Below are 55,678 nucleotides of genomic sequence, written 5' to 3'. Positions count from 1 at the left end.
AATCTGTCGGACGCCGACTCGGTCCACTAAGATTCCGACAGGAATTTGCATGAGGGCATAGGCATAATAATTCATGGCAGTAAGATTACCGAGTACGAGCGAATTCATGGGAATTTCCTGGACTAAGACATCGGATACCGCACCTACGGAGAGTCGGTGAAAAAAGACCGTGATAAAAGCGATAACGAGGATCAGCCAACTACTCCATCCATAGCGGAATTTCCTTAGATGTTCAGGCATTCAGTTCTCTTCTTTCTAGCTTCATTCAATGTACTCTGGATACGAATTCAAACGTAAACGTATTACTTTTCGACTTGCACTTAAAAAATCCTGCCGAAACAAGGCTTTAACAGGATGTAATATACTGCGTTTGGGTATAAAATAAGATCAGAGAGCAATAGGCTTCCGATCAATTGGCTTTGAAAGAAAGGGAGGAATTTTATGTTTAAGAAAATTCTTGTACCCACAGACGCTTCGGATTATTCCAAAAGGTCTTTAAAGACAGCGCTCGAATTGGCTCGAACCTTTCAGGCGGAAGTAGAAGTTTTCCATGTCACTTATACACCTCAGGCTTATTGGGGCTACACGGTTTCCTATGGAATCTCGGTGACTCAAGAAGAGTTGAACCGGAATGGGCAAATCGCTTTGGATACCACGCTCGCAGGGATGGATACCGAGGGGGTGCAGGTGAAAACGGTGTTGGACGCAGGGCATCCGGTCAGTAAAATTATCGAGGAAATCCAGAAGGAGAACATTGACCTCGTAGTGATGGGAAGTCATGGTTATGGTGTTGTTGCGGGTTCTGTTTTTGGAAGCGTCAGTCAACGCGTTTTGCAGAAAGCAACTTGCCCAGTTTTAATTACGAAGTGATTGGACAAGGTTTGTCAGATTTTTAGGCTATAAGGCGATTTTATAGTGAATTTGGGACTATAGTCCTTCTTCTTTGAGCAGGGATTTCTTATGCCGAGCGCGAATACCAAAAAGTGTAAAATGATTAAAGACACTGAAGGTGGGAGACGGGTCCGGAATGAAAGAAAAGGAAATTGAACTGAGTTTAGAAGAAATTCGCTATTTGATCAAGGGAACGATTCATTGGCAGGACATCGATGAAAAGGCCAAGTGTGCTCAGCGGAGTTCTACAAGCATTCGAAAGTTGGGCGAACCTTTTCCTCGCAAAGCGGAAGAAACTCAGAAGATAGAAATAAAGCGCTCGTCAGAAGTGGAAAGAAATGAGCGTTTCGAATTAAACAAAGTTTTACTGGGTGATAGAAAAGAAATTAGGACTCACAATTTAGAGGGAAGACACGTTGTAGTTCTCTTGACAGCCACGGGCCTATTAACACTAACGACATGGGTATACTTCGTTTTCGCAGGATAAGCGAAAACGAAGTTTTTTTTATACTAACAGAAAGTATAAGTTTAGGGCAGCTAGCATAAGTGCAACCAACGGCTTTCGTTCTCCTACGATGCAAGTGGTTAAGTCCGGCAGGATAAGGCAACTAGGCCTACCACCTTCGCTAGGGCTTGGTGCTAGCCAAGTTTTCTTTATCGCTGAAGCTCGGCGAAAGCCGGGTTTTCTTTACCTCAAAAATTGCCATACTATTTTTTGTCCTACGATGTATGCATTTTAATCCGGCAGGATTTCTATAAAAAACTTGCAAATTCTATTTTTTATGAGTAAGATATTGTTAAAGGTCAGAGAAGGTCACAAGGTCAAAAAACGTCATAGTTTAGGAGCGGATCACGATGGGTAATTTAGCAGATCGCATCGAGGCATATCTGAAAAAGATCTTGGAGCAAGCAGATGAAGGATTTATCATTCTCCAACGAGGCGTTCTAGCTGGAGAGTTCTCTTGTGCTCCTTCTCAAATCAACTATGTCTTAGGAACACGGTTTACCGTCGAACGCGGGTATTTAGTTGAAAGCCGCCGAGGAGGTGGGGGGTATCTACGGATTGTTCGCTTAGGATGGAATCATGATAGTCAGTTCCAAAATATTATTCGTCAGTTGATTGGAAACCAACTCACGTATGAACGGGCTCTCGGACTTCTGAAAAGACTTTTCGAAGAAGAAGTTGTTTCAAAACGGGAAGCTACATTAATCCAGACCATGCTTCATCCGGATAGTTTAAATAGCGAGGTTATCAATCCAGATGCGCTAAGAGCGCATATCATGAAACGAATTTTGACAACCCTTAGTCGTGAAGACTTAGGTTAAGAAGTGCAAGAAAGGGGAGAGAAAGAATGCTCTGCCAAAAATGTCAAGAACGAGAAGCAAATGTGCAGATTACAAAAATGGTCAATGGAAAAACGCAAAAATTATATCTTTGCGAATACTGTGCGCATCACACGCAGGAAATGAGTTTCGTCATTAACCCGAATATCGTTCCGGATTTTCTCCAAGCCCTTTTTGGTTTCGCGACTCCGACGCAAAATCAGGGTCAGAGCCAAGCACAGACTTCGACCCAGGAAAAGGTATGTCCGCAGTGCGGAATGAAATTTTCACAAATTACACAGGCAGGTAAACTGGGCTGTAGTGTTTGTTATCAGACGTTTAGCGATCAGTTAGAACCTTTGCTGCGGCGTATTCATGGTGGGGGACAGCATGCTGGGAAAATACCCGCCCGTCGAGGAAAAGAGCTTCGGGAGAAGGTCGAGATTACGAAGCTGAAAGAGAAACTTCAGCAGCTCGTTCAAAAAGAAGATTTTGAAGGTGCAGTCCTCATTCGCGACGAGATCAAAAGATTGGAACAGGCGAAGGGAGGGGAGGAATAATGCAGAGAAAAGAGCTTTTATTAGGTCAAAGTGAATGGATGAAAGAAAGCAGCGATTCTGCTGTCGTCTTAAGCAGTCGCGTACGGTTAGCCCGTAATTTGGAGAATACGCCCTTCCCCCACGTTTTATCCCCAGAGCAGTCACATGAGGTGGAAGAGAAAATAGCGAAGGTTATTAAAGGAGTCACGGTCGAGGGGGAACCACTCACTTATTTTTCCCTTCCCAATCTATCGGCGATTGAACAACAAGTTTTGATTGAGAAGCATTTGATTAGTCCGGGGCTGGTTCAGTCCAAGGGTTCTCGCGGAGTGGCTTTATCTGCGGATCACCGTATCTCGGTTATGGTGAACGAAGAGGATCATATCAGAATTCAGGCTCTGCTTCCAGGAGATCAAATCAGGGAATGCTATCGCTTGGCGAGTTTAATGGATGATTCTTTAGAAGAGCATCTCGATTTAGCCTACCAAGAGGCACAAGGTTTTTTGACGGCTTGTCCGACTAATGTCGGAACTGGGATGCGCGCCTCGGTGATGGTGCATCTACCGGCGCTCGTGATGACGAAGCAAGTGCAACAAATTTTGGGCTCTCTCACCAATCTCGGTCTGGCAGTTCGAGGCCTTTACGGCGAAGGCTCACAGGCTTATGGGCACCTCTTTCAGGTATCTAACCAAATTACGTTAGGACAGAGTGAAGAAGATATTTTGACTCATTTGGAAGCAGTAACCGGACAGATTGTTGAACACGAGCTACATGCTCGAGAGGCTATGCAACATGGGGCGAAATTAGTTTTAGAAGACCAGGTCTGGCGGGCTCGGGGGACTTTGGAAAATGCCCGTTTACTTACCTCAGAGGATGCGATGCACCTTTTGTCTTTGGACCGAATGGGAGTGGATATGGGGCTTTTGCCGCGAATGGGAAAAAGTTTCCCAACGCTTTTGGTTGATTCCCTACCGGGTAATCTCCAGTACATTCAGGATCAAGAATTGGACCAGGGACAGAGAGATGAAGAACGCGCTCGTATCATACGGAATGCTTTAAGTCATAAAAATTTAAGTGATCACAAGGAGAGTGACTAACTATGCAACAACGATTTACCGAAAGAGCAGTAAAAGTTTTAGGCTTGGCCAAAGAGGAAGCTAAACGGATGGGACACAATGTTGTCGGCACCGAACATCTTCTACTGGGGTTGGTTGCCGAAGGAGAAGGGATTGCGGCCAAAGCGTTGAATGGAATTGGCATCGAACCAGACAAAGTGCGGGAGCAGATTGAGTCTCTCGTCGGCGTTGGTCAACCCTATGGTGGAGAAGTGGGATTTACACCGCGCGTTAAGCGCGTGCTTGAACTTGCCAATGAAGAAGCTCGCCGCCAAGGTGTGAATTATGTCGGCACAGAGCATTTACTGCTCGGACTTTTGATGGAAGGGGAAGGAGTAGCGGCTCGGGTGCTCCTCAATATGGGAGTCAGTCCAGAAAAAATCTGGAAACAAGTTATTCACTTGCTCGGGGGTGAGCCCGAGGATGCGCCAATGCCTGCTGCAGGTAATTCTACACCTATAGGGAAAAATGCGGGCCCAGGAAATACGCCAACACTCAATGAATTCGGACGCGATCTTACCCAATTTGCGCGGGAGGGAAAGCTCGATCCGGTAGTTGGCCGGGAGAATGAACTCCAACGTGTTATTCAGATTTTAAGTCGACGTACCAAGAATAATCCAGTGCTGATTGGTGAGCCAGGAGTCGGGAAAACGGCTATTGCCGAGAGTTTAGCTCAGCAGATCGTACAAAATAAGGTCCCTGAAACCTTGGCGAATAAACGGGTGGTCACTCTCGATATTTCGTCTGTTGTAGCCGGCAGTAAATATCGCGGAGAATTTGAAGAACGTTTGAAGAAAGTCATGGAAGAAATTCGTGTCGATGGGAATGTGATCGTCTTTATTGATGAATTGCATACTTTGATTGGAGCAGGAGCAGCTGAAGGTGCGATCGATGCGGCAAATATTCTCAAACCCGCTTTAGCTCGTGGCGAATTGCAGTGCATCGGGGCCACAACGCTCGATGAATACCGAAAGTATATCGAAAAAGATGCAGCCTTAGAGCGCCGCTTCCAGCCGATTACGGTGGGTGAACCCACGGTTGAAGAGGCGATTCAGATTCTGTTGGGGCTTAGGGATCGTTACGAAGCGCATCACCGGACGAAAATCACGGATGAAGCCATTGAAGCGGCTGTTCATTTATCCGATCGGTATATTTCGGATCGTTTTCTGCCGGATAAAGCGATTGATTTGATGGATGAAGCAGCTTCCCGTGTACGCTTAGCAACCTATAATGCGCCACCAGATATGAAATCTCTGGAAGAACAAGTTGAACAATTGAAAAAGGAAAAAGAAGCAGCTGTGTTAGGCCAAGAGTTTGAAAAGGCCGCTGAAGTTCGGGATCGGGAGCATGAACTCCGCGAAGAATTGGCGAAGCAACGTACGGAATGGGAAAGTAAGCGAGATGTGAATAAATCAAGTGTCACAGCCGATGATATTGCCCAGATCGTTGCGAGTTGGACGGGGATTCCCGTGAAAAAGATCGCTCAAGGGGAGGGCGAGCGCCTTTTACACTTGGAAGAAACCTTGCATCAGCGGGTAATTGGCCAGGAGGATGCAGTAGCAGCGGTTGCTCGAGCAGTACGTCGAGCACGTGCAGGACTGAAAGATCCGAAACGTCCGATCGGTTCCTTCATTTTCCTCGGACCGACAGGGGTCGGAAAAACGGAACTTGCGCGTACGCTGGCGGCAGCACTCTTTGGCGAGGAGGACGCGATGATTCGCATAGATATGTCCGAATATATGGAGAAACATTCGGTGTCTCGTTTGGTCGGGGCTCCTCCTGGATATATCGGACATGACGAAGGGGGACAACTCACCGAAGCGGTTCGCCGGAGGCCCTATAGCGTCATTCTTTTGGATGAAATTGAAAAAGCGCATCCAGATGTCTTTAATATTCTCTTACAAGTCTTAGAGGACGGACGTCTTACCGATACGAAGGGGCGGACCGTGGATTTCCGTAACACTGTCTTGATTATGACCTCGAACGTTGGAGCCTCTTTCCTCCATAAAGAAGCGATGGGCTTCACCGCTCGCCGGAATGAAGAAACAGAGTATAAGAATATGCGTTCGAATGTCATGGATGAACTGAAAAAGACATTCCGTCCTGAGTTTTTGAACCGTGTTGATGAAATTGTAGTCTTCCATTCACTTCCGCAAGAGGCTTTGGTGAAAGTTACGGAGATCTTGATGAAACAAGTGACCACGCTGATGGAAGAACAAGGGTTTAAACTCCAAGTAGAGAACAGTGCCTTGGAACTCATTGCGAAGGAAGGAAATGATCCAACCTATGGGGCTCGGCCTCTTCGCCGGGCGATTCAACGCTTAATTGAGGATAGCTTATCCGAAAATATTTTACTAGGCGAATTTAAAGTGGGGGATCATATCCTTGTTGAAGCAGAAGATGGGAAGATGAAGTTTTCCAAAGTTGCTTAACTTAATCCGTTGGAACTCTAAAAGTAAATCCGGTCTTGCACGTGGAGAAGCGTACAGCCGGATTTCCTTTTTCCTACGATGCATGTATTTATGTGTGGCAGGATAAGGCAACTAAGGCTTCTGCCTTCGCTATGCTTGGCACAAGCCAAGTTTTCTTTATCCTACGATGCATGTATTTATGTGTGGCAGGATAAGTGCGACTAGGCGACTGCCTGCTGAGTCTTCTTTAAGATTTCTTTAAATCGGCTTTATTGGAAGGAATGAACGTTTTTTAAGCGAAAAGTAAAAGGAGGGGAGGTTTCTATGAAAACAAAAGTAATCTATCGTTGTTCTCAATGTGGCTATGAAAGCCCGCGTTGGATGGGAAAATGTCAGGAATGTGACGCTTGGAATACCTTTGAGGAAGTCATCAACCAACCCAAGGCGGTTAATTCGATCTCCTTTAATCAAGTGAAGCCTTCGGCTAAAAAACTTTCTGAAATCCTATCTGGAAACAGTGACCGAATTGTCACGGGAATTCAGGAATTCAATCGGGTACTTGGTGGCGGGATCGTCAAAGACTCGCTTACGATTCTAACGGCTCGACCGGGAGCGGGTAAATCGACCTTGCTTTTGCAGGTCGCGGAGGATGTGGCCTCACAGGGCTATAAAGTACTTTATGCTTCGGCCGAAGAAAGTGAAAGTCAGATTAAAAACCGGGCAGATCGGATTTTAAACGGAAATAAACGCAATATTTGGATCTATTCTGATACGCACTTAAACAATGTCCTCGTTTCAGTGGAGGAGCTTGATCCTGATTTAGTGATCATTGATAGTATTCAGACCTTTTCTTTGCAGGAATATAATTCTCGCCCAGGTTCACCCGTCCAAACGATGGAATGTGCGAATGAACTGCTTAGTATTGCGAAGAATAGTGAGAGACCCCGAGCGGTGATCATGGTCGGACAGATGACTAAAGAGGATGAAATGGCCGGTCTTCGTGCCTTAGAACATCTTGTGGACACTGTTTTAATCCTGAATGGAGAAAGCGGCGAAGAACTCAGAGCTGCTTGGTGCTCAAAAAACCGGTTTGGAAGTACAGGCGAGATTGGCTTTTTTTCCATGACTGAGCAAGGGATGCTATCGATTAATAATCCTTCAGAGTTTTTTATGACCTCGCGTGAGGCGGGGGAAAAAGTCAGCGGAAGTGCGCTCACGGTGGTAAAGGAAGGCACCCGTCCGATTATTGTCGAGGTTGAGAGCTTGGTTTCTAAATCCTATACGCCCTATCCCTCAAGGATTTCCGAGTGTTTGCGCAGGGATCAGCTAAATACCTTGATTTCAATTCTTGAACAGAGAGGGAAAATTGACTTATTCGATAAAAATGTAGTGATTAAAACAACTGGCGGGCTTCAGCTCAAAGAGCAATCCGTTAATCTTGCGGTGATCCTGAGCATTGTTTCTTCGGTCAAGGATGTACCCATCCCTAGTGATTCTGTTTTTGTGGCTGATGTAGGGCTGACAGGGGAACTCAAAAAGGTCCCTGCACTCGAAGCGCGCATCCGTGAGCTTGACCGGATGGGCTTTAAAAAAGTAGTTATTCCCAAGAATACGCTTAAAAAACCATTACACTTGAAGCAAATCGAAATTATCGAAAAGGGAACTTTGCGCGAAGTTATTGATACGATGCTGAAAAATTAAGATGAAAGATAGAATAAGATAACTGGAGGTATTTGATGGTTAAACAAAAGAAACGGGTAAAACTTATCTATAAATGCCTTTTCCTGACGACTGGAGCAGTACTAGCAGCAATTGGTCTAGAGATATTTTTAGTTCCTAATAATATTGTTGATGGGGGAATTAACGGGATATCGATTATTTTCAGCTATTTAACCAAGTTTCCTCTGGGAGCCTTTATCTTCACCTTTAATCTTCCTTTTCTCGTTTTTGGGTATTCTCAGATTGGCAAATCTTTTGTAATTTCAACCTTGTATGCAATTACTGTACTTTCCGTGGGGGTAAGTATTCTTCACCCGATACATGGTTTAACACAAGATCCCTTACTGGCGACTGTATTCGGCGGGATCATTCTTGGCATTGGCGTGGGTCTGGTAATTCGCTATGGCGGATCGTTAGACGGGACTGAAATAGTAGCCATTATTTTTTCGAAGAAAACAGCGTTTTCCGTAGGGGAAATCGTGATGTTTTTTAACCTTTTTATTTTAAGTAGTGCCGGGATAGTTTTTGGATGGGACCGAGCGATGTATTCACTTATTGCATATTTTATTGCCTTTAAGGTGATTGATTTAACAATTGAAGGACTGGATGAATCGAAATCGGTGATCATCGTTTCGGATAAACAGGATGAAATCGCCGAAGTACTGATGGCACGTCTCGGCCGAGGGGTTACTTATTTAGAGGGCCGAGGGGGTTACACTAAACAGTCCAAAGGAGTTTTATATGTTGTGGTTACGCGTTTGGAGCTGTCTAAGTTAAAATCTATAATTGATGAAATCGATGAGGAAGCCTTTGTAACGATTCAAGACGTCCATGAGGTACTAGGTGGACGCTTCAAGAAGCAAGCAATTCACTAAATGCAAGTTTTAAGCTTCTTCAAGAAATAAATAAGTAGACAAAAAAAGTATAAAAAACTGGCAAGCTTATTATGAAGCTTGCCAGCACATTTGCTTTCAAAGGGTTAATCATTAGTCTCTAAGTTAAGTTGAAAATGGTCAAGGTCGATAGTTTCTTTTCCTCTTTGACGATAATCTCATCAATAGAAAGTCCCAGTGTATTTGCCAAGGCAGCGATATAAAAGAACTGTTTTCCTAATTCAGTTTGTATGATATCCCTGCAATTGTCACAGAGTTGTCCATCAAGTTGGCTATTGAGCAATTCCTTTAAGTCGCTGAGACTTACATCTTCCGGAAAAGCTTTCTTGTGCGCATCGATTCCAAGGCAACCACAGTTGGTTACAGATTTCACTACGGCCCGATTGACACGGGCTGATGCCTCCTGACCCTTGGATAAGATATCCAAGATACTTTGATGCCGATTGAGTAATGATTTGACGTTAGTCTGGAAATGATCAGTGAGTTCTTCCATGGGCTCGATCCTCACTCCTTTCGTTCACCTCCATTATAGCGATGGGTTTAGGGAGTTGTCAATTTGACCTGCGCTAGTTAAGGTTTAGTTAACATTAGTTAAGATTTTAGTAAGCTAAGGTTAAGATTAATTGACATCTTGGTCATGTCTATGATATTATTTAATAATTTAAAAATTTTTGACCCTTATGCTAAACCTTGTTATAATAGTCACAGGGGGTGGGTAGCGTGTTTGGAATTGGAGATAAGGTGGTTTACCCGATGCATGGAGCCGGCGTCATTGAAGCGATTGAAGATCGGGAAGTTCTCGGTGAATCTCGGCAATATTACGTTATGCATATTCCGGTAGGAAACTTGAAGGTTTATATCCCTCTGAATAATGTTCAGCAACTCGGGATCCGTCAAATTATCTCTCAATCCGAAGTCCCCGAGGTTTTTAAAATTCTGGAAAATGAAAGTCAACTCCCAATGCTTGCATGGAATCGACGCTATCGGGCGAATCTCGAGCGGATCAAAAGCGGGAATATTTTCTCACTCGCAGAAGTCGTACGTAGCCTTTCGCAACGCGAGCAGGAAAAGGGGCTTTCAGCAGGAGAAAAGAAAATGTATGAAAATGCCTATCAGATCATGATTAGTGAACTCGTTTTAGTTGAAGAATCTCATGAAGAGGAGATGCGTCTACGTCTTAAGGGACTGCTTGCCTAGGACTTCGAGCTCAACTTATCGACTGGGCTAGCGAATGATACCTAGATGGGTTGAAAATATTTGGTAAATCAAAGTATAATGAGAAAGAATTTTAGTCAAAATAAGGATAAAACGTCTTAAAGGAGGTGATGCGATGATTCGCAATATAGTACGCGGGATCATCACACTGGTTTTTGGCGGACTCGGGTTTTACCTTGATTATGTCATGTTACATCTTAACCTTTTGCAATTTCTGGGGTGGCAATTATCCCCAGTCTGGACTTATATTGCAATGGTGATCATTTTTGCGGCAATTGGTTTTTTAATCGCTCCGGCATGTATTCGAGGTTTCATTGTTTTAGTGCGTTGGCTGGATTCTCGGTTAACAAAAATACCAACCCATGATTTGATGGGCGGAGCGATCGGTATTATTGTCGGACTTATTATTGCTAGTTTATTGAGTGATACGATTTCACGAATCCCTTTTATTGGCCCGGTCTTATCGATTCTATTAAGTCTTTCGATGGGTTACCTCGGTTTATTAATTGGGGTTAAACGGAAAGAGGAAGTTCTGGGCTTCTTTAATATTTTCCCTCGTCTTAGAGGGGAAAAAGGAGAAAAAAACAAAGAGACTAAAGCAGATCGCACCCAGGAACAAACAATGCCAAATTATAAGGTTCTGGATACGAGTGTTATTATCGACGGACGTATTGCTGATATTGTGAAGACTGGTTTTGTTGAAGGGGTACTCCTGATCCCCGGCTTTGTCTTAGAAGAACTTCGGCATATTGCCGATTCCTCAGATTTATTGAAAAGAAACCGGGGGCGCCGCGGGTTGGATATTCTTAATCATATTTCCAAGGAAACGGCAATCAAAGTTGAGATTTATGAACAGGATTTTGAGGATATCGCGGAAGTGGATAGCAAACTTGTACGGTTGGGACAGATTCTAGGGGCGCCAATCCTGACAAACGATTATAATTTAAATAAAGTCGCTGAGTTGCAAGGAGTTAAAGTCTTGAATATCAATGAACTGGCAAATGCTGTAAAACCGGTTGTCCTTCCAGGTGAAGAAATGGTCGTCCAGGTGATGAAAGAAGGAAAAGAACCCGGGCAAGGGGTGGCTTATCTTGATGATGGGACGATGATTGTCGTTGATACCGGTCGACGTTATTTAGGACAACATATTACCGTCTTGGTTACAAGCGTTTTGCAAACCGCCGCTGGCCGCATGATCTTCGCAAAGCCTAAGGGAGTCACGGGAAAAAAGCCGATGGGCCTTTCATCGACGGATGAGATGAACCTTCTTGGCTAGTATGGGTGTGGTCATTCCTGCTGCTGGGCAAGGGAAACGGATGGGGGCCGCAGGTAACAAACTGTTTTTAGCGCTTGCAGGTCGACCCATCTTGGCACATACGTTAGCTCTTTTTGAAGATTCCCCGCAGGTTGAGGAAATTGTGGTTGTGGGGTCAGAAGGAGATTTGCCGAGTATCCGGGCGCTTATCCAGGAGTACCGGTTCAAAAAGGTTTCTCAAGTCACGCTTGGTGGAAAAGAACGCCAAGAATCAGTTTATGCGGGGGTAAGGGCTCTGAATCCGGCGATCCAACGGGTGGCCGTGCATGATGGCGCGCGCCCCCTTTTAACATTAGAAGAACTGAACCGCTTTTTTACAGAATCGGAAGATTATAGGGCGGCAATTATGGGCATTCATCTGAAAGATACGATCAAACGCGTGGATGAAAACGGACAGGTCCTAGCTACTCCACCACGCGAAAGTTTGAGGGCGGTTCAGACTCCTCAAATTTTCGACCGTAAGCTTCTGGAAACTGCCCACCGTCTTTGTATCGCTGAAGGTTTTCTGGGGACAGATGATGCCAGCTTAGTAGAATGGCTTGGAGAGCCGGTTTACGTACTTGATGGAACGCTAGAAAATATTAAAATAACAACACCGGAAGATTTATGGTTAGCAGAGAGTATTCTTGCGAAAAGAACGGAAAAAGGACGAAACATGAAAACAAAATAGGGAGTGAGAACGATTAGAGTAGGTATTGGATATGACGTGCATGCTCTTATTGAAGGCCGCCCTTTAATTCTCGGAGGAATTGAAATTCCATACGAGCGAGGGCTGCTGGGACATTCAGATGCCGATGTTTTAATACATGCGATCATGGATGCACTCTTCGGGGCTCTGGCTATGGGAGATATCGGGAAATACTTTCCCGATACAGATGAGCGTTTTCGAGGAATTTCGAGTCTGGTGTTACTGGAAGAGGTTGTGGGACTGATTCATGAAAAAGGGTATCAGTTGGGAAACTTAGACTGTATCCTTGTTGTTCAGCGCCCGAAACTGGCAGATTATATTCCGGCGATGCAGGAGAAATTAGCAGCAGCGCTGAAAGCTAAAATTGATCAGATCTCGGTCAAAGCAACGACTACAGAATGGCTCGGCTTCGAAGGTCGAGAAGAAGGAATAAGTGCTCAGGCTATTGTTATACTAACGGAAAGTATAAATTTTTCTGCAGATAGCATAAGTGCAACCAGCGGTTTTCGCTTTCCTACGATGTAAGTAGTTAAGTCCGGCAGGATAAGGCGACTAAGGCCATCGCTTTGGCGCTGGCCAAGTCTTCTTTATCGCTAAGGCTCGCCGAAAGCCGGGTTTTCTTTATACTAACAGAAAGTATAAATTTCCGGCAGATAGCATAAGTGCAACCAGCGGTTTTCGCTTTCGCAAGCTCGGCGAAAGCCGGGTTTTCTTTAGCTTAGTTAAAATAGAGGAGGAACATCAACATTATGCTTAAAGTTCGTTTTGCACCGAGTCCCACAGGACCCTTACATATCGGAGGAGCACGCTCAGCGCTCTTCAATTATTTACTTGCCCGTCGCGAAAACGGTGTATTCATCGTCCGTAGTGAGGACACTGACTTGGAACGTTCCAGCCGGGAATCAGAGCATAATATTCTCGAGGCCTTGCGTTGGCTGAAGATCGAGTGGAATGAGGGGATCGAAGTCGGCGGGGAGAATGGACCCTATCGTCAGACCGAAAGACTTGATCTTTACCGCGAATATACGAAGAAACTGTTAGCGAGTAGACATGCCTATTATTGTTACTGCTCAGAGGAAGAGCTTGAGGAAGAACGCCAAGCATTGATTGCCAAGGGAGAAACACCACGTTATCTTGGTAAATGCCGTCATTTAACGGAAGAGCAAAGGGCAGCGTATGAAGCCGAAGGCCGTAAACCGGTGGTCCGTTTTCGCGTACCCGAGGGGCAGAAAATCGTGATCCATGACCAGGTTCGGGGGGAAGTCGTTTTTGAAAGCGATGGCATTGGAGACTATGTCATTGTTAAATCCGATGGCATTCCGACCTATAACTATGCGGTCGTGATTGATGATTCAACGATGCAGGTCACGCATGTCATTCGTGGGGAAGAACACCTTTCCAATACTCCACGTCAATTGTTGATCTATCAAGCGTTAGGACTTACTGCACCAGAGTTTGCTCATATTTCCTTGATTCTGAATACGGAAGGGCACAAAATGAGCAAACGGGATGGCGATACAGCTGTCATCGATTATAAAGCGAAGGGGTATTTACCGGAAGCTGTTGTCAATTTTATTGCCCTGATGGGATGGGCTCCGCCAGGAGAAGAAGAATTCTTCACGCTGGAAGAATTAGAAATAATATTTTCCTTAGATCGCGTTTCCAAGAGTCCAGCAGTTTTTGATTTGAATAAACTAAATTATATTAATGCACATTATATTAAGCAATCTCCTCCTGAACGCTTGGCTGAGCTTGCACTTCCTTACCTTCAGGAGATGGGGGTTATGCCTCAGGGTGAACTTCCAGAGAAGGAAAGAATGTGGCTTTTGAATTTCGTGCAAGCGATTGTTAATCACCTCTCGTATATGGCTCAAGTGAAAGAATATGTACACTATTTTTATGGCCCGCAAGCTCCAGTGCCTGAGGGAGAAGCTCTCGAAATTCTTCGTGGGGAACAGGTTACAGGGGTACTTGAGCTCTTTAAGACCAAGCTCCAAGCTATAGAAAACTTAACGGTTGAGAGCACGAGAACGCTTCTGAAGCAAATCACCAAGGAGTTAAAACTCGGAGGAAAACTTGTTTATATGCCGATCCGGATTGCCCTAACTGGACAAATGCATGGGCCAGAACTCTACGATATCATTCCAATTTTAGGTCGGGAAAATGTGCTGAAACGGTTAGAAGCTACAGGCCGGTATCTTTAAAGATGATTTCTGAAGTTGTAGTTGTAATTTTTAGGTAAATTTTGCCTTGATGACGTTGACATTATTCAAAGGATTCCCTATACTTTTAGACAAGCTTGAACCCTTGAACCATGACAATTGAAAATTGCTAGAAACGTGATGAAGGGAAAAGTAGGAAGGAACCCGCTTGCAAAGAGAGGATGGGATTGGTGGAAACCATCTCGGAGGGGCCTTGCGAAGTGCATCCTGGAACGGAACAGAAGAAATGTAAGTATTCAAATTCGTAGCGGCTGCGTTAAAGCCTTGAGAGGAACAGGTTTGTCCTGTTCAAACAGAGTGGAACCACGGAAATCCTTCGTCTCTGATGAGGGGTTTCCTTTTTTATTTAGTTGTAGCTTTTCGCGCATCCATTCACTTGCATCTCCGGGGCTGGCCCTCTTGCTTCCGAGGTAGCTCTGCCAACCCTCCTGTTTACTGCAAGTGCGTCGCTCCTGCAAATCCTGCGCGAAAAGCTACATTCGTTTTTTTTAGGTTAGTATCTGTAGTTTGAAATAATAGTTGATTGGGTGATAGATATGTTTCGTCAAATCAGACAAGATATTCAGGTGATCTTTGAACGAGACCCGGCAGCAAGGAGTATTATTGAAGTGGTTTTATGCTATCCGGGCTTCCATGCGATTGTTTCTCACCGGTTAGCCCATTGGCTCTATACCAAAAAACGGGTTCTCTTGGCCCGCATGATTTCTCAAATTTCTCGCTTCTTTACTGGGATTGAAATCCACCCGGGAGCCAAGATTGGGCAGGGATTTTTTATTGACCATGGCATGGGTGTGGTCATTGGCGAAACCGCAGAAGTCGGGGATAATGTTACCCTTTATCAAGGGGTGACCTTAGGTGGAACAGGTAAGGAGAAAGGGAAACGGCATCCCACGATTGGAAATGATGTCTTTATTGGGTCTGGGGCAAAAATCCTCGGTTCAATCAAAATTGGGGATCATGTCAAGATCGGGGCAGGTTCCGTAGTCACGAAGCCCGTTCCGGCTGATTCAACCGTAGTGGGAGTACCGGGTACCATTGTTAGACACATGGGAGTTCGGGTCGATAACATTGAAATCGAGTCACCAGAAGAGGATCCTTCGAGTAGGCAAGAAGATCTTCCTGATCCTGTTCATGAAATGCTTAAGTGTCTCATGGATCGCGTAAGTCAATTAGAGCAAACTTTAGGTGAGAAGGAGAAGCGATACGATGTCTTTGAAATTATTCAACACGATGAGTCGTCAAAAAGAGGAGTTTAAACCTCGCGAGACCGGTAAAGTTGCCATGTATACATGTGGACCGACTGTTTATAATTATGTTCACGTCGGAAATGGTCGGATGCTCGTTGTGTTTGATATGGTTCGGCGCTACCTGATATATAAAGGATATGATGTTACCTTCGTCCAAAATTTTACGGATATTGATGATAAGATAATTAAACGTGGCTTAGAGGAAGGGGTGGACCCCTTAGCCCTCTCCCGAAAATATATCGAAGAGTATTTTCAGGATGCCCAAGCTCTGAAGATCCTACCTGCCACCATCCATCCAAAGGCGACTGAGAATATCCCTGAAATGATTGAGATTATTCGAGGACTCATTTCGAACGGGCTCGCCTATGAAGTGGAAGGGGATGTATATTTTGCTGTGGACAAATCCCTTCACTATGGGCAGCTTTCAGGTCGTTCCTTAGAAGATATGCAAGCGGGAGCCCGCGTGGATGTGGATGAACGAAAAAAGCATCCGATGGATTTTGCCCTCTGGAAAAAAGCCAAGCCGGGTGAGCCTTCTTGGGAAAGCCCTTGGGGAAATGGGCGCCCAGGATGGCATATTGAGTGTTCGGCCATGTCCCTGAAATATTTAGGAGCAGGCTTTGATATTCACGGAGGCGGAGGAGATCTTGTTTTCCCGCATCATGAAAATGAAATCGCTCAGTCAGAAGGTTATTTGCAGGGGAAACCCTTTGCTCATTATTGGATGCATAATGCTTTTTTAACCATTAATCAACAAAAGATGTCGAAGTCCTTAGGAAACTTCTTTACAGTCCGCGAAATATTGGAATACTTTCCGGGTGAAGTCATTCGTTTTTACTTACTAGGTACGCATTATCGGAACCCTTTGGATTTTGATGATGAGAATCTCCGGATGGCCCAAAAGGGTTTAGAACGCTTGCAAACGAGTATCCGTTTAGCTGGAGAGGCATTAGCAAGAACAAATCCAGACGGACTTAAGCCGAAAGAAAATGAGGAGCTTTTGCAGGCTGCAGAGACGGCTCGTCAGGAGTTTATAGCAGCCATGGATGATGATTTCAATTCGGCACTGGCCTATGCAAGTCTTTTTGAATTGGCTAAAAACATGAACGCTTATCTTCAGGACTATCCTTATGCTTCGCCTGAGCTCGCCAAGGCCCGAGAAACTTTGCTGGAATTAGCCGGGGTACTGGGCTTCGATTTGGAGCATCCGGAGTCGCAAGAGAGAGCAAAGGATGAAAAGCTTGCCCAAGTTATGGAGGTGCTTCTGGCCGTCCGGGTGAAAGCTCGCCAAAAGAAAGACTGGGAAATGGCAGACTTTATCCGGGATCAGTTGAAAGAGATCGGGATTGCGCTTGAGGATACACCTCAAGGAGCGCGGTGGACTATAAAGGGTTAATAAAAGGAGGAAAGGGCTTTTTTGCCCGTCCAGATGTCAAGAGGATGGCAGGAAATGAATGCGCTAACCTTAGCTTATCTAGGAGATGCGGTGTATGAACTATGGGTTAGAACACATTTGCTTGAACTAGGATATGAAAAAGTTAAAGATTTACATCATATAGCAACGGACTATGTACGGGCAACTACCCAGGCACAGCTGTTGCATGGGCTAATGCCTGAGCTGACGGAGACGGAAGGCCAGGTTGTGATGCGCGGAAGAAACACGAAAGGAAGCCATCCCAAAAGCACAGATGTCATCACCTATCGGCATGCGACGGCTTTTGAAGCTTTAGTCGGGTACTGGCAGTTGACTGGACAAGCAGAGCGGATGGTTTGGGCTTTTAACCAGTCTGATGCTGTCGTTGCGGATCACAGGGATGCTGATGACAATCTAGAAAAAAGATAGAGCAAATCATAGAGTTATTGGGATAAATGAGGTGTATTACGGTGAGCAAAGCTGATCATACTTTTATTACAATGTGCAGCGATATCCTTGAAAATGGGATTTCTTCTGAAGGCGAGGTTGTAAGAGCCAAATGGGAGGACGGTATACCAGCCTATACGATTAAAAAGTTTGCAGTGATCAATAGATATGATCTTTCAGAGGAATTCCCAATTCTTACGTTAAGGCCAACAAATTTAAAAGCAGCAATCGACGAGATACTCTGGATATGGCAAAAGAAATCAAATAATGTTAAAGACCTTAATAGTGGGATCTGGAATAGTTGGGCTAATGAAGATGGGTCAATAGGAAAAGCATATGGATATCAATTGGGTATCAAGCATAAGTACCGTGAAGGTGAGTTTGATCAGGTTGATAGGGTGTTATATGATTTAAAACATAATGCCTATAGCAGAAGGATTATAGTCAACATGTATAATCATAATGACCTCCACGAGATGCATTTATATCCTTGTGCCTATAGTATGACTTTTAATGTTACGGGAAAAAAACTTAATGCGATATTAAATCAACGTTCGCAAGATATTCTCGTCGCAAATAACTGGAACGTAGCTCAGTATGCAATGCTTGTTCATATGTTTGCACAAGTAAGTAACCTCGAAGTTGGAGAACTGGTACATGTGATTGCTGACGCTCACATATATGATAGACATATCCCTTTAATTAAAGAACTCATTCAAAGGACTCCCTATCCAGCGCCAAAGTTGGTGATTAACCCCGATAAAAAGAATTTTTATGACTTCAAAGTTGAAGATTTTTTATTAGAGGGCTATCAAGCTGGTCAACAGATAAGAAATATTCCTGTCGCTGTTTGAAAAGGAGAGCGTGATGAAAGTTATAGTTGCCGTTGATCTGAATTGGGGGATTGGCTATAGAGGTAACTTATTAGAGCGAATTCCAGAGGATATGAAGTTTTTTAAGCAGATGACTTTAGGTAAGGTTGTTATTATGGGAAGAGAAACATTCGAATCCTTGCCAGGACAAGAACCCCTAAAAGACAGAATAAATATAGTACTCAGTAAAAGTGAAACCTTTAACACTAAGAAGGTAACGATATGCCATTCCCTCAATGAGCTATTTAACGAACTAGAAAAGTATAATTCGGATGATGTTTTCGTGATCGGTGGGGAATCAATTTATTCGCAACTTTTGCCGTATTGTACTGAGGCCTATGTTACTAAAATAGAAAACAGATATGTCGAGGATAAATATTTTGTTGATTTAGATAAGAGTAAAATGTGGACATTGGTATCTACAAGTGATCCTCTAACCTATAAAGATATTCAATATAGTTTTGAAAAATATGCGAATGTGAATGAACGGATGCACGAAAAGCTACATTTCTAACTTCAAATCCAACCTAAGGAGTAATGCTCATGAACGAAATGAACAACGAAATAATTTATGGACGTAACCCAGTCGGAGAACTTTTAAAAGCGGATAAACCCATCAACAAGATCCTATTTCAAGCTGAAGGAACGGGTACAAATTTTCAGGAGCTTATTGAACACGCTCGAGAAAAAAATATTCCGTTTCAGTTTGTCGAAAAGTCTGCGTTAGACCGTTTAACGGATCATGCTAAGCATCAGGGCGTTTTGGCCTATGTTGCTCCGAGAGAGTACGCGACGGTAGAAGATATTTTGGGTTTAGCACGTTCTAAGAGTGAAGAGCCCTTCATACTTGTTTTAGATGAAGTTGAAGATCCTCATAATCTAGGGGCACTCATTCGTACTGTCGATGCTGTTGGTGCACATGGGGTCATTATTCCCAAACATCGCAGTGTCGGATTGACTGGTACCGTTGCTAAGACTTCAGCTGGGGCAGTTGAGCATGTCCTTGTTGCCCGGGTGACGAATCTCGTCCAAACGTTAGAGGAACTAAAAAAAGCTGGCTGCTGGATAGCAGGTGCAGAGGCAGGAGGAGTAGAAGTTTTTGCAACTGACTTAACAGGTCCAAGAGTTTTGGTTATTGGGAGCGAAGGTAAGGGGATCGGTCGCTTAGTTCGTGAAGCTTGTGATGAAATCGTGAGTCTCCCGATGAAGGGAAAGATCAATTCTTTAAACGCTAGTGTAGCAGGTTCAATCCTCTTGTACGAAGTCCTTCGGCAGCGAGCCGCCAAAACTATACCTTGAGCTTTTCCTAGCTCTCGGTTATAATGATAATGTTCTTGCTTGCGGACAAGAGTGGTATACTATTGCGCCATCTTCATCACCATGATATGGGAGGGATCGCTTTGAATTTTAATGCCCAACCTGAAGAAGCAGAAGGGTGCGATATTATTGAGATCATAGTGGATGAAGAGATCGTGGAGCTTGCTAAAGTAGGCGATGCTGTGGCACTCGAATACTTAATTAATAAGTATAAGAACTTTGTAAGAGCAAAAGCACGATCTTACTTTTTGATTGGTGCAGATCGTGAAGATATTATCCAAGAGGGTATGATCGGCCTTTACAAAGCTATTCGGGACTTCCGCGGTGATAAGCTCTCCTCTTTCCGGGCTTTTGCCGAGTTGTGCATTACACGTCAAATTATTACAGCTATTAAGACGGCAACACGGCAAAAACACATTCCACTCAATTCTTATGTTTCGCTTAATAAACCAATTTATGATGAGGATTCGGATCGGACCCTACTCGATGTGATTTCTGGAACTCGGATTACGGATCCGGAGGAAATCATTATTAGTCAGGAAGAATTTGATGACATTGAAGAAAAAATGGGCGAGATTCTAAGCTCCTTAGAATGGAAAGTTCTGATGTCATACTTGGAAGGTAAGTCCTATCAAGAGATCGCAGTAGATTTGCATCGTCATGTCAAGTCAATTGATAACGCACTACAGCGGGTTAAGAGAAAGCTTGAACGGTATTTAGAGAGAAGAGATGGGTAGAAAGGGTTTCACACGCTAGAAACACTTACATACATCTGTAGCATCAAATGAAACGATACTTGAAATGAACTTCTTCTAGATTTTTTTGAGCAAAAGGTATATACTAGTTAAAGACTGACTTCGCGGGGTGGAGCAGCGGTAGCTCGTCGGGCTCATAACCCGAAGGCCGTCGGTTCGAATCCGGCCCCCGCAACCAACGCCTAAACGACTCTGTAGAATATTCTACGGAGTTTTCTTGATTTACTAATCATCTGATAAATACATATTTTCCTTTTCTTATTTGGGGGTTTCTTATTTGGATAGCATTCCTGGTAAGTGGGTCTTGTGATTATCCTAAGGATGAGGTACAATAATAAAGAATGAAGGAGACAGCTCAGCTGTCTTATTTATTTTCCTGCAACTCAAGTAATGCAAGTATTATGTCCGGCAGGATAGGCAACTATTGCTGCGCTTCTCGCTAAAGCTTGGCGCTAGCCGAGTTTTCTTTATACTAACAGAAAGTATAAATTTCCGGCAGATAGCATAAGTGCAACCAGCGGTTTTCGCTTTCGCAAGCTCAGCGAAAGCCGGGTTTTCTTTATACTAACAGAAAGTATAAGTTTTGAGCAGATAGCATAAGTGCAACTAAGGCTTCCGCCTGCGCCAGAGGCTTGACGCAAGCCAAGTTTTCTTTATGCGTTCTTACTTAAAAAACTTCTATTTCTTGACAGGACTAGTCACTTGTGATAAATTATTTGAGCATGGATTAAATCCGGAGTCATATGTTTTTGTCCAGGGAGGTGTTCGTGAATGCGTGTTGCACTGAATTTAGCATGTACGGAATGCAAAAACCGTAACTATGCAACGATGAAAAATAAGAAAAACAATCCTGACCGACTTGAGCTTAAAAAGTATTGTAAGTTCTGCAAGATCCACACAACTCACAAAGAAACCAAGTAATTTTTTATATTTCTCGGCTGCACGCCGGGAAGCGTTGTCGAGTATAGTGGCACAGATGTCTTGTAAGGATGTGATGGAATGGGCGCTATAAAGAAACCGACAAATACTCCTGGACAAAGTACAGAAAAGACGTCGGAGTATTTTAGAGGAGTTATAAGCGAACTGAAGAAGGTACAATGGCCGAATCGCCAACAACTTCTAACTTATACAGGTGTTGTTTTTGTGGCTATTGCTATTGTATCTGTATTGCTTTGGATTTTTGATGGCGGGCTAAGCTTCGTATTGGTTAAGATGCTCGGATAGGCTCTCGAACAGGTTGCCCTAAGACTCGGCAAGGAGGTTTGGGACCGAAATGGAGGTTCCCGGAAGCATGGACAAAAATTGGTATGTCATTCACACCTATTCGGGTTATGAGAATAAGGTGAAGACTAATCTTGAAAAACGCGTGGAATCCATGAATATGGAGGACAAAATATTTCGCGTTCTTGTTCCCATGGAAGATGAGATTGAAATCAAAAATGGGAAGAAGAAAGTTGCCAAGCACAAGGTATTCCCAGGTTACGTTCTAGTCGAGATGGATATGACGGACGATTCCTGGTACGTTGTTCGGAATACCCCGGGGGTAACTGGCTTTGTTGGGACAGGCGCAAAACCAATTCCACTTTTAGAGCATGAAATCGCGAGTATTTTGCGACAAATGGGCGTTGAAGAAGTACGAACCCATATTGATTATTCTATCAATCAAAGCGTTCGCGTTGCATCTGGACCATTTAAGGATTTTGTCGGTGTTGTTCAGGAAATCCTGGAAGACAAAGGTAAATTGCGTGTCGCTGTCTCAATGTTCGGGCGGGAAACTCCCGTTGAACTTGATTTTGCCCAAGTCGAAAAAATCGACTAAGCAGATAGAATTACTCTATTAAGGAGGTGTTAAGCATGGCAAAGAAAGTTATTGGTTTGGTAAAATTGGCGATTACAGCGGGTAAAGCAACACCGGCACCTCCGGTTGGTCCGGCTCTTGGTCAGCATGGGGTCAATATTATGGCCTTCTGCAAAGAGTACAATGAGCGCACAAAGGATCAAGCGGGACTTATTATTCCAGTTGAGATTACTGTTTATGAAGATCGCTCCTTTACCTTTATTACTAAAACCCCGCCGGCTTCAGTATTACTGAAAAAGGCAGCGAATATCAATTCTGGTTCATCTGAGCCTAACCGTAAAAAGGTGGCTAAGGTTGATAAGAGCAAAGTTCGTGAAATTGCTGAACTGAAGATGAAAGACCTGAACGCGGCAAGTGTCGAAGCAGCAATGCGCATGATTGAGGGCACTGCACGTAGCATGGGAATTGAAATCGCTGAAGGTTAATTGAAATGCGTGGGAGGGTGTAAACCCGAAACGACCACAAGGAGGTTAGAAAATGTCTAAAGTTGGAAAAAACTATCAAGATGCGGTTAAAGCATTTGACCGTAATGCCCTTTATGAGCCTGCAGAGGCTTTAGCTACTGTTAAGAAGATTGCGAAAGCAAAATTTGATGAGACGGTAGAAATTGCTATTAAACTCGGTATTGATACACGTCATGCTGATCAGCAAATTCGTGGAGCTGTTGTTCTTCCGAACGGTACGGGTAAAACCCGGTCTGTTCTTGTTTTTGCCAAAGGGGAAAAAGCAAAAGAAGCTGAAGCAGCGGGTGCAGATTTTGTAGGCGCTGAAGACATGATTGCCAAAATCGAGCAAGGCTGGTTTGGTTTTGAAGTTGTTGTAGCTACACCTGATATGATGGGGATGGTTGGTAAATTGGGTCGGGTACTTGGGCCTAAAGGCCTCATGCCAAATCCGAAAACTGGAACTGTTACTGTTGACGTTGTTAAAGCAATCAAAGAAATCAAAGCAGGTAAGATTGAGTACCGTGCTGATAAAGCCGGGACTATTCATGCCCCGATTGGTAAAGTGTCGTTTTCAGAAGAACAGCTCGTAGATAACTATAAAGCTCTGGCTGAAATTCTGGCTAAGGCAAAGCCTGCCTCTGCTAAAGGACAATATGTTCGTAGTGCTGTGGTCTCTTCAACAATGGGACCTGGCGTACGGATTAACCCGGCCAAAGCACTCTAATCTCTTGAGGTTAGTAGAAAAGGTTTCTTGACAGGATTACCCAGATAAGATATACTCAGCAAGAATTAAATAATATTCCGCTGTAGACAGCAGGGGCTGAAAGGCTTAATGTCCTGCCGAGGTCGGAGAATTTGCTCGTTATTCTTGGGCATTCTTAACCTCTGCAGATGCGGAGGTTTTTATTTCTTTATCCTACGATGCAAGTTTTTATGTCCGGCAGGATAAGGCAACTAGGCCGCCGCCTGCGCGAAGGCTTGTCGCCAGCTAAGTTTTCTTTATTGTTGAGTGTAATCTGTGGAAGGAGGTGGACTATAGTGCCAAATTTCGAAGCAAAAGCACAAGTCGTTACGGAAATTAAAAAAAAATTCCAAGGAGCCACAGGGGTAGTCATTACAAACTATCGTGGAATTACAGTTGCTCAAGCGACTCAACTTCGTGCTCAATTACGCCAAGCCGGCGTTGAATACCATGTATTAAAAAATACATTAGTTCGTCGCGCTGCTCATGAGGTTGGAATTGAGGGGTTGGATTCTTTCCTTGAAGGACCAACTGCTGTTGCTTTCAGCGCTGATCCGGTAGCACCGGCTAAAATATTAGCCGATTTTGCCAAAGGCGTAAAAAACCTCACGATTAAAGGTGGCGTCGTCGAAGGTAAAGTCGTCGATTCTAACGGTGTGAAACTTCTAGCTGAATTGCCTTCACGCGAAGTGCTCCTTACGCAAGTGGTACGCGGAATGCAAGCTCCGTTGGTTGGTATGGTCAATGTTCTCCAAGGACCTATCCGCAAGATGGGTTATGCCTTGGAAGAAGTGCGTAAGCTTAAAGAAGCTCAAGCATCATAAGTTAAAAAGCGATACTATTTGAGTTTTCAACAAACGAAAATATGATTCTAAATCATAAGGAATTTTAAGGAGGAAATTTTAACATGTCTAAAACTGCTGAAATTCTCGAAGCCGTAAAAGGCTTAACTGTTCTCGAACTCGCTGAGCTTGTCAAAGCTTTCGAAGAAGAATTTGGTGTTAGTGCAGCTGCTCCTGTCGCTGTTGCAGCCGCTCCTAGTGCAGCTGCTCCTGCTGATGTTGAACAAACCGAATTCGATGTCGTCCTTACTGCTGCTGGCGGTTCCAAAATTAACGTTATCAAGGTTGTTCGCGAAGTTACCGGTCTTGGCCTGAAAGAAGCAAAAGATCTCGTTGATAATGCTCCAAAAGCGATCAAAGAAAAAGTCAGCAAAGATGATGCTGAAGCTGTTAAAGCTAAACTCACCGAAGCTGGTGCTTCAGTCGAAGTGAAGTAAGTTTAAGCTTACAAAGCTAAAGATGCCTATCCAGAAGTGGGTAGGCATCTTTTTCATCTCTCCTAATTCCAAATTTGTTTAATTAGGTTTCGTTTTTTCCTTGACAAAGTAGAATTTACTTGTTATCCTTAATAATTGTTACGTTGCATAAAATGCTTATATTATCCAATCTATTCCTGTCCTGAAATAGCACATAAAGTTAAGTGTGTAATGGGGAGATTATCATTTGATCAATCGTATGACACGAGAGGGATCTCCATAAACAGCGAAGCGAGGTTTTGAAAAGAAGGCCTTGCTTTTGGTTGTTTATGTCTAAATATTATTTCCTCGGGCGAGGACATCACACTTGAGGGGTGAAGCGTAAATGTTCTATCCTGTTAAGGTTGGGACGCGGGAGCGCTGGAGCTATTCCAGAATCCGGGAAGTTCTCGACATGCCAAATCTAATTGAAATTCAGCAGAACTCCTATCATTGGTTTCTTGAAGAGGGGCTTCGTGAAATGTTCCATGACATTTCGCCGATTCAAGATTTCACAGGGAACCTAGTCCTAGAATTTATTGACTACAGTCTAGGTGAGCCCAAATATGATGTAGAAGAGTGCAAAGAACGCGATGTGACCTTCGCGGCACCCTTAAGGGGAAAGGTTCGCCTCATCAATAAAGAGACGGGTGAGGTAAAAGAACAAGAAGTATTCATGGGCGATTTTCCACTCATGACAACTAAAGGTACATTTATCATTAATGGAGCTGAACGAGTAATTGTTAGCCAACTCGTCCGTTCTCCTGGCGTCTATTATCACGAAAATATCGATCCTAGCGGTAAAAAGCTCTATGGAGCAACAGTTATTCCCAATCGTGGCGCTTGGCTCGAATTCGAATCGGATTTAAACGACAATTTATTCGTCCGAGTAGATCGCACACGAAAACTTCCGGCGACTGTACTTATTCGTGCTCTGGGTTATGCTACGAACGGACAAATCCTCGAACTTTTCGATGATAATGAACATATTCGTTTAACTTTAGAAAGAGATAATTCAGAGTCGGCAGAAGAAGCCTTAGTCGAAATTTATAAACGACTGCGCCCAGGGGAACCGCCAACGGTTGATAGTGCACGTTCTTTACTCGAAACATTGTTCTTTGATGCTAAACGCTATGACTTAGCTAAAGTCGGAAGATATAAATTAAATAAGAAATTAAAACTGGACATTCCACCTGAAGTACATCATCTAACTCGCGAGGATATCATTGCCTCCTTGCGTCAAATGCTTGCGCTAATGAATGGGGAAGGTCACAAAGACGATATTGACCATCTGGGTAACCGTCGCTTACGTTCCGTAGGTGAATTGCTACAGAATCAGTTCAGAATTGGGCTCTCGCGGATGGAAAGAGTTGTGCGGGAGAGAATGACGATCCAAGATGTCGATGTAATCACACCGCAGGTCCTCATCAATATTCGACCGGTTGTTGCGGCTATCAAAGAGTTCTTTGGAAGCAGTCAGCTCTCCCAGTTTATGGATCAGACCAATCCTCTAGCTGAGTTGACCCATAAACGCCGCCTAAGTGCCTTGGGACCTGGCGGATTAAGCCGTGAACGCGCTGGTTTTGAAGTGCGTGACGTTCACTCTTCGCACTATGGTCGTATGTGCCCGATCGAAACTCCAGAAGGTCCAAATATTGGTCTGATTGGGTCCCTAAGTACCTATGGTCGAATCAATGCCTATGGTTTTATTGAAGCACCTTATCGTAGAGTGCTCGATAGCCGGGTTACCGATCAAATTGATTATCTCACCGCTGATGAAGAAGAAAAATTTGTCGTGGCACAGGCTAACTCGCCAATAAGCGAAGATGGGCTTTTCCTTGAAGAGAAAATTGATGCTCGGCATGGGCCGGACTTTGTGCTTGTTGCACCGAGTCGAGTTGACTATATGGATGTATCGCCGAAGATGATGGTATCTATCGCAACAGCCCTAATTCCTTTTCTTGAGCACGATGATGCGAATCGGGCTTTGATGGGTTCCAACATGCAACGTCAGGCTGTACCCCTTCTTCGTACGGATTCCCCTTATGTGGGAACGGGAATGGAGTATAAGGCTGCCAAAGATTCAGGAGTGTGTGAATTGGCCCAAAAGGCTGGCATTGTTGAACGATCAACAGCCGATGAAATCATTATTCGTCATGAAGACGGAACGCTTGAAAAACATAAACTTCTCAAATACCTCCGTTCGAACCAAGGAACCTGTATCAATCAACGCCCGATCGTCGTGAAAGGGGAACGGGTTGAAGAGGAACAGATTATTGCGGACGGCCCTTCAACTGACCATGGCGAGTTAGCTCTCGGTCGAAATGTAGTGATCGCTTTCATGACTTGGGAAGGATATAACTACGAGGATGCTGTTTTAATCAGTGAAAAGCTCGTTCGCGAAGATTACTATACTTCAATTCATATTGAAGAATATGAATCGGATGCTCGGGACACGAAGCTTGGGCCTGAGGAAATCACGCGAGACATTCCGAACGTTGGCGAAGATGTCTTAAAAGACTTAGACGAGCGCGGAATTATCCGGATTGGTGCTGAAGTTCGTCCCGGTGATATTCTCGTCGGTAAAGTTACTCCGAAAGGAGAGACCGAGCTGACAGCAGAGGAACGACTCCTGCGGGCAATCTTCGGCGAAAAGGCTCGCGAAGTTCGGGATACCTCGCTGCGTGTACCTCATGGAGAATCAGGTAAAATCGTTGACGTCAAAGTATTTACCCGAGAAAATGGGGATGAGCTCGCACCAGGGGTCAACGAACTTGTTCGGGTCTATATCGCTCAGAAACGTAAAATTTCCGTTGGCGACAAAATGGCTGGACGCCATGGTAACAAAGGAGTTATTTCTCGGATCATGCGTGAGGAAGATATGCCCTTCCTACCCGATGGCACTCCCGTCGAAATTGTTCTGAATCCTCTCGGTGTTCCGTCCCGGATGAATATTGGTCAGGTTCTGGAGACGCACCTCGGCTGGGCCGCTAAGAAGTTAGGGATAAAGGTTGCGACACCAGTATTTGATGGGGCACGGGAAGAAGATATCTTCGAGACCCTGAAAAAGGCAGGACTTCCCCAAAATGGCAAGACGGTGCTTTATGATGGGCGTACAGGTGAACCTTTTGATAATGAGATCACCGTGGGTGTAATGTACTTCCTAAAACTTCACCATTTGGTGGATGATAAAATTCATGCTCGTTCTACCGGACCATACTCTCTTGTTACGCAACAGCCTCTTGGGGGTAAAGCTCAGTTTGGTGGGCAACGTTTTGGGGAAATGGAAGTTTGGGCACTGGAGGCTTATGGAGCTGCTTATACCCTACAAGAGATTCTTACGGTTAAGTCAGATGATGTTGTAGGCCGTGTCAAGACTTATGAGGCGATTGTTAAAGGCGAAAATATCCCCGAACCAGGTGTTCCTGAGTCCTTTAAAGTTCTCATCAAAGAACTGCAGAGCTTAGTCTTAGATGTACGGATACTTTCTGAGGATGACAAGGAAGTTGAAATTCGTGATAGTGATGAAGATGTGACCGAAACGGCAAAAGAATTGGGAATGGATATCCAAGAAGTCCTACCAACTCCTGAAATCATCAAAGCAACTGAGGATGACGAAGAGGGAGATGCCCTCGAAGAGCTAAACGACGAAGAGGACACCCACGATGAAGACTTCGACGATATCGAATAATTCCCAGGCGAAAGGAGAGAGAACCTTGCTAGACGTCAATAATTTTGATCGGATGCGTATTGGCCTGGCTTCTCCGGAAATGATCCGTGCCTGGTCGCATGGAGAAGTGAAAAAACCGGAAACCATCAACTATCGTACTCTAAAACCTGAGCGCGAAGGTCTTTTTTGCGAAAAGATTTTTGGACCAACTCGTGACTGGGAATGCCACTGCGGAAAATATAAACGGGTCCGTTATAAGGGCATTATTTGTGATCGCTGCGGTGTTGAAGTCACACGTTCGAAAGTCCGCCGGGAACGGATGGGGCATATTGAGTTAGCGGCCCCGGTATCTCATATTTGGTATTTCAAAGGGATTCCTAGCCGGATGGGACTTCTTCTCGATATGTCTCCCCGTTCCTTGGAAAAGGTCCTTTATTTCGTATCCTACATTGTAACCGATGCAGGGGATACGTCTTTAATGAAAAAACAACTCCTCACGGAAACGGAATACCGTGAATATCGCGACAAATACGGCAATCGCTTTCAAGCAGGGATGGGTGCTGAATCCATTAAAATCCTCCTTGAAGAAATGGATATCGATAAACTTTATGACGACTTACGTGCTGAATTAAAAGAGGTTTCCGGTCAACGTAAAGTTCGTGCTATCCGACGTTTGGAAGTTGCCGAGGCGTTTAAAACTTCGGGAAATCGTCCAGATTGGATGATTATGGATGTAGTTCCAGTTATCCCGCCAGAACTTCGTCCCATGGTTCAACTCGACGGAGGAAGATTTGCGACTTCCGACTTAAACGATCTCTATCGTCGCGTGATTAACAGGAATAACCGCTTAAAGCGACTTTTGGATTTAGGAGCACCGGATATCATTGTTCGCAACGAAAAGAGAATGCTCCAAGAAGCCGTCGACGCTCTGATCGATAATGGCCGCCGTGGACGCCCTGTAACTGGGCCTGGCAATCGTCCTTTAAAATCTTTAAGCGACATGCTTAAAGGAAAACAGGGCCGTTTCCGTCAAAACTTACTCGGTAAACGGGTTGACTACTCAGGTCGTTCCGTTATCGTCGTTGGTCCAAATCTGAAAATGCATCAATGCGGGCTTCCTAAAGAGATGGCCATCGAACTTTTCAAACCCTTTGTTATGAAAAAACTCGTGAATGAAGGGTATGCTCATAATATCAAAAGCGCTAAACGAATGGTTGAACGAATGCGTCCAGAGGTTTGGGATGTCTTGGAAGAAGTGATTACCGAACATCCTGTCCTTTTGAACCGTGCTCCAACCTTGCACCGTCTGGGGATCCAGGCCTTCGAGCCTATTCTCGTTGAAGGACGGGCCTTACAAATTCATCCTTTGGTGTGTACTGCCTATAACGCAGACTTTGACGGCGACCAAATGGCAGTCCATGTTCCCCTTTCGTCGGAGGCTCAAGCAGAAGCACGGATTTTGATGTTATCTTCGCATAATATTCTGAATCCGAAAGATGGTCGTCCAGTCGCCTCCCCAACTCAGGATATGGTCCTTGGCGCGTATTATCTAACGATGGATCGTCCAAACGCCTTGGGCGATGGAAAGATTTTCAAGGATATGGATGAAGCCGTATTAGCGTATGATGCAAAAGTAATTAGTCTCCAAGCATCGATTAAGGTCCGGCGCGAAGATGGCACCCTTTTGGAAACCACCGTTGGCCGTTTGATCTTTAACTCCGTGATTCCACCAGAAGTCGGTTATATCAATGAAGTGCAAGGGAAAAAACAACTTAATAACATAGTGGCGAAGTCCTATCGCCTATGTGGGTATCAGGCCACAGCGGATCTGCTCGATGGAATCAAGAGTTTGGGCTTTAAATATTCGACAAAGGCTGGAATAACCGTCGGTTTGTCCGATATCACAGTTCCCCAAGAGAAAAAGCAGATATTGGCAGCTGCCGATGCTCGGGTTACGAAAACAGAAGAACAATACCGTCGTGGTCTCATTACAGATGAAGAACGCTATGGTAAGGTCATTGAAATCTGGACCCAGGCAACAGATGAAGTTACGAAAGCGCTGATGGATACCCTCAATCATTTCAATCCAATTTATATGATGGCGACCTCTGGAGCGCGTGGTAATATTCAGCAACTGCGTCAGTTGGCTGGAATGCGTGGACTCATGGCAGACCCATCAGGACGGACGATTGAGTTGCCCATTAAGGCTAACTTCCGTGAAGGACTAACGGTTTTGGAATACTTTATTTCCTCCCACGGTGCACGGAAAGGCTTGGCTGATACCGCACTGCGGACGGCGGACTCAGGATACCTCACCCGTCGTTTAGTCGATGTTTCCCAGGATGTCATTGTCCGTGAGGAAGACTGCGGTACGACTCAGGGAATTCTCGTTGAAGACGTTAAAGATGGTCCAGAAGTTATTGAAAAATTAGAGGAACGTCTCGTGGGCCGTTTTGTCCTCGAGGATATCAAAGATCCAGAAACCGGTGAAATCCTAGCGACAACGGAAAGCGAAATTACCGAAGAGCAAGCAAAGGCCATTGTAGGAGTTTACGATCAACTTAGAATCCGGTCGGTGCTGACTTGTAAGAGCCGTCATGGTGTCTGCCGGAAGTGTTATGGCCGGAACCTAGCGACTGGACGACCCGTTGAAATGGGCGAAGCGGTTGGTATTATCGCAGCACAGTCGATCGGTGAACCTGGAACTCAGCTTACCATGCGGACCTTCCATACTGGTGGAGTCGCTGGCGATGATATCACTCAAGGTTTGCCACGGGTCGAGGAGCTATTTGAAGCACGTAAGCCAAAAGGCCAGGCGATTATTACGGAAATTAGTGGATCAGCCACCGTGCGTGAGGTCAAGGGGCGTCGTGAGGTTGATCTCGTAGGCGACAAAGATGAGCATGCCACCTATACGATCCCGTACGGTTCTCGCCTAAAAGTGAGAGATGGAGTTCGGGTCGAAGCTGGAGACGAGCTTACTGAAGGAAGCATCAACCCGCATGATATGTTAAAGGTTAAAGGGATACGTGGAGTACAGGTCTATCTTGTCGGAGAGGTTCAAAAGGTCTATCGTCTTCAAGGTGTTGATATTAATGATAAACACATTGAAGTCATGGTTCGCCAGATGCTCCGTAGAGTGAAGGTTGAGGAAGCTGGAGATACTAATCTCTTACCAGGTGCGCTGATTGATGTCTTTGCATTTGAGGAAGAGAACGCAAAAACTATTGCTTCCGGTGGTGAACCTGCAGTCGCCCGACCTGTTCTTCTTGGAATCACGAAAGCTTCTTTGGCGACGGATTCCTTCCTTTCCGCAGCTTCCTTCCAGGAAACGACACGTGTCTTGACTGATGCTGCTATCAAAGGAAAAGTAGACCCGCTGTTGGGGCTTAAAGAGAACGTGATCATCGGTAAGTTGATTCCAGCTGGAACAGGATTGTCACGCTATCGCAACGTCAAGATTCTCGATGCCGAAGAAACTTGAAATCTTGACACTCGAAATCCGGGGTGCTAAAATACTAGAGTGTGATTTAATGGTGTAATTTTGTGAGATAGACCATTAAATTTGAGGAGGAAAGCATTTCTTATGCTTGATGAAACCTTGAAAAATTCAAGGAACAAGACAGTTGGGGTTAAGCAAACTCAACGCGCCTTGGAAAAGGGGATAGTTCGCCAGGTATTTCTTGCCAAAGATGCTGAGCAACATGTCCTTCGTCCAATTATTGAATCCTGCCGGACACAAGGGATTGAAATGATTGAAATCCCAACTATGGTCGAATTAGGAAAGGTGTGCGGCATCGATGTAGGAGCAGCCGTAGCGGCCTTAACGACCGAATAATTCCGATACCAAGTAATTCCATTGTTGTTTTTAGGAATTGCTTGCCTGATGCTGACGCAAGCAATTCCTTTGATATTCTCTTTATAGAGGAAGGAGGTTTAGATATGCCGACAATTAACCAGTTAATTCGTCATGGACGCTCGAAGTTGACAAAGAAATCAACAGCTCCTGCTTTACAATGGGGCTTGAACTCTTTAAAACGTAAGCAATATCCTTCAGGTGGTTCACCGCAAAAACGTGGAGTATGTACGAGGGTTTACACAACCACACCGAAAAAACCTAACTCTGCTCTTCGTAAGGTGGCCCGTGTACGCTTAACGAACGGGATTGAGGTTACCTCATATATCCCGGGAATTGGCCACAACCTGCAAGAACACTCCGTTGTACTTGTGCGCGGAGGCCGTGTTAAGGACTTACCTGGTGTTCGTTACCATATCGTTCGGGGTGCGTTAGATACTTCGGGCGTGCAAAAGCGGATGCAAGCTCGTTCTAAATACGGTGCAAAACGTCCGAAAAGCTCGAAATAATCGTTAGATGTTTGAATAGGGTGAAATGAACCTGTAAAGGAGGGAAATGATTTGCCGCGTAAGGGGTATATTGCGAAACGTGAGGTTTTGCCGGATCCCATTTACAAAGACCGGACATTGACAAAGTTTATTAACCAAATCATGTTGGACGGTAAAAAGGGAACTGCAGAATCGATTTGCTATAACGCATTTGAATTGATCCGTGAAAAAACGGGAAAAGATCCACTTGAAGTTTTCGAAACAGCTCTTAAAAATGTAATGCCAGTATTAGAGGTCAAAGCACGGCGTGTGGGTGGTGCAAACTACCAGGTGCCGATCGAAGTTCGTCCTGAACGTCGTCAAACCCTAGGTTTACGCTGGCTTGTGAGTTATTCTCGCAAACGCAGTGAAAAGACTATGGATGAGAAGGTCGCAGGCGAACTGATGGATGCTGCCAACAATACAGGCGGTTCAATTAAGAAAAAAGAAGACATGCATAAAATGGCTGAAGCGAACAAGGCATTCGCGCATTTCCGGTGGTAGGATTGTTTTATACAATAACAGCTTAGGAAATGATTTTTGCAGAAAGGGGGATTATCAGTGGCAAGGCAATTTTCATTAGAGAAAACCCGGAATATCGGCATTATGGCTCACATTGATGCTGGTAAAACAACCACGACTGAACGTATTCTTTTCTACACAGGCCGTGTGCATAAAATCGGGGAAGTTCATGATGGTGCTGCGACCATGGACTGGATGGTTCAAGAACAAGAACGTGGAATCACGATCACCTCGGCAGCAACAACCTGTCATTGGAAAGATCACCGTATTAATATCATTGATACACCAGGACACGTGGACTTCACAGTTGAAGTAGAACGTTCTTTACGTGTGCTCGATGGCACTGTTGCAGTGTTCGACTCTGTCGCCGGCGTAGAGCCTCAATCAGAAACCGTATGGCGGCAGGCAGACAAATATTCAGTACCCCGTATTGCCTATATCAATAAAATGGACCGTATGGGTGCCGATTATTTCCGGGCAGTATCGATGATTGCTGATCGGTTAGGTGCGCACCCAGTACCGATCCAAATCCCGATTGGCGCAGAAGAGGATTTTAAGGGACTTGTGGATTTGGTGAAGATGGAAGCGTTGGTCTATACTGACGATCTGGGTACGACCAGTGAAGTTACCGAAATCCCCGGAGACTTAGTCGAAATAGCCAATGAATATCGTGAGAAACTCATAGAAGCGGTTGCTGAAACGAAAGATGAACTCATGATGAAATATCTCGAAGGTGAAGAATTGACCGAACAAGAAATCCATGATGGACTTCGCCAAGGAACGATTAGCAATAAACTCGTTCCAGTGCTCTGCGGTTCTTCATTCAAGAATAAAGGGGTTCAACCGCTTTTAAATGCGGTTGTCGATTATATGCCCTCCCCGCTTGATGTACCTGCTATTAAAGGTGTACATCCGGAGTCTGGTGCAGAAGATCATCGCGAAGCGAGTGATTCAGCACCCTTCTCCGCCTTGGCCTTTAAGATTATGGCTGACCCCTTTGTGGGTAAATTGGCATTTTTCCGGGTTTATTCAGGAGTCTTAACATCAGGTTCTTATGTCTACAACTCCACTAAAGGCAAACGCGAACGGATTGGTCGGATTCTCCTAATGCATGCCAACCATCGTGAAGATGTCCCAGAAGTTTACTCTGGAGATATTGCTGCCGCGGTGGGACTTAAAGACACGACGACAGGGGACACCCTCTGTGATGAAAAGAGCCCGATTGTCTTAGAGTCCATGGTCTTCCCTGATCCTGTTATTTCGGTCGCTATTGAGCCGAAAACGAAAGCAGACCAGGAAAAGATGGGTGGAGCTTTAGCCCGCTTAGCGGAAGAAGATCCAACCTTCAAGATGCATACAGATACGGAGACCGGACAGACGATTATTGAAGGAATGGGTGAATTACACCTTGAAATCATTGTCGATCGGATGCAAAGAGAGTTTAAGGTCGAATGTAATGTGGGCCGTCCCCAAGTTGCTTATAAAGAAACCATTCGCCGCTCGGTTAAATCCGAAGGTAAGTTCGTTCGTCAATCCGGTGGACGTGGCCAATATGGACATTGTTGGGTTGAACTCGAACCTCTCGAACCGGGCAGTGGTTTTGAATTCGTCAGCAAGGTTGTCGGTGGCGTAATCCCGAAAGAGTATATCAATCCCATTGGACAGGGTATTCAAGAAGCCCTGCAAAATGGTATCCTTGCAGGATATCCTGTGCTTGATCTCCGTGCTACCGTCTATGACGGATCTTACCATGACGTTGACTCCTCGGAAATGGCCTTTAAGATTGCGGGCTCCATGGCCTTCAAAGCAGGCGCTCTGAAAGCGGATCCTTGTATTCTCGAACCCATTGAAAAAGTCGAAGTTACAGTTCCTGAAGAGTATATGGGTGATGTCATTGGTGATATTAATTCCCGTCGTGGACAGATCGAAGGAATGGAAGCGCGTTCCGGCGCACAGGTGGTTCATGGATTCGTACCACTCAGCGAAATGTTCGGCTATGCAACAGACCTTCGTTCTCGGACTCAAGGACGTGGTGTTTACACCATGATGTTTGACCACTATGGCGAAGTACCCAAAAATATCGCCGAAGGCATTATTGCCAAGCGAACTGGGGCTAAAGAATAATTATTAAGGAGTGAAAATCTAATGGGAAAGCAAAAGTACGAACGTACAAAACCCCACGTTAACGTGGGGACCATCGGTCACGTTGACCATGGTAAGACCACGACAACGGCTGCGATCACGACTGTTCTTTCGAAAGTTGGCGGAGCAGTTGCTACGGCATTCGACCAAATCGACAAAGCTCCTGAAGAGCGTGAACGCGGTATCACGATTTCAACCGCCCATGTAGAGTATGAAACGGCTACCCGCCACTATGCTCACGTTGACTGCCCAGGGCATGCTGACTATGTCAAGAACATGATCACTGGTGCTGCTCAAATGGACGGCGCAATCCTCGTTGTATCCGCTGCTGATGGCCCGATGCCCCAAACGCGTGAGCATATTCTGCTTGCTCGCCAAGTTGGCGTTCCTTCCATCGTTGTTTGGTTGAACAAAGCAGACATGGTTGATGATCCAGAATTGATCGAACTCGTTGAAATGGAAATTCGTGAACTTTTAACTGCGTATGAATTCCCCGGTGACGAAATCCCGATCATTCGTGGTTCTGGTCTCAAAGCACTCCAATGCGGATGCGGACAACGTGACTGCGAATGGTGTGGACGTATTTGGGATTTGATGGATGCTGTTGATTCCTATATCCCAACCCCAGTACGGGCAACTGACAAGCCGTTTCTTATGCCTGTAGAAGATGTATTCACGATTACTGGTCGTGGTACTGTTGCTACTGGTCGTGTCGAACGCGGTGTTGTTAAAATTGGAGATGAGGTTGAAATCGTCGGCCTATCTGAAGCTCCGAGAAAAACTGTCGTTACAGGCGTCGAAATGTTCCGGAAGCTTCTTGACCAAGCTCAAGCGGGAGATAACATTGGGGCTCTCCTCCGTGGTATTGAACGTAAAGATGTTGAGCGTGGACAGGTTTTAGCGAAAACTGGAACGATTAAACCTCATACCAAATTCACAGGTGAAGTTATAATCCTCAGCAAAGAGGAAGGTGGACGTCATACTCCATTCTTCAATAACTATCGTCCTCAATTTTACTTTCGGACAACGGACGTTACCGGCGTTATCACTCTCCCAGAAGGAACTGAAATGGTTATGCCTGGTGACCATGTAACGATCTCTTGTGAGCTCATTACGCCAATCGCTATGGAAGAAGGACTTCGTTTTGCTATCCGTGAGGGTGGCCGTACCGTTGGTGCTGGCGTTGTTGCTTCTATTATTGCTTAAGTAATACTCTTGACACAAAGGATGCCGTAGAATCCTACGGCATCCTAATTCTCTTTGACGTAGAAGGTTGCCGGACCAAGTGACTCCGCTTTCGCCGGGTAATTTCTACGCCGCATACCCGTACAATCGGGGAAAATTTTAGGAGGTTATATCATGAGTAGCGAAAAAATTCGTATCCGCCTTAAAGCGTATGATCACAAAACTTTGGATCAATCGGCAGAGAAAATTGTTGAAACAGCGAAAAGAACAGGAGCTCGCGTGAGTGGCCCGATTCCGCTTCCAACTGAAAAAAACATTTATACGATTCTCCGCTCCCCACATGTCAACAAAGATTCTCGTGAACAGTTCGAAATGCGTACTCATAAGCGTTTGATCGATATTCTCGAACCTACCTCAAAAACGGTTGATGCTTTAATGCGTTTGGACTTACCTGCAGGCGTTGATATCGAAATTAAACTCTAAAAAGTGTGTCAATAGGCAAAGAAACAATTCATAAACCATTTTCAAGCGCCCGAAGTCTAGAAAATTCTTTTTAGATTTCTAAAAATGTAGCGCTTTTTTAGAGTTTATGATATAATTGTCATGTTTGTTGCGCGAAACGCCCGGAGGCGTGGAGTAACACCCCCAGGATTCGCAGGCAAAAATAATAAACCAAATAAACGAACGCTCTCGTGCCCCGGAATCGAATCTGGTGCACTTCAAAGTGTTCAGGAGGTGGCATTCGTGTCGAAAGGAATTTTGGGTAAAAAAGTCGGAATGACCCAGATGTTTACGGAAGATGGCAGACTGATTCCAGTGACGGTAGTCGAAGCGGGACCTTGTTATGTGGTCCAGAAGAAAACGGTAGCAACCGACGGCTACAATGCGATTCAAGTTGGCTTTAATGAATTGCGTGAAAAGCTATCGAATAAGCCGGTAAAAGGACATTTTCAAAAAGCAAATATGAAGCCTTTGCGTTGGGTTCGTGAGTTCCGCGTTGATAATGTGGATGCTTTCGAAGTCGGCCAAGAAATCAAGGCTGATGTCTTTGCAGTTGGCGATGTTGTCGATGTCGTTGGAATTTCCAAGGGGAAAGGTTTCCAAGGAATGATTAAACGTCATCATGCATCTCGCGGACCGATGGCACATGGTTCTAAATATCACCGCCGTACCGGTTCCCTCGGCGCGAAAGGCCCGGCTCGTGTATTTAAAGGCCGCAAGCTACCAGGACGGATGGGTGGAGAACGCGTAACGGTTCAAAACTTGGAAATCGTTCGGGTTGATGTGGATAAGAATATGATCCTTGTTAAAGGTGCATTGCCAGGTGCTAAAAAGGGATTGCTCGTTCTGAAACGTTCAGTTAAAGCAAAGTAACTTGTAAGAAAGGAGGAATAAGCAATGCCAAAGGTTCAAGTAGTTAATATGCAGGGTTCTCCTGTTGGAGAAATCGAGCTGAATGAATATGTATTTGGAATTGAACCCAACACTCATGTTCTTCACTCCGCAGTTGTTTCTCAACTTGCGAGTCAAAGACGTGGTACCTCATCGACCTTGCTTCGGGGTGAAGTTCGCGGAGGCGGACGTAAACCTTGGCGGCAAAAAGGAACGGGTCGTGCACGTGCAGGAAGTATCCGTTCACCACTCTTTAGAGGAGGAGCAGTGCTTTTCGGACCGAAACCGCGTGATTACGGTTTTTCTCTTCCTAAGAAAGTTCACCGGTTGGCTATGCGTTCAGCTCTTTCTTCCAAGGTTAACGAACAAAAATTGATCGTTTTGGAAGATTTGAACTTGAGCGAAGCAAAAACTCGCGAAATGGTAATCGTGCTCAAGGCGCTTCATGCAGATAAGAAAGCCTTGATTGTGATCGATGAACTTAACGATACAGTGGAACGCTCCATTCGCAACATTGACGGTGTGAAAGCCACTCCTGTTGAAGGAATGAACGTTTACGATCTTTTGAAACATGATGTTGTTGTGATGACAAAAGCAGCGGTAGCGAAAACGGAGGAGGTGTTAGCGTAATGCGCGATGCTCGTGAAGTCCTCAAACGCCCTGTGGTTTCTGAAAAATCGGTAGGGATGGTCGAGGAGAACAAATACTCCTTCTGGGTTAACCCGGCTGCCAATAAGATTGAAGTCAAGGCCGCGGTGGAAAAGATTTTTAAGGTCCAGGTTACTGAAGTTCGGACCATTAGTGTTCACGGAAAAATTAAGCGTGTTGGCCATAATTCAGGCAAGACGCCAGACCGTAAAAAAGCGATTGTTACGCTCAAAGCTGGAGATCGAATTGAAGGCTTTGCGGGTCTGTAAGTTTGACGCAAAGGAGGGAAACCCATGCCAGTAAAAGGATTTAGACCCTACACTCCAGGTCGTCGGCAAATGACCGTATCGACTTTCGAGGAGATTACAAAAGTTAAACCAGAACGTTCCTTAACTGCGCCAGTGCGCAGAAAGGGCGGTCGAAATAATGAAGGCCACTTGAGTGTTCGTCATCAGGGTGGTGGCCACAAACGGATGTATCGCGTGATCGACTTCAAACGGAATAAAGATAGTGTTCCGGCAAAAGTTGCAGCTATCGAATATGATCCGAATCGTTCCTCAAATATTGCACTTCTGCATTATCTGGATGGGCATAAAGCCTATATCCTCGCTCCAAACGGTTTGAAAGTGGGTCAAATGGTGGTCTCCGGATCAGATGCCGATATTAAAGTTGGTAATGCACTACCGATCCGGAATATCCCAGTGGGTACCCTACTCCACAATATCGAAATGAAACCGGGCAAAGGCGCTCAGCTTGTTCGGTCAGCAGGTGGCTCTTGTCAGCTTATGGCTAAGGAAGGCACCTATGCTACCTTGAGATTACCCTCCGGTGAAATGCGTATGGTACACATTGATTGCCGCGCGACAATTGGTCAAGTTGGGAACGCCGATCACGAGAACATCCATATTGGTAAAGCCGGACGTTCGCGTTGGTTAGGAATTCGCCCAACGGTTCGTGGTTCAGTTATGAACCCGGTTGATCATCCACATGGTGGTGGTGAAGGTCGTAACTCGATCGGGCGTAATCCTGTAACTCCTTGGGGTAAACCTGCACTTGGAGCGAAGACCCGTAAGAAGAAAAATCCTTCTAACCGCTTCATTGTGAAACGGCGCAGTAAGTAATCGAAAGGAGGCCATTAAATGAGTAGATCTCTGAAAAAAGGACCGTTCGTCGAACTGCGTTTACTCACCCGGGTAGAAGGAATGAACGCCTCCGGGGAAAAACGTGTTCTGAAAACATGGTCTAGACCCTCAACAATTTTTCCGCAAATGGTCGGACACACCATTGCGGTTCATGATGGACGCAAACACATTCCCGTATATATCACTGAAGATATGGTAGGACACAAACTCGGCGAGTTTGCTCCTACACGTACCTTTAAGGGCCATGCTGGTAGTGAAAAATCCAGCGGCTTACGTTAAGGAGGAGTTGAAAACATGCAAGCTAAAGCGATTGCAAGATATGTTCGGATCTCCCCTCGCAAGGTGCGCCAAGTGGTCGACCTCATTCGTGGAAAGAAAGTTAGCGATGCTCTCGCAATTTTGCAATTCACCCCCAAAGGGGCTACAGAGCCGGTAACCAAGGTGCTTCAGTCGGCAGTTGCCAATGCTGAACACAACTACGAAATGGACGGAGATTCCTTGTTTGTTGCGGAAGTCTTCGTTGATCAAGGACCGACCTTAAAGCGAATTAGACCCCGGGCCATGGGACGGGCTGACCAGATCCGTAAGCGGACCAGCCATATCACTGTGGTTGTCGGCGAGAAGAAGGAGGGTTAAACCGTGGGTCAAAAGGTAAATCCAAAAGGCTTCCGAGTTGGGATCATTCGTGATTGGGAAGGCCGCTGGTATGCAGATAAAAATTACTCGGAGCTCCTTCATGAGGATCTGAAGATCCGTAAATTTATTAAAGAGAAGCTTCATCAAGCAGGTATTCCTAAAGTTGAAATCGAGCGTGCGGCTAGCCGTGTCAAAGTTTCAATTTCAGCTGCGAAACCGGGAATTGTGATTGGACGCGGAGGCATCGAAGTTGAGAATCTACGTAAACAACTTGAACTCATGACTGGCAAACAAATTGCTGTGAACATCGTTGAAGTGAAAAAACCAGATCTCGATGCTCAACTTGTTGCTGAGAATGTGGCACAACAGCTTGAAAAACGTATTTCATTCCGTCGTGCGATGAAGCAAACCGTTGGACGTACCATGCGTCAAGGCGCTCAAGGAATCAAGATTTGTTGCAGCGGACGTCTGGGCGGCGCAGAAATCGCTCGTACTGAGTTGTACCACGAAGGTAAAGTACCCCTTCATACTATACGAGCAGATATTGACTATGGTTTTGCCGAAGCCAATACGACTTATGGCAAAATCGGAGTTAAGGTATGGATTTATAAAGGAGAGGTTCTTCCCGCCAAGAAGGTCGCTCAGGTGGAAGGAGGAAAATAAATGCTAGTCCCTAGCAGAGTAAAACACCGTAAACAACACCGTGGACGCATGCATGGAATTGCTACACGTGGTAATAAAATTACGTTCGGTGAATATGGCTTAGTTGCCTTGGAACCGTCATGGATTACAAATCGTCAAATTGAAGCTGCCCGTATTGCAATGACTCGTTATATCAAACGGGGTGGCCAAGTTTGGATTAAAATTTTCCCGGATAAACCAATTACCGCTAAACCGGCTGAAACCCGTATGGGTAGTGGTAAAGGGGCTCCGGAATACTGGGTTGCAGTCGTGAAACCAGGTCGGGTAATGTTTGAAATTGCGGGTGTTGATGAAGTCAGCGCACGCGAAGCATTACGGTTGGCTATGCATAAGTTGCCGATTCGCTGCAAAATCGTGAGTCGTGAAGAATTAGAGGGAGGTGACGCAAATGAAGACTAAGGAATTCCGCGATATGACCGAGGAAGAGATTCTGAAGCAAATCGATGATCTGAAGACGGAACTGTTTAATTTGCGTTTCCAACTAGCGACTGGACAACTTGACAATCCAATGAGGATTCGTGAAGTTCGGAAAGGGATTGCCAAAGGCAAGACCATTCTCCGCGAGCGCGAACTGAATATTAACCGTGCTTAAGGAAAGGAGGCTTTCTGCTATGGAAAGAGCCCAACGTAAAGTTAAAGTGGGTAAAGTTATCAGTGACAAGATGGAAAAAACGATTGTTGTAGCCGTACAAATTACCGAAAGACACCCGCTCTATCATAAAATTCTTCGTCGGACGGAAAAGTTCAAAGTTCATGATGAAAATAACGAGGCCCATATCGGGGATACTGTTGTCATCATGGAGACTCGTCCGCTCAGTAAAGATAAACGCTGGCGTCTCGTTGAGATCAGCGAGAGAGCGGTTGCTCTTTAAGACAAGCAGATTGAATTCGGAAGGGGGTCAACAGGATGATCCAGGTTCAAACAAGGCTCAAGGTAGGAGATAACTCTGGAGCTAAAGAGCTGATGTGCATTCGGGTGCTCGGCGGTTCTTTTCGCCGCTATGCATCCATTGGAGACGTAATTGTCGCTTCGGTCAAACAAGCAACACCAGGCGGCGTTGTCAAAAAAGGCGAGGTTGTTAAAGCTGTTGTTGTTCGCACGAGAAAAGAAATTAAACGTAAAGACGGGACTTACATCCGGTTTAGCGAAAATGCTGCAGTTCTCATCAAGGACGATAAGAGTCCACGTGGAACCCGTATTTTTGGACCAGTGGCCCGCGAACTACGCGATAAAGATTTCATGAAAATCATTTCCCTGGCACCAGAAGTAATCTAAATAGACCCCATACCAATGGAGGTGAACGAAGTGACGGCTGTAAAGCATAAGATACACGTTAAAAAAGGCGACTTGGTCATGGTCATGACGGGTAAGGATACTGGCAAAAAAGGCAAAGTATTGGAAGTCCTCCCGAAAAAAGGCCGCGTTATTGTTGAGAAGATCAATATGGTTAAACGTCATACCAAGCCGACTCAAAGTATGCCGCAAGGTGGTATTTTAGAAAAAGAGGCACCTATTGCGAGCTCGAATGTAATGCTGTTCTGCCCTGATTGCAATAGTGTGACTCGGGTCAGTACTCAAGTAACTGAGGCTGGAAAAGTTCGTGTTTGCAAAAAATGCGGAGTAAACCTGCCCGATAAGAACTAATCCAGAAGGGAGGGATCTTAGTGGCTCGTCTGAAAGATAAGTACGTTCAAGAAATTGCTCCTGCTCTTCAGCAGAAGTTCAGCTATAAGAACGTCATGCAAATTCCTAAACTCAATAAAGTTGTTCTTAACATGGGTGTTGGGGAAGCTATTGCAAATTCAAAGGCTATTGATGCTGCAGTTGGGGACTTGATGAAAATTACGGGTCAAAAGCCGATTGTTACTCGCGCTAAGAAATCAATTGCAGCTTTTAAACTTCGTGCAGGCATGCCGATCGGTACAAAAGTAACCCTACGTGGAGAACGGATGTATGAGTTCGTTGATCGCCTGATGAATGTGGCCTTACCCCGGGTTCGTGATTTTCGCGGCGTATCGGGTAAAGCTTTTGATGGACGCGGTAATTATACCCTCGGAATCAAAGAACAACTCATTTTCCCGGAAATCGAGTATGATCAAATCGATAAGCTACGGGGAATGGATATCGTTTTCGTCACTACGGCAAAATCCGATGAGGAAGCCCACGAATTGCTCGGTATGCTAGGCATGCCGTACCACGAGAAGTAAAAAGGAGGGTTCAAGAGCGTGGCTAAAACATCAATGATCGTTCGTAACCTGCGCGAACAGAAATATGCCGTTCGCTTCCATAACCGTTGCAAAATCTGCGGGCGTCCCCATGCATATATCCGGAAGTTCGGATTATGTCGAATTTGTTTCCGTGAGTTAGCCCATAAAGGTGAACTACCGGGAGTCAAAAAGGCGAGCTGGTAAACCGCAGTAAGAAAGGGGGAAGACTCTAGTGGCAATGTCAGATCCGATTGCAGATTTCTTGACCCGTATTCGTAATGCAGGGATGGTCTATCATGATAAGATTGAAGTACCTGCTTCCAACGTCAAGAAAACGCTTGCTGAAATCCTTAAAGAAGAGGGTTTCATTAAAGATTTTGAATACATTGCAGATAACAAGCAAGGACTACTTCGCTTGTATCTGAAATACGGCCCAAACCGTGAACGCGTGATTACCGGCCTGAAACGCATTAGTCGTCCAGGACTCCGCGTTTATGCGAAGAAAGATGAAGTTCCGAAGGTCCTAGGTGGCCTTGGTGTGGCGATTATCTCCACTTCCCAAGGTATCATGACGGATAAACGGGCTCGTCAAAATGGGCTTGGCGGAGAAGTGCTCTGCTACATTTGGTAACGATACACTACGGAGGTGCAGAGAATGTCCAGAATTGGCAAAAAGCCCATTACGATTCCCAGTGGCGTTGACGTCAAGCTAGAGGGCAATGTTGTCACCGTTAAAGGACCTAAGGGTACCTTAACGAGGGAAATGCATCCGCGAATCAACATTGCAATCGAAAATCAAGAAGTTATAGTGACTCGGCCGGATGATGAACCGCTAAGTCGGTCCTTACATGGCTTAACCCGTACCTTAGTCGCCAACATGGTTGAAGGAGTGACTACTGGGTTCAGCAAAGGCCTTGAGATGGTCGGTGTTGGCTATCGTGCAAGCAAACAAGGAAATAAACTCGCACTGTCCGTGGGTAAATCCCATCCAGTCGAGTTGGTTCCTTTTGAAGGATTAGAGTTTGAAGTTCCTGCCCCTAACAAGATCCTGATCAAAGGGATGGATAAGGAACTTGTCGGAGCTTTTGCGGCTATCGTCCGTTCAGAACGCCCACCCGAGCCTTATAAAGGCAAAGGGATCAAGTATGAAGGGGAAATCATTCGTCGTAAGGTCGGTAAAACCGGGGCTAAAAAGGGCGCTACGAAGAAGTAAGCCTTAAGGCAAGGGCAAAATCTCTTGCATAAATGAAAGGAGTGAGTTTCCTTGATTACAAGCGTAGATCGTAAACAAATCCGTCTGAAAAAACATAAGCGTGTCCGGAAAAGCATGTTTGGTACTGCCGAACGTCCACGTTTAGCTATTTTCCGGAGCCTCAATCATATTTATGCTCAAGTGATCAATGATGATCTCGGTGTCACTTTAGCTGCCGCATCCTCTCTTGATCCTGAGTTTAAAACAGCTGGCGTAGCTGGAGGTAACATCGAAGGCGCATCTAAAGTCGGTGAACTTGTGGCTAAGCGAGCGATTGAAAAAGGAGTTTCCACTGTGGTTTTTGATCGTGGAGGAAATCTCTATCATGGACGGATTTCAGCTTTAGCTGGAGCAGCACGGGAAGCTGGCTTGAACTTCTAAGACAGGGTAAAGGAGGGAAAATCATTGGCGAAAATCGATGCGAGTAAATTAGAGTTAACTGAGAAAGTCGTTCATATTGCCCGCGTATCAAAGGTTGTCAAAGGGGGACGTCGGTTCAGCTTCAGCGCTTTGGTCGTTGTCGGAGATGGTCAGGGCATGATTGGTGCTGGACTCGGCAAAGCTGGAGAAGTACCAGAAGCGATTCGTAAAGGAATCGAAGATGCGAAAAAGAACTTGATTTCCGTCCCACTTAAGGGAACCACAATCCCGCACGCGATTATCGGAAACTTTGGCGCTGGATCAGTCCTTCTGAAACCAGCATCAAAAGGTACCGGAGTTATCGCTGGTGGCGCAGTACGTTCCGTACTCGAAGTTGCCGGAGTACGCGATATTCTTACGAAATCCTTAGGATCGGCAAATCCACACAATATGGTCAATGCCACGATGGTTGCCTTAAAATCTCTGAAACAAGCAGAAGAGGTCGCCAAACTCCGCGGTAAAACCGTAGAAGAAATTCTGGGTTAGGGGGGTTGGCTGTGAAAGTAAAAGTAACACTCGTAAAAAGTCCAATCGGATATTCCGAAGCACAACGTAAAGTGCTGCAAAGCTTGGGTTTAGGAAAAATGAACTCGAGTAAAGTGCATGAGAACAACCCGTGTATTCAAGGAATGATCCGTAAGTGCGCACATTTAGTTGCGGTGGAAAATCTTGCAGAATAAAAGGGGGTGTTGACGAGCATGAAATTGCATGAACTGAAACCTGCCAAAGGCGCGACTCACGCTACGAAGCGTCTGGGTCGTGGAATTGGATCCGGCACCGGTAAAACTGCCGGTAGAGGACACAAAGGTCAAAATGCCCGTTCGGGCGGTGGCGTTCGTCCAGGATTTGAAGGCGGTCAAATACCTCTAGCCCGCAGGATGCCAAAACGTGGTTTTACCAATATCTTCAAGAAAGAGTATGTTATCCTCAATGTACGCGACTTGGAGCGTTTTGATAATAACGCGGTTGTTAATTATGAAAGCCTCTTCGAATTGGGACTTATTAAAACCATTAAAGATGGTGTCAAGATTTTAGGAACAGGAGAAATTACCAAGGCACTGACCGTCAAGGTTGACAAGGTTAGTCCCGCCGCGGCAGAAAAGATTGTTGCTGCTGGCGGAAAAGTAGAGGTGGACTAAGATGATTGTCGATTCCCTGAAGAATGCCTGGAAGGTAGCCGAGATCAGGAATAAAATCGGATTCACCTTACTCATGTTCCTCATCTTTCGGATTGGGGCGCATATCCCGATTCCTTTCATTGACCATACTGTACTTTCAAATATGATTGGGACGGGAAGCATTTTTGATTTCTTGGATACGTTTTCCGGGGGATCCTTTAAGCGGTTTACAGTTTTTGCCTTGAGTATTACGCCCTATATTACGACTTCGATTATCCTTCAGCTTTTGACGATCGTTATTCCTTCCTTGGAGCGCTTAGCAAAGGAAGGGCAGTATGGTCAGAAAAAGATTACCCAGTACACCCGATATGGAACTGTTATCCTAGCGCTAGTTCAAGGCTTTGGATTAACCTATGGTCTTAGGGCAGCACTGTTAGTCCCGAGTGCGAGTTTAAAATGGCCGATCTATCTATTAGTAACGCTTATCCTCACAGCAGGAACGGCCTTTTTGATGTGGATTGGGGAGCGGATTACTGAGAAAGGAATCGGCAATGGCATTTCCCTCATCATCTTTGCAGGAATCGTGGCTCGTGTTCCAGATGGTTTCAAATACATCTGGGGACTCCTCAACGTAGGTGAGATCGGTGCTCCCTCGGTTATTGGATTGATTGTGATTGGGGCGGCTATTATTGCCGGAGTTGTCTTTATCCAAGAAGGACAACGTAAAATTAAAGTACAATATGCTAAGCGAGTGGTCGGTCGCCGTGTTTACGGCGGTCAAGCATCATTTATTCCGCTCAAAGTTAACCAGGCCGGGGTAATCCCGATCATCTTTGCTATTTCCCTTCTCGCTTTCCCAAGTACAATTGCGACCTGGATGCCAGCCACATCAAGTTATGCGCAATTTGTCAATCGTTGGTTTACGATGAACGGGACGGTGGATTCGATACCTTACCTCATCGTCTATGCGGTGTTGATTATTTTCTTTACGTACTTCTACACCGCAGTTACCTTCAATCCAGTAGATGTGGCGGATAACATCAAAAAATATGGCGGATTTATTCCTGGACTACGTCCGGGCCGAGCTACTTCGGACTATCTGTCGAAGATTTTGAGCCGTTTGACACTAGCTGGGGGATTGTTTCTCGCCTTGATCGCTGTTATTCCGAGCCTTATCATTGGCTTGACGGGCATAAAAAACATTTCTATTGGTGGTACTTCCCTCTTGATTGTCGTTAGTGTTGCCTTGGAAACCATGAAACAAATGGAATCCCTACTGATGCAACGACATTATCAAGGGTTTATGAAGTAAGGGGGGCAAACAAATGAGAGCAATACTCATGGGCCCACCCGGAGCGGGCAAAGGAACGCAGGCTGAGGGCCTCATTGACAAGTTTCAGATTCCTCATATATCGACGGGCGATATGTTCCGTGCTGCAATTAAGGACGGAACAACTCTTGGGTTGAAGGCAAAAGAATATATGGATGCCGGCTCCCTTGTACCCGATGAAGTGACGATTGGGATCGTTGCTGAGAGATTAGCTAAAGCAGATTGTGCCCAGGGATTCCTGCTTGACGGGTTTCCACGCACGATCGCCCAGGCTGATGCCTTGGATAAAATTCTTGTTGATCTTCAGATGAAGTTAGATGGAGTCTTAAACATCGAAGTGGACGAAGCCAAACTTCTCGAGCGTCTTACGGGACGACGGATTTGTCGGCAATGCGGTGCGACCTATCACATGGTCTTTAATCCTCCAAATGTTGAACGCGTATGCGACAAGTGCGGAGGGGAATTATACCAACGCAGTGATGACACGTTAGAAACGGCGAAGAACCGCCTCAGTGTGTATCAGATTCAAACCCAGCCCCTGATTGAATATTATCAGGGACAGGGAATACTCAAAGAGATTAACGGTGACCAGGACATCAGCAAAGTGCTGGAAGATATTCTGGCTGCTTTGGAGTAAAGCAATGATAGAACTAAAAAACAAGACTCAAATAGAACACATGCGGAAAGCAGGAAAAATCACGGGGGATACCTTGGCACTGATGCGTGAATCGGTCCGCCCGGGGATCACCACCCAAGAGTTGGATCGTATTGCTGAGGATTATATCCGTAAATGCGGTGCTGTTCCTTCCTTCAAGGGCTACAATGGTTTTCCGTATTCCATCTGTGCTTCAGTCAATGAACAGGTTGTACATGGGTTCCCAGGTTTAACGGTATTACAATCTGGAGATATTATCAGTATTGATTGTGGAGCTACCTATGAAGGATACGTTGGTGATTCTGCCATTACTTTGGCGGTAGGGGAAATCTCTACAGAATTGCAAAAGTTATTGCAAGTAACGCAAGAGTCATTGATGCTTGGAATTCAACAAGCAGTCAAAGAAAATCGACTCTATGAAATTTCCCATGCGATTCAAACTCATGTTGAGGCTAATGGTTTTTCTGTTGTTCGCGACTATGTCGGACATGGAATTGGTAGAGAAATGCATGAAGAACCGCAGATCCCCAATTACGGGAAACCCGGAAGGGGGCCTCGACTCGACATCGGGATGTGCTTGGCTATTGAACCAATGGTCAACCTGGGAACGTATGAAGTGAAGACACTCCAGAACCACTGGACTGTTGTGACGAAGGATGGCAAAGCTTCTGCCCATTTCGAACACACTGTAGCCATTACGGAAAATGGTCCTGAGATAATGACTCGGAGTTAAGACACCCGATTGAGTGCCAGAGGAGGGTTATCATGTCGAAAGAGGACGTCATTGAAGTTGAAGGGAAAGTCTTGGAGCCACTGCCTAATGCTATGTTTCAAGTAGAGTTAGCCAATGGGCACAAAGTATTAGCGCATGTCTCCGGGAAGATCCGAATGAATTTCATTAAAATCCTCCCAGGAGATCGGGTCACGGTGGAGCTATCTCCCTATGACCTATCTCGTGGAAGAATTGTCTACAGGTTTAAGTAAAGGTCCAAAGGGAGGAGATTACGGTGAAAGTAAAGCCTTCTGTCAAAGCAATTTGTGAGAAATGTAAGGTCATAAAACGCCATGGCAAAGTCATGGTCATCTGCGAAAACCCGAAACACAAACAAAGGCAAGGCTAATTCAACTGACCTTCTTTTGCGCGGCTGATTGGAATCTAATCCAATGTAGAGGAGGGCGCCTGAAGAGCGCTTTTGCAAAGGTTTGCTGTTGATGATTGGTTATATATTATGGGTTGGTTTTGAAAATAAAACTGTAATTTGGGGGTGTAAAGTATAGATGGCACGTATTGCTGGAGTTGATTTGCCGCGTGAGAAACGTGTAGAAATCGGTCTGACCTATATCTTCGGAATTGGTCTACCGACATCTCATAAGATTCTTGCAAAAACCGGCGTGAATCCGGATACTCGTATTCGTGACTTATCCGAAGAGGAAGTAAGCCGCCTCCGGGAGGTCATTGATAAAGAATTTAAGGTTGAAGGTGACCTGCGTCGGGATGTTTCCCTCAATATTAAGCGTCTGATGGAAATTGGCTGCTATCGTGGATTACGTCATCGTCGTGGACTTCCTGTTCGTGGACAACGCACAAAGACAAATGCACGCACTCGCAAAGGCCCGATCAAGACGGTTGGCGCAAGGCGCAAAAAATAATTAAGGGGGGATCACCAAGATGGCCCGAAAAGTTGTTCGCACTAAACGCCGCGAACGGAAAAACATTGATAGCGGCATAGCGCATATCAGATCTACGTTTAACAATACCATGGTAACCATTACCGATACACAAGGGAATGCTATATCCTGGTCTAGCGCTGGTTCGCTTGGTTTCAAAGGTTCCCGTAAAAGCACGCCTTATGCAGCGCAAATGGCTGCAGAAACTGCGGCAAAGACTGCAATGGAACATGGCATGAAAGAAGTGGAGTGCTTTGTCAAAGGACCGGGTTCTGGCCGTGAGTCTGCAATCCGCGCTCTCCAATCTGCAGGACTCGAAGTAAACCTGATTAAAGACGTGACGCCGATTCCGCATAACGGTTGTCGGCCTCCGAAACGTAGAAGAGTATAAGAAGGAGGTGTCAACATGGCAAGATATACTGGTCCCGTTTGTCGTTTATGCCGACGGGAAGGGATGAAACTTTTCCTCAAAGGTGATCGTTGTTATACTGGAAAATGCGCGATTGATCGTCGTGCCTACGCTCCTGGTCAACACGGCCAAAGTCGCGGTAAGAAGCCAACCGAGTATGGCATTCAGTTGCGTGAAAAACAAAAAGTACGCCGTGTCTATGGCGTTGCTGAAAAACAATTCCGTAATTATTTTGACGAGGCTGCTCGCCAAAAAGGGATGACTGGTGAGAACCTTCTTCGTCTCCTAGAGCGTCGTCTAGATAATGTTGTCTTCCAACTTGGATTCGCAACTTCTCGTCCGGAAGCTCGTCAACTCGTTCGTCATGGACACTTCACGGTCAATGGTCGTCGAGTCGATATTCCTTCCTTCCTTGTGCGCCAAGGTGATGTTGTTGCTTTTAAAGAAGCCAGCAAGACTTCCCCAAGGATCAAGGAAATTATTACGAATCTCGACCGTACGCCTCCGAAATGGCTGAGCATCGATGCAAATGCTGTTGCCGGAACAGTCGCAGCACTGCCTTCTCGAGAAGATATTCAATTACCTATCCAAGAACACCTCATTGTTGAGAAATATTCCCGTTAATTTTTAGAGTAGGATAGATTGATATCAAGTTCCCGAGAAAGAAGGTGCATTCCGATGTTAGAAATCGAGAAGCCCAAAATTGAATGCGTTGAACGTTCTGATGATAACACCTATGCGAAATTTGTAGTCGAACCTCTGGAGAGGGGATATGGAATTACTTTAGGGAATTCCTTACGGCGAATTCTCTTATCTTCTCTTCCAGGTACGGCCGTGACTGCAATAAAAATTGAAGGTGTTCTTCATGAATTCTCCACGGTACCAGGAGTTCTTGAAGATGTAACTGATATTATCCTTAACCTTAAAAGCTTAGCCTTAAAAGGCTATACGGACGAAATGAAGATTTTACGTTTGGAAGCTAAGGGTGAAGGCGTCATTCGTGCTGCGGATATTATCACGGATGCGGATATCGAAGTACTGAATCCTGACTTGAAGATCGCTACTCTGGATAAGGATGCCCGTCTCTATATAGAGATGACGGCCGAAAGAGGTCGTGGTTACGTTTCGGCTGACAAAAACAAGAAGCCGGAACAAGCGATTGGTGTTATCCCTATTGATTCTATTTTCGCTCCGATCTACAAAGTGAATTATTCCGTTGAAGACACGCGAGTCGGCATGGTCACAGACTATGATAAACTTGTCTTAGAGGTCTGGTCGAACGGAAGTATCTCACCTGAAGAAGCGACTAGCCTGGCAGCAAAGATCTTAAGCGAACATCTTCTTCTTTTCATTGGTCTCACCGATAAGCTCAACGATGTTGAGATTATGGTCGAGAAAGAAGAAGAAGGTAAAGATAAGATTCTAGAGATGACGATTGAAGAGCTCGACCTTTCGGTTCGCTCTTATAACTGTCTGAAACGGGCTGGAATCAACTCGGTGGAAGAACTTACCCTGAAAACGGAAGAGGACATGATCAAGGTTCGCAACTTGGGCCGTAAGTCCTTGGAAGAAGTGGAATTCAAGTTAAAAGAGCTCGGCTTAGGGTTCCGCGAAGTCGAGGACTAATTCGGTTAAAAGGAGGGGAACATCATTGGCTTACCGTAAGTTGAGAAGAAATATGGGCCATCGTCGGGCCATGCTTCGTAATCTCGCAACTTCTCTGTTTAAACACGAGCGTATTGAAACGACTGAAGCTCGCGCCAAAGAACTCAATGCTATTGCCGAGAAAATGATTACGCTTGGTAAGCAAGGAGATCTCGCCGCTCGTCGTAATGCTATGGCTTATCTGATGGAAGAAGATGTAGTAACGAAATTATTCGAAACTATAGCTCCGAAGTATAGTGATCGCCAAGGCGGCTACACCCGGATCATGAAAACCGGCTTCCGCCGCGGAGATGCAGCAGAACTCGTACTCATTGAACTCGTCTAATGAACCAGTTAAAAGCCAGGTTGCTAAATAATGCAGCCTGGCTTTTTTATTAACTATATAAAAAGTATACAAAAAATTATAAGAAGGTCAAATTGAGTTAGCCTAAACTGGGAGTCCAGGTATAGATTAATCTAATGCGAGGGGTACTGAGTTTTGTACAAGCAGGTATTCTCTGGGGAAGTGAAAAGATCATAAATTATTTCTTAGGACGGAATAAACTAGACATGAGAATAGATAATGGCGAATATGCATAGGTTGAGAGTTTAAACCGTGGACTTTGTTGAAAAAGCTTAAAGAGGGAAGAAAGAAGGAGATCGAAAATGGAAATAACTGGTTGATGTTTGGGCTATACTACAGTATAATAAACACGGTTACAAAGGTATAAGAAACAACTCATGTGAAGCAATGATCTGTAATTTCTTTCCGGTCACTAGAGAGGTGCGGTGGCATACAGTAAAATCCAGCACTCCTTACTTAAGGAATGCCTTTGTGCGATTATCGAGAGGAGGGAAAAGTGTTGATCCAAAAATTGTGTCCGCACTGTTTGCAAATTTCCTATTCATCTTATGATAATCCGGAATGGATTTGTCCGTATTGTGGGAAGGAAATAAGAAATGAGCGGAATGAAGAAAATGAATAAAGAATAAAATGAGGACAACTGATTGCTTTATGCATCAGTTGCCCTTTTCTAAGTGTGTAGATATTAGAAGGAGAGCATCAATCGCGCGGAGTATTTGAGTGTTTAAAAGAGTTAACGGAGTACCGCAACTCTTACATTGCACGGCTTCGATTCCTTCACAGCCAAGTAATGGGACGATTTCAAAGCCATTTTTCGAATTGCATTTTGGGCATTTTTGTTCAGCCATATTTTTCACCCTCCTATAGTATGAATATGCTATAGGAGACGAACCTATTCTTATATTCCTTAATTGATCTTCAATACTTTTCGAAGTCTTTTTGATTCTCTAATAAAGAAATCTGCCTGAAAAGGGTCCTTCTGTTGGAAATAGCATTCAGATAATAGATTACAGCAGGTCATGAGTTCCTGAGTAGGAGATACTGGAGAAAGTAACCGGTAGCATTGATTTAAGAGGGGTAAGGCCTGGGGGGGATGACCCTCCCGCAGATGGGTCTTTGCTTGGATTAAGAGCGAATTGCTAATCAGAAGAATGTCGCCGTTGTTACTACTTTCAGTTTGTAATTTTTGAAGGATAGGTGCTATTCCTACTGATTGACCAAGAGCATTATAAGCATCTAGGAGTTCAATCAAGAGATAAAGTCTTGTCCGTTTGGACGAAGAAGTTGTGGTATAGACAAGGCCTCGCTTTAAAACTCGAATTGCCTTTTCGGGAAGGCCGCTCTCGTTATAGTACTTGCCGAGGTTGCAGAATAATTCTCCTTTTCCTTGATCTTCAGGGGTTTTTCTGGCGATGCCGTATCCTTGTAATAAAACTGCGCGTGCCTCGGGAGATTTTTTCTGATCCATATACAGTTGGCCGAGCCCGGCATAGGCCAGAAGTTGAATATAATCGACAGAGATCAATAGAGCAGAGCGATAACAAAGTTCTGCAGATATGTAATCCCTATTTCTCCGGTTAAGGGTCCCCATATTTAGGTAAATGGCCCCAACATGTACGCCTACATCCCAGGTTATTAAACTTTTTCGCATATTTAACAGAGCTTTTTTGTAATCACCTTTACCTAGGTACATACTTGCAATCCCGAAGAGAATCTTTGCTTTGAGACGTCTTTCGATAATAGAATGTGCTTTAAAGCGTTGAGCTTGCAAAAACTTATCGAGGGCTGCATTATAATCGTTATTATAGGCGAGATGAATACCTTCAAACCAATTCTCGTAATTCACTTGCAAGGGAGAAGTAAGATGTCGGATTCTCTCAGTCAAAGTTTCGAAACTTTCATGATCATTGCGTTCTATGGCATCAAGGGCCATTTGAACAGCTTCCTTAAAGGATTCAGGCTGATGCTCAGGGTTTGAGGAAAGAAGGTATCCCTCGGGTAAATAGTCTTTATCTTTAATTATCCTTAGGAGTTCGTCAAGAGAAAGGGCAAGTTGCTCAGAAATCCTGGCTAAAATGCCTAGACTAACGTTCGGTGTCTTACCGTTTAGTATCTTTGATAAATATCCTGGAGTGATCATAGAGCGTCGGGCGAGTTCAGACAAGCTAATATGTTGACTTTGGCAAAGCAGCTTGAAACGTTGATCCATTGTTCCTGCCCCCTTACACTTAGTATTAAGTAGTTTGACATTAAATGGGAATAACCTGCTGCAGGAGGTTTTAATTGCCATAAAATATTTGGTTACTCGTAAAAAATCGGTAAAATGGCGCTCTGGAAAAGGGCTTAATGATGAATTACCTTGAAACAAGTATGTACAGGAAACGTCTCGCAAGCTTCGACATGATTTTGATAGCTATTCGATTTGTGGATATGGTATATTATGGTATTGAAAGGTGGGATGTTAAATGAAAAAGTTCTTAGTGGTGGGACTAGTTGTCATGGGTGCTCTAGCACTGGGTTTCGAGGTAAAACCATTGATGGACATTCTCGTGATATAGCTTCCATTAAAACGTTTACTTTTTAGCTTCGAACGACCACTTCTTAACTGCATAAGTGTAATCAAGGGCAAACCCATCGAAAGTTGGGGACGCAAAGCCGTTAGGGTCTAAGGTGCCATAAGGTACGATGACAGCCTGGCTGCAGTATGTATTTCTTATTTCTTGCTGCCCTTAATTGAGGCAGTTTTTTGTCTCCATAAGGGAAGTGTTTTCACTTCCTCATTAAGGATGATTTCTATTCTATTTATAGAAGGGGGTGGTTGCTATTAAATTTCATTGAGTTTGAATTTAGGTAAATAGATGGGAGGGAATACCTATGCCAGTTGATGGAAACACAACTTTGTTTACACTACTGGGTAACTTTGGCTTCCCAATAGCCGTCTCCGTGTATCTGTTGGTTAAATTTGAAAAGAAGCTGGATTATTTGGCGACCGTTGTACAAGATCTAAAAGAGGTCGTGGAACACGAGGAAAATAACTAGTAATAGCTTCATAGCTATATTCCCTTATGGAGTATTTCTGGAGAAGTTGGCGTAAGAAATCACAAAGGAGAAGGGTCTAACCCTTCTCCTTTGTGGAGGAAGAACCTATAATTCAAAGTTAGCAACACTATACGTTCACGCCAATAAACTCGCGTCAAGAGATTTCGTTTGGGAAATGTGACTTAATTTATGACCTATATTTTAGCTAAAAGAAAGAAGGAATGACTGGCGGATTTTACGCCAGTCATTCCTTCTTTCTCATACTAACAGAAAGTATAAATTTTTGGCAGATAGCATAAGTGCAACCAGCGGTTTTCGCTTTCCTACGATGAATGCGGTTAAGTTCGGCAGGATAAGGCGACTAAGGCCACCGCTTTGGCGCTGACCAAGTCTTCTATATCGCAAAGCTCGGCGAAAGCCGGG

The 55,678-nt window shown here is 44.9% G+C and carries 71 protein-coding genes, 1 tRNA gene, 1 riboswitch and 2 other annotated features (1 of these 75 cut by a window edge); of the genes, 68 read left to right on the top strand and 4 right to left on the bottom strand.

Annotation, left to right across the window (positions count from 1 at the left end):
• A protein-coding gene (locus tag VM640_RS00360) for an MFS transporter (RefSeq protein ID WP_325388762.1) crosses the window boundary here: on the bottom strand, positions 1-240 show its beginning. The gene continues 1,131 nt to the left of window position 1, outside the view; only the first 240 of its 1,371 coding nucleotides appear in the window; the start codon lies at positions 238-240; the stop codon falls past the left edge of the window.
• A 201-nt stretch (positions 241-441) separates the two neighbouring features.
• On the opposite strand from VM640_RS00360, the gene VM640_RS00355 reads away from it, so the two are divergent.
• The 8 genes from VM640_RS00355 (at position 442) to VM640_RS00320 (ending at position 8,873) form a co-directional block, all read left to right on the top strand.
• Positions 442-870 (top strand): universal stress protein, encoded by a 429-nt coding sequence (locus VM640_RS00355; protein ID WP_325388761.1) that lies wholly within the window; start codon positions 442-444, stop codon positions 868-870.
• Positions 871-1,027: 157 nt separating this feature from the next.
• The gene (locus tag VM640_RS00350; protein ID WP_325388760.1) at positions 1,028-1,378 is read left to right on the top strand and encodes a hypothetical protein; all 351 of its coding nucleotides are present in this window, start codon (positions 1,028-1,030) and stop codon (positions 1,376-1,378) included.
• Positions 1,379-1,746: 368 nt separating this feature from the next.
• Complete coding sequence (locus VM640_RS00345; RefSeq protein ID WP_325388758.1) at positions 1,747-2,217, top strand: CtsR family transcriptional regulator; 471 nt, start codon at positions 1,747-1,749, stop codon at positions 2,215-2,217.
• Between the two features lie 26 nt (positions 2,218-2,243).
• The gene (locus VM640_RS00340) at positions 2,244-2,774 is read left to right on the top strand and encodes a UvrB/UvrC motif-containing protein (protein ID WP_325388756.1); all 531 of its coding nucleotides are present in this window, start codon (positions 2,244-2,246) and stop codon (positions 2,772-2,774) included.
• Positions 2,774-3,850 (top strand): protein arginine kinase, encoded by a 1,077-nt coding sequence (locus VM640_RS00335; RefSeq protein ID WP_325388754.1) that lies wholly within the window; start codon positions 2,774-2,776, stop codon positions 3,848-3,850. Before VM640_RS00340 ends, VM640_RS00335 begins: the two co-directional genes overlap by 1 nt.
• 2 nt (positions 3,851-3,852) lie before the next feature.
• A complete protein-coding gene (locus VM640_RS00330) occupies positions 3,853-6,300 on the top strand; it encodes an ATP-dependent Clp protease ATP-binding subunit (RefSeq protein ID WP_325388752.1) in 2,448 nt (815 codons plus the stop codon).
• Between the two features lie 303 nt (positions 6,301-6,603).
• Entirely contained in the window at positions 6,604-7,980 is a 1,377-nt protein-coding gene (radA, locus tag VM640_RS00325; RefSeq protein ID WP_325388750.1) for a DNA repair protein RadA, read from the top strand.
• 35 nt (positions 7,981-8,015) lie between these two features.
• Complete coding sequence (locus VM640_RS00320; protein WP_325388748.1) at positions 8,016-8,873, top strand: YitT family protein; 858 nt, start codon at positions 8,016-8,018, stop codon at positions 8,871-8,873.
• Positions 8,874-8,991: 118 nt separating this feature from the next.
• Here VM640_RS00320 and VM640_RS00315 read toward each other — a convergent pair whose 3' ends face one another.
• Entirely contained in the window at positions 8,992-9,384 is a 393-nt protein-coding gene (locus VM640_RS00315; protein ID WP_325388746.1) for a nucleoside triphosphate pyrophosphohydrolase family protein, read from the bottom strand.
• Positions 9,385-9,611: 227 nt separating this feature from the next.
• Here VM640_RS00315 and VM640_RS00310 point away from each other — a divergent pair, with 227 nt between their 5' ends.
• From VM640_RS00310 to VM640_RS00020, 59 genes are all read left to right on the top strand, one after another.
• Entirely contained in the window at positions 9,612-10,088 is a 477-nt protein-coding gene (locus VM640_RS00310; RefSeq protein WP_325388744.1) for a CarD family transcriptional regulator, read from the top strand.
• A gap of 133 nt (positions 10,089-10,221) precedes the next feature.
• Positions 10,222-11,382, top strand: a complete 1,161-nt coding sequence (locus VM640_RS00305) for a PIN/TRAM domain-containing protein (protein ID WP_325388742.1) — start codon at positions 10,222-10,224, stop codon at positions 11,380-11,382.
• A gap of 1 nt (position 11,383) precedes the next feature.
• Positions 11,384-12,091 carry a 2-C-methyl-D-erythritol 4-phosphate cytidylyltransferase gene (gene ispD, locus VM640_RS00300; protein WP_414647848.1) on the top strand — a complete coding sequence of 236 codons (708 nt, stop codon included), beginning with the start codon at positions 11,384-11,386 and terminating at the stop codon, positions 12,089-12,091.
• Positions 12,092-12,094: 3 nt separating this feature from the next.
• Positions 12,095-12,634, top strand: a complete 540-nt coding sequence (gene ispF / locus VM640_RS00295; protein WP_349255217.1) for a 2-C-methyl-D-erythritol 2,4-cyclodiphosphate synthase — start codon at positions 12,095-12,097, stop codon at positions 12,632-12,634.
• A 224-nt stretch (positions 12,635-12,858) separates the two neighbouring features.
• Positions 12,859-14,313: a glutamate--tRNA ligase gene (gltX, locus tag VM640_RS00290; protein ID WP_325388738.1), complete on the top strand. Its 1,455-nt coding sequence runs from the start codon at positions 12,859-12,861 to the stop codon at positions 14,311-14,313.
• Between the two features lie 129 nt (positions 14,314-14,442).
• Positions 14,443-14,658: a binding site (T-box leader), on the top strand.
• A 209-nt stretch (positions 14,659-14,867) separates the two neighbouring features.
• Positions 14,868-15,587 carry a serine O-acetyltransferase gene (gene cysE, locus VM640_RS00285; protein ID WP_325388736.1) on the top strand — a complete coding sequence of 240 codons (720 nt, stop codon included), beginning with the start codon at positions 14,868-14,870 and terminating at the stop codon, positions 15,585-15,587.
• Entirely contained in the window at positions 15,538-16,974 is a 1,437-nt protein-coding gene (gene cysS / locus VM640_RS00280; protein ID WP_325388734.1) for a cysteine--tRNA ligase, read from the top strand. Before cysE ends, cysS begins: the two co-directional genes overlap by 50 nt.
• Before the next feature lie 33 nt (positions 16,975-17,007).
• Positions 17,008-17,421 (top strand): Mini-ribonuclease 3, encoded by a 414-nt coding sequence (locus VM640_RS00275; RefSeq protein ID WP_325388732.1) that lies wholly within the window; start codon positions 17,008-17,010, stop codon positions 17,419-17,421.
• A gap of 41 nt (positions 17,422-17,462) precedes the next feature.
• The gene (gene thyA / locus VM640_RS00270; protein ID WP_325388730.1) at positions 17,463-18,293 is read left to right on the top strand and encodes a thymidylate synthase; all 831 of its coding nucleotides are present in this window, start codon (positions 17,463-17,465) and stop codon (positions 18,291-18,293) included.
• A 13-nt stretch (positions 18,294-18,306) separates the two neighbouring features.
• Entirely contained in the window at positions 18,307-18,825 is a 519-nt protein-coding gene (locus tag VM640_RS00265; protein ID WP_325388728.1) for a dihydrofolate reductase, read from the top strand.
• Positions 18,826-18,863: 38 nt separating this feature from the next.
• Positions 18,864-19,610, top strand: coding sequence for a 23S rRNA (guanosine(2251)-2'-O)-methyltransferase RlmB (rlmB, locus tag VM640_RS00260; RefSeq protein WP_325388779.1), 747 nt, complete (start codon positions 18,864-18,866; stop codon positions 19,608-19,610).
• A gap of 101 nt (positions 19,611-19,711) precedes the next feature.
• Complete coding sequence (gene sigH, locus VM640_RS00255; RefSeq protein ID WP_325388726.1) at positions 19,712-20,365, top strand: RNA polymerase sporulation sigma factor SigH; 654 nt, start codon at positions 19,712-19,714, stop codon at positions 20,363-20,365.
• 121 nt (positions 20,366-20,486) lie between these two features.
• Positions 20,487-20,561 (top strand) — tRNA-Met (locus VM640_RS00250).
• A gap of 593 nt (positions 20,562-21,154) precedes the next feature.
• Positions 21,155-21,304 carry a 50S ribosomal protein L33 gene (rpmG, locus tag VM640_RS00245; RefSeq protein ID WP_325388724.1) on the top strand — a complete coding sequence of 50 codons (150 nt, stop codon included), beginning with the start codon at positions 21,155-21,157 and terminating at the stop codon, positions 21,302-21,304.
• Positions 21,305-21,382: 78 nt separating this feature from the next.
• Positions 21,383-21,607: a preprotein translocase subunit SecE gene (secE, locus tag VM640_RS00240; RefSeq protein WP_325388722.1), complete on the top strand. Its 225-nt coding sequence runs from the start codon at positions 21,383-21,385 to the stop codon at positions 21,605-21,607.
• 67 nt (positions 21,608-21,674) lie between these two features.
• Entirely contained in the window at positions 21,675-22,202 is a 528-nt protein-coding gene (nusG, locus tag VM640_RS00235; protein ID WP_325388778.1) for a transcription termination/antitermination protein NusG, read from the top strand.
• Between the two features lie 35 nt (positions 22,203-22,237).
• Entirely contained in the window at positions 22,238-22,666 is a 429-nt protein-coding gene (gene rplK / locus VM640_RS00230; protein ID WP_325388720.1) for a 50S ribosomal protein L11, read from the top strand.
• A gap of 52 nt (positions 22,667-22,718) precedes the next feature.
• Positions 22,719-23,411 (top strand): 50S ribosomal protein L1, encoded by a 693-nt coding sequence (gene rplA / locus VM640_RS00225; protein WP_325388718.1) that lies wholly within the window; start codon positions 22,719-22,721, stop codon positions 23,409-23,411.
• Positions 23,412-23,473: 62 nt separating this feature from the next.
• Positions 23,474-23,602, top strand: a sequence feature (ribosomal protein L10 leader region).
• A 123-nt stretch (positions 23,603-23,725) separates the two neighbouring features.
• Positions 23,726-24,253: a 50S ribosomal protein L10 gene (gene rplJ / locus VM640_RS00220; RefSeq protein ID WP_325388716.1), complete on the top strand. Its 528-nt coding sequence runs from the start codon at positions 23,726-23,728 to the stop codon at positions 24,251-24,253.
• Positions 24,254-24,336: 83 nt separating this feature from the next.
• The gene (gene rplL / locus VM640_RS00215; protein WP_325388714.1) at positions 24,337-24,708 is read left to right on the top strand and encodes a 50S ribosomal protein L7/L12; all 372 of its coding nucleotides are present in this window, start codon (positions 24,337-24,339) and stop codon (positions 24,706-24,708) included.
• 364 nt (positions 24,709-25,072) lie between these two features.
• Complete coding sequence (gene rpoB / locus VM640_RS00210) at positions 25,073-28,417, top strand: DNA-directed RNA polymerase subunit beta (RefSeq protein WP_325388712.1); 3,345 nt, start codon at positions 25,073-25,075, stop codon at positions 28,415-28,417.
• A 25-nt stretch (positions 28,418-28,442) separates the two neighbouring features.
• Positions 28,443-31,880: a DNA-directed RNA polymerase subunit beta' gene (gene rpoC, locus VM640_RS00205; RefSeq protein ID WP_325388776.1), complete on the top strand. Its 3,438-nt coding sequence runs from the start codon at positions 28,443-28,445 to the stop codon at positions 31,878-31,880.
• A 102-nt stretch (positions 31,881-31,982) separates the two neighbouring features.
• Positions 31,983-32,234 carry a L7Ae/L30e/S12e/Gadd45 family ribosomal protein gene (locus VM640_RS00200; protein WP_325388710.1) on the top strand — a complete coding sequence of 84 codons (252 nt, stop codon included), beginning with the start codon at positions 31,983-31,985 and terminating at the stop codon, positions 32,232-32,234.
• Between the two features lie 104 nt (positions 32,235-32,338).
• Positions 32,339-32,761: a 30S ribosomal protein S12 gene (gene rpsL, locus VM640_RS00195; protein ID WP_325388708.1), complete on the top strand. Its 423-nt coding sequence runs from the start codon at positions 32,339-32,341 to the stop codon at positions 32,759-32,761.
• Between the two features lie 51 nt (positions 32,762-32,812).
• Positions 32,813-33,283, top strand: coding sequence for a 30S ribosomal protein S7 (rpsG, locus tag VM640_RS00190; protein WP_325388706.1), 471 nt, complete (start codon positions 32,813-32,815; stop codon positions 33,281-33,283).
• 57 nt (positions 33,284-33,340) lie between these two features.
• Complete coding sequence (fusA, locus tag VM640_RS00185; protein ID WP_325388704.1) at positions 33,341-35,425, top strand: elongation factor G; 2,085 nt, start codon at positions 33,341-33,343, stop codon at positions 35,423-35,425.
• Positions 35,426-35,446: 21 nt separating this feature from the next.
• Positions 35,447-36,649, top strand: coding sequence for an elongation factor Tu (gene tuf / locus VM640_RS00180; RefSeq protein WP_325388702.1), 1,203 nt, complete (start codon positions 35,447-35,449; stop codon positions 36,647-36,649).
• A gap of 153 nt (positions 36,650-36,802) precedes the next feature.
• The gene (rpsJ, locus tag VM640_RS00175) at positions 36,803-37,111 is read left to right on the top strand and encodes a 30S ribosomal protein S10 (protein WP_325388700.1); all 309 of its coding nucleotides are present in this window, start codon (positions 36,803-36,805) and stop codon (positions 37,109-37,111) included.
• A gap of 261 nt (positions 37,112-37,372) precedes the next feature.
• Positions 37,373-38,002 carry a 50S ribosomal protein L3 gene (gene rplC / locus VM640_RS00170; RefSeq protein WP_325388698.1) on the top strand — a complete coding sequence of 210 codons (630 nt, stop codon included), beginning with the start codon at positions 37,373-37,375 and terminating at the stop codon, positions 38,000-38,002.
• A gap of 24 nt (positions 38,003-38,026) precedes the next feature.
• Positions 38,027-38,650 carry a 50S ribosomal protein L4 gene (gene rplD, locus VM640_RS00165; RefSeq protein WP_325388697.1) on the top strand — a complete coding sequence of 208 codons (624 nt, stop codon included), beginning with the start codon at positions 38,027-38,029 and terminating at the stop codon, positions 38,648-38,650.
• On the top strand, positions 38,650-38,937 hold the full coding sequence (locus VM640_RS00160) for a 50S ribosomal protein L23 (RefSeq protein WP_325388695.1): 288 nt from the start codon (positions 38,650-38,652) through the stop codon (positions 38,935-38,937). Before rplD ends, VM640_RS00160 begins: the two co-directional genes overlap by 1 nt.
• 24 nt (positions 38,938-38,961) lie before the next feature.
• Positions 38,962-39,789 (top strand): 50S ribosomal protein L2, encoded by an 828-nt coding sequence (gene rplB, locus VM640_RS00155; protein ID WP_325388693.1) that lies wholly within the window; start codon positions 38,962-38,964, stop codon positions 39,787-39,789.
• A gap of 18 nt (positions 39,790-39,807) precedes the next feature.
• On the top strand, positions 39,808-40,089 hold the full coding sequence (rpsS, locus tag VM640_RS00150) for a 30S ribosomal protein S19 (RefSeq protein ID WP_325388692.1): 282 nt from the start codon (positions 39,808-39,810) through the stop codon (positions 40,087-40,089).
• 15 nt (positions 40,090-40,104) lie between these two features.
• Positions 40,105-40,446 carry a 50S ribosomal protein L22 gene (gene rplV / locus VM640_RS00145; protein ID WP_325388690.1) on the top strand — a complete coding sequence of 114 codons (342 nt, stop codon included), beginning with the start codon at positions 40,105-40,107 and terminating at the stop codon, positions 40,444-40,446.
• Between the two features lie 3 nt (positions 40,447-40,449).
• A complete protein-coding gene (rpsC, locus tag VM640_RS00140) occupies positions 40,450-41,109 on the top strand; it encodes a 30S ribosomal protein S3 (RefSeq protein WP_325388689.1) in 660 nt (219 codons plus the stop codon).
• Entirely contained in the window at positions 41,110-41,547 is a 438-nt protein-coding gene (rplP, locus tag VM640_RS00135) for a 50S ribosomal protein L16 (RefSeq protein ID WP_325388687.1), read from the top strand.
• Complete coding sequence (rpmC, locus tag VM640_RS00130; protein WP_325388686.1) at positions 41,537-41,740, top strand: 50S ribosomal protein L29; 204 nt, start codon at positions 41,537-41,539, stop codon at positions 41,738-41,740. The genes rplP and rpmC overlap by 11 nt, the downstream gene beginning before the upstream one ends.
• Before the next feature lie 19 nt (positions 41,741-41,759).
• Positions 41,760-42,020, top strand: a complete 261-nt coding sequence (gene rpsQ / locus VM640_RS00125; RefSeq protein ID WP_325388684.1) for a 30S ribosomal protein S17 — start codon at positions 41,760-41,762, stop codon at positions 42,018-42,020.
• Between the two features lie 35 nt (positions 42,021-42,055).
• The gene (rplN, locus tag VM640_RS00120; protein ID WP_325388683.1) at positions 42,056-42,424 is read left to right on the top strand and encodes a 50S ribosomal protein L14; all 369 of its coding nucleotides are present in this window, start codon (positions 42,056-42,058) and stop codon (positions 42,422-42,424) included.
• Between the two features lie 30 nt (positions 42,425-42,454).
• A complete protein-coding gene (gene rplX / locus VM640_RS00115; protein WP_325388681.1) occupies positions 42,455-42,793 on the top strand; it encodes a 50S ribosomal protein L24 in 339 nt (112 codons plus the stop codon).
• Positions 42,794-42,813: 20 nt separating this feature from the next.
• Positions 42,814-43,356, top strand: coding sequence for a 50S ribosomal protein L5 (gene rplE, locus VM640_RS00110; protein ID WP_325388680.1), 543 nt, complete (start codon positions 42,814-42,816; stop codon positions 43,354-43,356).
• Positions 43,357-43,374: 18 nt separating this feature from the next.
• Entirely contained in the window at positions 43,375-43,560 is a 186-nt protein-coding gene (locus VM640_RS00105) for a type Z 30S ribosomal protein S14 (RefSeq protein WP_325388678.1), read from the top strand.
• Positions 43,561-43,588: 28 nt separating this feature from the next.
• Positions 43,589-43,987 (top strand): 30S ribosomal protein S8, encoded by a 399-nt coding sequence (gene rpsH / locus VM640_RS00100; RefSeq protein ID WP_325388677.1) that lies wholly within the window; start codon positions 43,589-43,591, stop codon positions 43,985-43,987.
• 24 nt (positions 43,988-44,011) lie between these two features.
• Positions 44,012-44,569 (top strand): 50S ribosomal protein L6, encoded by a 558-nt coding sequence (gene rplF / locus VM640_RS00095; protein ID WP_325388675.1) that lies wholly within the window; start codon positions 44,012-44,014, stop codon positions 44,567-44,569.
• 51 nt (positions 44,570-44,620) lie between these two features.
• The gene (gene rplR, locus VM640_RS00090) at positions 44,621-44,989 is read left to right on the top strand and encodes a 50S ribosomal protein L18 (RefSeq protein ID WP_325388673.1); all 369 of its coding nucleotides are present in this window, start codon (positions 44,621-44,623) and stop codon (positions 44,987-44,989) included.
• A 24-nt stretch (positions 44,990-45,013) separates the two neighbouring features.
• Positions 45,014-45,514: a 30S ribosomal protein S5 gene (gene rpsE, locus VM640_RS00085; protein WP_325388671.1), complete on the top strand. Its 501-nt coding sequence runs from the start codon at positions 45,014-45,016 to the stop codon at positions 45,512-45,514.
• 11 nt (positions 45,515-45,525) lie between these two features.
• Positions 45,526-45,708: a 50S ribosomal protein L30 gene (rpmD, locus tag VM640_RS00080; RefSeq protein ID WP_325388669.1), complete on the top strand. Its 183-nt coding sequence runs from the start codon at positions 45,526-45,528 to the stop codon at positions 45,706-45,708.
• A gap of 18 nt (positions 45,709-45,726) precedes the next feature.
• Complete coding sequence (gene rplO / locus VM640_RS00075; protein ID WP_325388774.1) at positions 45,727-46,167, top strand: 50S ribosomal protein L15; 441 nt, start codon at positions 45,727-45,729, stop codon at positions 46,165-46,167.
• A 1-nt stretch (position 46,168) separates the two neighbouring features.
• Entirely contained in the window at positions 46,169-47,458 is a 1,290-nt protein-coding gene (secY, locus tag VM640_RS00070) for a preprotein translocase subunit SecY (protein ID WP_325388667.1), read from the top strand.
• Between the two features lie 13 nt (positions 47,459-47,471).
• Positions 47,472-48,113 (top strand): adenylate kinase, encoded by a 642-nt coding sequence (locus tag VM640_RS00065; protein WP_325388665.1) that lies wholly within the window; start codon positions 47,472-47,474, stop codon positions 48,111-48,113.
• Between the two features lie 4 nt (positions 48,114-48,117).
• A complete protein-coding gene (gene map / locus VM640_RS00060; RefSeq protein ID WP_325388663.1) occupies positions 48,118-48,864 on the top strand; it encodes a type I methionyl aminopeptidase in 747 nt (248 codons plus the stop codon).
• Positions 48,865-48,896: 32 nt separating this feature from the next.
• Complete coding sequence (gene infA / locus VM640_RS00055; RefSeq protein WP_325388661.1) at positions 48,897-49,115, top strand: translation initiation factor IF-1; 219 nt, start codon at positions 48,897-48,899, stop codon at positions 49,113-49,115.
• A 23-nt stretch (positions 49,116-49,138) separates the two neighbouring features.
• Positions 49,139-49,252 (top strand): 50S ribosomal protein L36, encoded by a 114-nt coding sequence (rpmJ, locus tag VM640_RS00050; protein ID WP_325388659.1) that lies wholly within the window; start codon positions 49,139-49,141, stop codon positions 49,250-49,252.
• A gap of 157 nt (positions 49,253-49,409) precedes the next feature.
• Positions 49,410-49,781 carry a 30S ribosomal protein S13 gene (gene rpsM / locus VM640_RS00045; protein ID WP_325388657.1) on the top strand — a complete coding sequence of 124 codons (372 nt, stop codon included), beginning with the start codon at positions 49,410-49,412 and terminating at the stop codon, positions 49,779-49,781.
• A 19-nt stretch (positions 49,782-49,800) separates the two neighbouring features.
• Positions 49,801-50,190 (top strand): 30S ribosomal protein S11, encoded by a 390-nt coding sequence (rpsK, locus tag VM640_RS00040; RefSeq protein WP_325388655.1) that lies wholly within the window; start codon positions 49,801-49,803, stop codon positions 50,188-50,190.
• 15 nt (positions 50,191-50,205) lie between these two features.
• Complete coding sequence (gene rpsD, locus VM640_RS00035; protein ID WP_325388653.1) at positions 50,206-50,832, top strand: 30S ribosomal protein S4; 627 nt, start codon at positions 50,206-50,208, stop codon at positions 50,830-50,832.
• Between the two features lie 54 nt (positions 50,833-50,886).
• Positions 50,887-51,834 (top strand): DNA-directed RNA polymerase subunit alpha, encoded by a 948-nt coding sequence (locus VM640_RS00030; RefSeq protein WP_325388651.1) that lies wholly within the window; start codon positions 50,887-50,889, stop codon positions 51,832-51,834.
• 25 nt (positions 51,835-51,859) lie between these two features.
• Positions 51,860-52,198: a 50S ribosomal protein L17 gene (gene rplQ, locus VM640_RS00025; protein ID WP_325388649.1), complete on the top strand. Its 339-nt coding sequence runs from the start codon at positions 51,860-51,862 to the stop codon at positions 52,196-52,198.
• 517 nt (positions 52,199-52,715) lie between these two features.
• Complete coding sequence (locus VM640_RS00020; protein ID WP_325388647.1) at positions 52,716-52,838, top strand: hypothetical protein; 123 nt, start codon at positions 52,716-52,718, stop codon at positions 52,836-52,838.
• A 34-nt stretch (positions 52,839-52,872) separates the two neighbouring features.
• Here VM640_RS00020 and VM640_RS00015 read toward each other — a convergent pair whose 3' ends face one another.
• Both VM640_RS00015 and VM640_RS00010 read right to left on the bottom strand, forming a co-directional pair.
• A complete protein-coding gene (locus tag VM640_RS00015; protein WP_325388646.1) occupies positions 52,873-53,064 on the bottom strand; it encodes a hypothetical protein in 192 nt (63 codons plus the stop codon).
• 59 nt (positions 53,065-53,123) lie between these two features.
• Positions 53,124-54,425, bottom strand: coding sequence for a helix-turn-helix domain-containing protein (locus VM640_RS00010; protein ID WP_325388644.1), 1,302 nt, complete (start codon positions 54,423-54,425; stop codon positions 53,124-53,126).
• Positions 54,426-54,830: 405 nt separating this feature from the next.
• A riboswitch (cyclic di-GMP riboswitch) is annotated at positions 54,831-54,921 on the top strand.
• Positions 54,922-55,090: 169 nt separating this feature from the next.
• Between VM640_RS00010 and VM640_RS00005 the strand changes: the two genes are divergently transcribed.
• Positions 55,091-55,255: a YvrJ family protein gene (locus VM640_RS00005; RefSeq protein WP_325388642.1), complete on the top strand. Its 165-nt coding sequence runs from the start codon at positions 55,091-55,093 to the stop codon at positions 55,253-55,255.
• Positions 55,256-55,678: the final 423 nt, after the last annotated feature.

Source organism: Desulfitobacterium sp. (assembly GCF_035539115.1).
Lineage (GTDB): Bacteria > Bacillota > Desulfitobacteriia > Desulfitobacteriales > Desulfitobacteriaceae > Desulfitobacterium_A.
The sequence above is the reverse complement of the archived record's forward strand: the minus strand, read 5'-3'. Positions and strand labels throughout refer to the sequence as shown.

What these genes read in the sequence shown, in the direction of transcription:
- rplV (WP_325388690.1), top strand. Translation starts at nt 40,105, where the DNA reads ATGCAAGCTAAAGCGATTGCAAGATATGTTCGGATCTCCCCTCGCAAG.
- rpmG (WP_325388724.1), top strand. Translation starts at nt 21,155, where the DNA reads ATGCGTGTTGCACTGAATTTAGCATGTACGGAATGCAAAAACCGTAAC.
- VM640_RS00030 (WP_325388651.1), top strand. Translation starts at nt 50,887, where the DNA reads ATGTTAGAAATCGAGAAGCCCAAAATTGAATGCGTTGAACGTTCTGAT.
- VM640_RS00010 (WP_325388644.1), bottom strand. Translation starts at nt 54,425, where the DNA reads ATGGATCAACGTTTCAAGCTGCTTTGCCAAAGTCAACATATTAGCTTG.
- VM640_RS00355 (WP_325388761.1), top strand. Translation starts at nt 442, where the DNA reads ATGTTTAAGAAAATTCTTGTACCCACAGACGCTTCGGATTATTCCAAA.
- rplF (WP_325388675.1), top strand. Translation starts at nt 44,012, where the DNA reads ATGTCCAGAATTGGCAAAAAGCCCATTACGATTCCCAGTGGCGTTGAC.
- cysE (WP_325388736.1), top strand. Translation starts at nt 14,868, where the DNA reads ATGTTTCGTCAAATCAGACAAGATATTCAGGTGATCTTTGAACGAGAC.
- VM640_RS00305 (WP_325388742.1), top strand. Translation starts at nt 10,222, where the DNA reads ATGATTCGCAATATAGTACGCGGGATCATCACACTGGTTTTTGGCGGA.
- rpoB (WP_325388712.1), top strand. Translation starts at nt 25,073, where the DNA reads ATGTTCTATCCTGTTAAGGTTGGGACGCGGGAGCGCTGGAGCTATTCC.
- rplL (WP_325388714.1), top strand. Translation starts at nt 24,337, where the DNA reads ATGTCTAAAACTGCTGAAATTCTCGAAGCCGTAAAAGGCTTAACTGTT.
- radA (WP_325388750.1), top strand. Translation starts at nt 6,604, where the DNA reads ATGAAAACAAAAGTAATCTATCGTTGTTCTCAATGTGGCTATGAAAGC.
- VM640_RS00015 (WP_325388646.1), bottom strand. Translation starts at nt 53,064, where the DNA reads ATGGCTGAACAAAAATGCCCAAAATGCAATTCGAAAAATGGCTTTGAA.
- rpsD (WP_325388653.1), top strand. Translation starts at nt 50,206, where the DNA reads ATGGCAAGATATACTGGTCCCGTTTGTCGTTTATGCCGACGGGAAGGG.
- VM640_RS00320 (WP_325388748.1), top strand. Translation starts at nt 8,016, where the DNA reads ATGGTTAAACAAAAGAAACGGGTAAAACTTATCTATAAATGCCTTTTC.
- rlmB (WP_325388779.1), top strand. Translation starts at nt 18,864, where the DNA reads ATGAACAACGAAATAATTTATGGACGTAACCCAGTCGGAGAACTTTTA.
- VM640_RS00005 (WP_325388642.1), top strand. Translation starts at nt 55,091, where the DNA reads ATGCCAGTTGATGGAAACACAACTTTGTTTACACTACTGGGTAACTTT.
- rpmC (WP_325388686.1), top strand. Translation starts at nt 41,537, where the DNA reads ATGAAGACTAAGGAATTCCGCGATATGACCGAGGAAGAGATTCTGAAG.
- secE (WP_325388722.1), top strand. Translation starts at nt 21,383, where the DNA reads ATGGGCGCTATAAAGAAACCGACAAATACTCCTGGACAAAGTACAGAA.
- infA (WP_325388661.1), top strand. Translation starts at nt 48,897, where the DNA reads ATGTCGAAAGAGGACGTCATTGAAGTTGAAGGGAAAGTCTTGGAGCCA.
- rpsS (WP_325388692.1), top strand. Translation starts at nt 39,808, where the DNA reads ATGAGTAGATCTCTGAAAAAAGGACCGTTCGTCGAACTGCGTTTACTC.
- VM640_RS00275 (WP_325388732.1), top strand. Translation starts at nt 17,008, where the DNA reads ATGTCAAGAGGATGGCAGGAAATGAATGCGCTAACCTTAGCTTATCTA.
- rpsM (WP_325388657.1), top strand. Translation starts at nt 49,410, where the DNA reads ATGGCACGTATTGCTGGAGTTGATTTGCCGCGTGAGAAACGTGTAGAA.
- rplP (WP_325388687.1), top strand. Translation starts at nt 41,110, where the DNA reads ATGCTAGTCCCTAGCAGAGTAAAACACCGTAAACAACACCGTGGACGC.
- rpsK (WP_325388655.1), top strand. Translation starts at nt 49,801, where the DNA reads ATGGCCCGAAAAGTTGTTCGCACTAAACGCCGCGAACGGAAAAACATT.
- VM640_RS00315 (WP_325388746.1), bottom strand. Translation starts at nt 9,384, where the DNA reads ATGGAAGAACTCACTGATCATTTCCAGACTAACGTCAAATCATTACTC.
- rplN (WP_325388683.1), top strand. Translation starts at nt 42,056, where the DNA reads ATGATCCAGGTTCAAACAAGGCTCAAGGTAGGAGATAACTCTGGAGCT.
- rplD (WP_325388697.1), top strand. Translation starts at nt 38,027, where the DNA reads ATGCCAAAGGTTCAAGTAGTTAATATGCAGGGTTCTCCTGTTGGAGAA.
- VM640_RS00340 (WP_325388756.1), top strand. Translation starts at nt 2,244, where the DNA reads ATGCTCTGCCAAAAATGTCAAGAACGAGAAGCAAATGTGCAGATTACA.
- gltX (WP_325388738.1), top strand. Translation starts at nt 12,859, where the DNA reads ATGCTTAAAGTTCGTTTTGCACCGAGTCCCACAGGACCCTTACATATC.
- ispD (WP_414647848.1), top strand. Translation starts at nt 11,384, where the DNA reads ATGGGTGTGGTCATTCCTGCTGCTGGGCAAGGGAAACGGATGGGGGCC.
- rplO (WP_325388774.1), top strand. Translation starts at nt 45,727, where the DNA reads ATGAAATTGCATGAACTGAAACCTGCCAAAGGCGCGACTCACGCTACG.
- rpsQ (WP_325388684.1), top strand. Translation starts at nt 41,760, where the DNA reads ATGGAAAGAGCCCAACGTAAAGTTAAAGTGGGTAAAGTTATCAGTGAC.
- VM640_RS00065 (WP_325388665.1), top strand. Translation starts at nt 47,472, where the DNA reads ATGAGAGCAATACTCATGGGCCCACCCGGAGCGGGCAAAGGAACGCAG.
- VM640_RS00350 (WP_325388760.1), top strand. Translation starts at nt 1,028, where the DNA reads ATGAAAGAAAAGGAAATTGAACTGAGTTTAGAAGAAATTCGCTATTTG.
- rplB (WP_325388693.1), top strand. Translation starts at nt 38,962, where the DNA reads ATGCCAGTAAAAGGATTTAGACCCTACACTCCAGGTCGTCGGCAAATG.
- VM640_RS00335 (WP_325388754.1), top strand. Translation starts at nt 2,774, where the DNA reads ATGCAGAGAAAAGAGCTTTTATTAGGTCAAAGTGAATGGATGAAAGAA.
- rpsJ (WP_325388700.1), top strand. Translation starts at nt 36,803, where the DNA reads ATGAGTAGCGAAAAAATTCGTATCCGCCTTAAAGCGTATGATCACAAA.
- map (WP_325388663.1), top strand. Translation starts at nt 48,118, where the DNA reads ATGATAGAACTAAAAAACAAGACTCAAATAGAACACATGCGGAAAGCA.
- cysS (WP_325388734.1), top strand. Translation starts at nt 15,538, where the DNA reads ATGTCTTTGAAATTATTCAACACGATGAGTCGTCAAAAAGAGGAGTTT.
- secY (WP_325388667.1), top strand. Translation starts at nt 46,169, where the DNA reads ATGATTGTCGATTCCCTGAAGAATGCCTGGAAGGTAGCCGAGATCAGG.
- VM640_RS00160 (WP_325388695.1), top strand. Translation starts at nt 38,650, where the DNA reads ATGCGCGATGCTCGTGAAGTCCTCAAACGCCCTGTGGTTTCTGAAAAA.
- rpsL (WP_325388708.1), top strand. Translation starts at nt 32,339, where the DNA reads ATGCCGACAATTAACCAGTTAATTCGTCATGGACGCTCGAAGTTGACA.
- VM640_RS00200 (WP_325388710.1), top strand. Translation starts at nt 31,983, where the DNA reads ATGCTTGATGAAACCTTGAAAAATTCAAGGAACAAGACAGTTGGGGTT.
- VM640_RS00330 (WP_325388752.1), top strand. Translation starts at nt 3,853, where the DNA reads ATGCAACAACGATTTACCGAAAGAGCAGTAAAAGTTTTAGGCTTGGCC.
- nusG (WP_325388778.1), top strand. Translation starts at nt 21,675, where the DNA reads ATGGACAAAAATTGGTATGTCATTCACACCTATTCGGGTTATGAGAAT.
- VM640_RS00345 (WP_325388758.1), top strand. Translation starts at nt 1,747, where the DNA reads ATGGGTAATTTAGCAGATCGCATCGAGGCATATCTGAAAAAGATCTTG.
- tuf (WP_325388702.1), top strand. Translation starts at nt 35,447, where the DNA reads ATGGGAAAGCAAAAGTACGAACGTACAAAACCCCACGTTAACGTGGGG.
- VM640_RS00265 (WP_325388728.1), top strand. Translation starts at nt 18,307, where the DNA reads ATGAAAGTTATAGTTGCCGTTGATCTGAATTGGGGGATTGGCTATAGA.
- rplA (WP_325388718.1), top strand. Translation starts at nt 22,719, where the DNA reads ATGTCTAAAGTTGGAAAAAACTATCAAGATGCGGTTAAAGCATTTGAC.
- rplK (WP_325388720.1), top strand. Translation starts at nt 22,238, where the DNA reads ATGGCAAAGAAAGTTATTGGTTTGGTAAAATTGGCGATTACAGCGGGT.